Below are 56,915 nucleotides of genomic sequence, written 5' to 3' on the forward strand. Positions count from 1 at the left end.
GAGCAGATCATCGCGGCGCTCGAGGAGGCGGGGCCGACCGCCGCCCCCGCCTCCTCGAGCGCCGCGATGATCTGCTCGTCGGTCACACCAGGGGTCGCGTGCATGGTCCGGATGACGTTGACGATCTGCTCGCGGCTCAGGCCGTAGCGCGCACCGATGCCCATCAACACGGCCTCGGCGTCGGCCCGGGTCTGTTCGATATTCTCCTCGTTCACCGTCGGCGACTCGGGGGGCTCGGCTGGCGGAGGCTCGTCGCCGCCGCTGACCGGAGGCTCGTTGATCAGCAGGCACGCGGGGTTGAAGTCGAGGTCGACCAGCTCGACGCTCGCGCTCGGCTCGCCCCCGTCGAACACCTCGAGGGTGCAGCTCATGATCCGGTCGAGCTGCGGATCGAGGGGCGCGAAGCGGCCGCCGTGGCCGCGGAGTTCGGGACCAAAGCAGCTGGTCGGGGGCATCGCGCCGCCGCCCCCCGCCCCACACTGATTGCTCGTGGCGAGGTCCGAGCGGTTGGTGCCGAGGTGGGTGAAGGGCGAGCCGGGCTGGCCGGGGCGCAGGCTGAGGCCGAGCTCGTTGGGCATCGCCGCGAGCTCCTCGGCGAACTCGCAGGTCCGCTTGGACTTGCAGGTCCGGTTGTAGAAGTTGAGCTCGATCAGCGCGCAGTCGCCCTCACCGAGGAGCTCGAGGTTGACCATCGCGTCGAGCAGGCCCTCGGGGTAGAGCCCGCTGCGGCGCAGCTTCTCGCGGGCGGTCAGGTCCGGCAGCCAGGCCCCGAGGGTGTCGAGGGTCAGGCCCTGGCCGAGCGCCGAGGACCGGTTGGGCCCCTTGTAGAGCTGGCAGCGGACCGTGCTGCAGGTGTTGGTGTCCTCGGTGTAGAAGGTGTCGAAGTCGGTCCCGTTGGCCGGAAACTCGGGCACGACCACGGTGTTGTCCTCGATCCGAAGCTGGAGCAGGCGCCACCCCTGAGGCTGGGCGAAGTGCTTGACGGCGTCGAACAGCAGCAGCTCGATCGGCAGCGCCTGATCCCAGACGACCTTGGCGAGCACGGGCTGACCGCGGTCGAGCAGGTCTTGCATGGTCGCGGTCACAGCCTCGACGTAGCCGGCCTCGAGCCCGACGAGCTCGGCCTCGGACAGGCAGCGCATGCCCTCGACCACACCAGTCAGGGCCGGGAGCGCGGCCCAGATCCGCTCGTCCTCGTCGTGCTCGCGCAGCGCGTCGTGAAAGCGGCTCAGGTACGATCCCTCGACCCGGACGCTGCCGTCGTCGGCGGTGTAGCGATCGTGGAGCACGGCGTTGTTGCAGCTGCGGCGCTCGGCGACCGGGCTCGCGGCCAACGCCGGGCTGTAGATGGCCGTGCGGGCGGCGACCACGTGGCCCAGGACCTCCTGCCAGCGCTGCTGCTCGGCGGTCGTCAGCAGGGTGTCCTCGGCCGGGATCGCGTTGAGCAGCGCGACCGCCTCGGCGTCGATCGTGCTCGCCATGGTCGTGAGCTGCGCCTCGACCCAGCTGTGATCGAGGGCCCCGGGGCTCCCGGCCGGCCACGGCTCGAGCCCGGGCAGCGGTTGGATCGGCAGCGGCGGCTCGGTCGGGCTCGGGGTCGGCGCGGGCGCGACCGGGGGGAAGCGCTCCGGCAAAGCCGCGGCCAGCGTCGGCGAGACCGGGACGGCCTCGCGGATCAAGTAGGCGCGCTGCTGGGCCAGCCACTGCTGCCGACGGCGCTCGTGGTCGGTCGCCATCATGCTCATGCGCAGCGCCGTCGCGCGCATCCGGTCAACCCGATCCTGCGACGGGAACAGCTCGACCAGGCCGTCGGCGCCGACCGTGATCAGGTCTTCGCGTCCGTCACCGGTGACGTCGGCCGTCCAGCAGCGCTCACCCGGATCACAAGGCGAGTCGAGGAGCACCACGAGGTCGCCGAAGGCCCCGAACTGAGCCGGCCACCAGTGGATCTGCCGGGCCATCGGCGGTTCCCCACACTGCTGCTGATAGTCGCCGCAGCAATCACCGTATTGGGTGCATGACTCATCGCACCAGCACGACCCCGCCGAACCGCCGCACACGCCCTCGCAGGTGTCACCGCTGACACAGATCGCTTGATAGTCGGCGCAACAGTCACCGTATTGGGTGCATGACTCATCGCACCAGCACGACCCCGCAGAGCCCCCGCACGAGCCCGAGCACGAGCTGCTGTCGGGCTCGATCGTCTCGGGGAAAGTCGCGATCACGTCGGCCGCCCAGTCGCCGTCGAAGTCACCTAGTTGGCACTCGGCCCCGTCGGGACAGACGAGCCGGGCCGCGGCGTCGTCGGACCAGATCTGGGCGCTGCCAAACTCGGTCCCGGTCGAGAGCCCGACCCGCGTGACGGGGTAGCCGACCTCGCGGCCAAACTCGACCAGATCTGCGGCTCCGTCCCCGTCGACATCGCCGAGCCGGCAGATCGAGTCTGCGTTGACACACCACCCGCTGGCCCAGGTGCTGACCTCGGCGCCGGAGCCCTGACCGCCGAGGTAGACCCGGACCAGACCGGCGTCGTCGGCCTGGCCCTCGAACGCGACCAGATCGGCGATCCCGTCGCCGCTGACGTCGCCCGCGGTGCAGCTGTGCTCGGGGCCGCAAAACCCTACCGTCCACTGTTTGGGGGCCTCAAAGCCCTCGGGCAGGCCGTTGGCGACCCAGACTTCGGCCTCGACCCCCGCGGCGAAACGAACCAGCTCCGGGCGGCCATCGCCCGACAGGTCGACCGCCATGCATGCGTCGCCGTCGTAGCAAAAGTCCTCCGCGACCGGCTCCATCGGGCCAAAATTCCAGCCGTTGGAGTAGCCAACGGTGACGGTTCCGGGCGCGTCGAAGAGTCCGAAATGGTCGAAGCGAACCAGGTCCTCGCGGCCATCGGCGTTGACGTCGATCGTCGTACACCCGGTGCCATCGGGGCACTGCGCGGCGCGGTATGTGGGGTCGCTGGCGAAAGACCGCGCTCCGATGTCGTCGCCGGTCGGCCGTGGGCTCGAACGCAGCGTATCAGCGTCGGGCTCCGCCGCCGGATCCGAGGACTGAGGCACGCACCCGACGATCAAGATCGCGAGCGGTAGCCCAACCCATGGACTTGGAGCAGTTCGAATGGCATGGCGAGTCGTTTTCGTCATTGCGAGGAGGGCCGATGCACGACGACCGCGAGCGTTCCCGTGCGTTATCGTGAGCTCACTCTCGGACCTAGGGCTGCGTGTCGCGCGTGTGACCTGTGACCGGTGACCGGTGACCGGGTTATCCCCTCAACCATGGACTCGATCATTGCGAAAGCGATGAGGGCTGGGCGCCTGCGCCCCGATCCTCTCGACCGCGAGCAGGTCGCCGCCGAGGTTGGCGCGGTCCTGTTCGGGGTCGACTCGCCGGTCTCGGTCGGTCGCTTCGAGGTCGAGTCGCGGATCGGCTCGGGCGGGATGGGCGTCGTCTACCGAGGCTACGATCCCGAGCTCGATCGGCGCGTCGCGATCAAGCTCGTGGATCTGCGCCGGGTCGGAGCCAACACCGACGAGGCCCGGACGCGCTCGAGTAGCGAGGCGCGGGCGCTCGCGCGCTTGAAGCACCCCAACGTGGTCGCGGTTCACGACGTCGGAGTGCTCGACAGCGATCGCCTGCATCCGCGGCTCTACCTGGTCATGGAGCACGTCGACGGGCCGACGCTGCGCGAGTGGATGACCGTGACCCGGCCCCTGGCCGAGCGGATGAAGATCTTGGTCGAGAGCGGTCGCGGGCTCGCGGCCTGCCACGCCGCCGAGCTGGTCCACGGTGACTTCAAGCCCGAGAACATCCTCATCGGCGCCGACGGGCGGGCGCGAGTCGCTGATTTTGGTCTGGCCCTGCCGGTCTTCGCGCTCGATCACCCCGCGGCTCGCCCCCAAGAGCGCGGCGAGACCCGCCCCCTCGCGCCCGAAGGGCTCGCCGACACCGCCGAGTCCGACCAGTACTCGACCCAGCCCGACTTCACGCTCAGCGGGGTGTTTGGGACTCCGGCCTACATCGCGCCCGAGCAGTTTCGTGGTCAAAAGGTCGACGCGCGCGCCGATCAATTCAGCTTTTGTGTCGTCGCCTGCGAGCTGATCTACGGTCAGCGCCCCTTCGCGGGCGTCAGCCTCGCGACCCTCGCCGCGGCCGCGCAGGCTGGCGAGCTGGTCGAGCTCGACCTCGATCGCGCGCCGCGATCGATCTGGGCGGTGATCCGAAAGGGTCTCGCGCCCGCCCCCGACGATCGCTTTGCGAGCATGGATGAGCTGCTCGCGGCCCTCGACGCAGCGCTGGCCGAGCCGGTCCGCCGGCGGCGAGTCGCGATCGCGGCCGGGCTCAGTCTCATGTTGCTCGCCGCGGGTGGCTTCGTCGCCCGCGCCTGGCAGCTCGGCTCCGCGGGGCCCGAGCTCGCCCCCCAACCCAGCTGCGTGGCCGCCGAAGACCGGATCGTCACGGTCTGGCAACCCGAGCGGATCGACACGATCACCGCCCGGCTCGCCGACGCCGAGCGCCTCGGCGGGGCCTCGGCCGCGCTCGTCACCGCGCAGATCAACACCTACGTCGACAGCTGGGCCAGCGCGTGGACCCAAGCTTGCGACCCCGGTCAGACCGCCGCGTCCCGCGAGCGGATGCACGCGTGTCTCGACGGGCGGCTGCTCGAGCTCGGCGCGGTCCTCGATGTCCTCGATGACCCGCCCGCGCAGCTGAGCGCGCCGCTCGCAACCCTCAGCACGCTGACCCCGGTTGCGACCTGCCTCGACGCCGACGACCTCGACGCCGAGCGTCCGGTCCCGCCCGCGCCCGAGCTCCGGCGCGCGGTCGAGCAGGTTCGCAATCAGCTGCTGTCGGCCTCGTACATCGCCGCCAACGGGGCCGATCACGACCGGGCCCTGGCCCTGGCCCGCGAAGGGCTGAAGCAGGCGACCGAGCTCGGCTTCAGGCCGCTCGAGGCCGAGGCCGAGCTTCAGCTCGGCCGCGCCTTGTGGCACGCCGACGAGTTCGACGCCGCCGCGGACATGATCGAGCGTGCCCACCGCAGCGCCCAGGCGGCTCGCCACGCGACCGCGCTCGCCGACGCGGCCCTGACCCGGGTTCAGATCGCCTACCAGGTCGCCGACTTCCCCGCGGCTCGGACGTGGCTGCTCGACGCCACCGCGGCGATCGAGGCGACCGGCGGCGACGGCGATCGGAGCGTCCAGCTGCACGTGGCCGAGTGCATGTTGGAGATGATGGCGGGCGCCTACCTCCGGGCGGTCGAGCCCTGCGAGGTCGCCCAGGGCTTGATCGACGGCGGCGTCCCGGTCGACGCGAAGACCCAGCTCTCGGTCGTCGCCAACCTCGCGACCGCGGAGCTCAGCGCGGGCTTGCTCGACCGCGCCGACACGCACTTCGCCGAGAGCGTCGCCGTGCTCCACGCGCGCTTCGGGCCAAACCACATCAAGCTCGCGACCTTGACCCTCAACTGGGGACACGTCGCCTTCGAGCAGGGCGACTACGAGCTCGCCCGGTCGCGCTACCAGACCGCGCTCGACCAGCTCGAGCGGCTCGGCAACGCCGACAGCTCGACCGCCCACGCGGTCCTCGTCGGGCTTGGCGACGCCGAGCTCGAGCTCGGAGATCTCGACCAAGCCGAGGCAGCCTACGCCGAGGCCGCGTCGATCGGCGCGCGAACTGGCGACTACTGGGGCGCTCACTCGGGCCAAAATGGCCTCGGCCGGGTCGCGCTCGCGCGCGGGGATCACCGCGCGGCTCTGGCGATCTGGTCGGCCCAGCTCGACCAGGCCACCGAGCAACTCGACGCGCACCACCCGTGGCGGATCGACCTCGAGGTCAACGTCGCCCAGGCTCAGATCCTGGTCGGCCGCGAGCAGCTTGGCTTCGCCGCGCTCGATGCAGCGATCGCCAAGCTCGAGGCCCGCTTTGGTCCCGAGCACCGCGAGCTCATCGACGATCTACAGGTTCGGGCGTGGGTGGCTCGGCACACGGGTCGCTGGCGGACCTGCGTCGCCGACCTTGGCCGCGCGGCCGCGATCGAAGCCCGTGAGCATGGCCCGAGCTCGGCGAGGCTCGCCAGCATCCACGCCGAGCTCGACGCGTGCGAGCGTCGGGTGCCCGCTCAGGGCCGATCTCGCTGACTCGGGGCGGGCGTCCACGCCCACCGCCGTCGTCTTCCTGACCGAGAACCGAGAACCTTTGACCGGGCGGCGGGTCAGCGGACCACGAACACGGCATCGAGGGCCGCCTGCATCCGATCCAGGAGCGCAGCCGCGCCCGGCTCCATCCGACTCGGCAGGGGCGTGAGCGACCGCGTCTCGATGACCGCGTCGAACGCCTCGGGCAGCACGTCGACCAGGCGACCGATGCCCGGATCATCCGGGACCGCGCCCGTGATCCCCAAGAGCAGCCCTTCGCCCCGGGCAGCGGCCGCGCGCAGCAACAGCTGATCGTTCGACGTCAGCTTCGGCTGGGGCAGCCATGACAGATCGACCCCGGCCATGGCGTCCAGCGCTGGCCGCCACACGAGCACCGGGTGCTGGGCCACCGCGCTGAGATCAGCCGGGACGCCGTGCTTGGCGAGGAACTCAGGCGACGCCACGAGCCCGATGTCATGGCGCATCATGAGCCGCCCATAGCCCTGCCCGCTCAGCGGCGGTCGGCCAAAGTACACCATCAGATCGAAGGGATCGTTGAGATGTGCGAGGGGCGACTCCACCTCGCGAATCTCGAGCGACAGTTCGGGCAGCGCGGCCCAGATAACCTGAAGAATGACGTGCCTCGAGACGGCCGGGAGGCCGACGGGGTGCACGATCCTCAGCCGCATGTAGGTCGCGGTAGGCGCGCCCGTGAGCCGGTCACGCAGTTGCTGGATCGAGTCGAGCAGCGCGGGCCCCTCTCGCGCCAGCGTCTGTCCGGCGTGGGTGAGCCGCACGCCCCGCGACTCGTAGACCAGCAGCGCCACACCCACCGCGGACTCGAGCTCGTCGAGGCGGCGGCGCAGCGTGCTCCGCGACCGCCCGGATGCCCGCGCGACCGCGCTGATCGATCCGCCCTTGGCGACCTCGATCAGGATACCCAACGCTTCAACGTCCATCCGCTCCCCTTCAGCGCGAGCGGACATGTTCGACGCGCGGACACCCGATGTCCACCGTTGGGCACCCAGCGTTGATCGATGACCGCTAGCATCGCGGCACAGCACAGGCATCGGCGCAAACGCGCGGATCGGGTCAACACAAAGGGAGAACATCATGAGTGAGAGCACCTACATCGGCCACGTCAGTACCCCGCTCGAGCGAGCGTCGATCGCGCTCGGTACCTTGTTGCTCTCCGCCTGCCCTGCGACCGCCCCCGTCCCGTCCACTGCGCTTCCCCCGCCGATCCGGCCCGTCGCCGAGACCGTCGACCAGCGCGGCGGGCTCGCGATCGCGGACGATCCCTTTGGAGATCACGCTCAGCGAGTCGTCTACCTCGATCAGAACTGGAGCCCGTTCGAGACGCTGTGGTTCTACTTCGCCGATCAGGGGTCGACCCTGCTGCCCTACGCCACGCTCGTGCACCTCGAGCAGCCCGACAGCATGGCCAAGTTCATCGCGCCCGCGAACATGGCGCGCTATCGATTCCTCACCCAAAAGCGCACGCCGAACAACCCCGACGCGCTCCCGGTGGGCTTCGCCCGACACTCGGTCAAGGGCGGCGAGGATATGGTGGGGCTGACATGCGCGGGCTGTCACACCGGCCAGTTCGTCTATGACGGCAACGCCATTCGCGTCGACGGCGCGCCCGCGCTCATCGATCTCTACGGCTTCCTCGCGGGCATCGAAGCCGCGATGACGGCCACCTTGGCCGATGAGGCGAAGCTGGAACGCTTCGCCGCCGCGACCGAGGCCAAGGACACCGCCACCGCCCGCGCCAGCCTTCAGCGCGACCTCACCTGGCTGCGCGACTACATCTCGACGAGCACCTCATCGACCGCGCCTGGCTTGGGGCGCGTCGACGCCATCGGCCTGATCTTCAACCAGGTCATCCGCATGACGAGCGGGTCTCAAAACTCCCTCGATCCCAACGCCCCGACCAGCTACCCCCTGCTCTGGGACGCCCCCCGACATGACTACGTGCAGTGGACCGGCTTCTCGTCCAACGCCGAGGCCGGATCGTTGGGCCGCAACACCGGCGAGGTGATCGGCGTGTTCGGCGACGTGGACGTGGTCAAATACGACACCGAAGAGGCCGCCCAGGCGGGCTACGCCTCATCGGTGCAGGGCCACGAGCTGGTCGCGATGGAAGAGTCGCTGCGCAGCCTCACCTCGCCGCAATGGCCGGACACCATCTTGCCGGCCGTCGACTCTGCCCTCGCCAAGCAAGGCGCCGCCATCTACACCGAGACCTGCGCGGGGTGTCACGCGCCCATCGTGCGCGACGATCCGCGGCGCAGCGTCGTCGCCCAGGTGTATGGGGTCGACAAGGTCGGCACCGATCCCCTCGCGGCGACCAACCTGGTCACCGCCCGTGCACCGACCGGGAAGCTCGAGGGGGCGTGGCGGGCCGACGGCCAGGCGGGTCACTATGGCGCCACCGAGTCGGTCAACACGCTGGTGAGCGACCTGGTGAGCGGCGCCCTGCGGCAGAACAAGGCGGCGGCCCTCAAGGCGGTGACCAACGCGAAACTGCACGGGCAGGACTCCTCGCAGAAGCAGGGCGACTACCCCGCGGCGACGGACGAGAACCCGAGGGCCGATATGCTGGCCTACAAGGCGCGCCCGCTCAACGGCATCTGGGCCGCGTCCCCCTACCTGCACAACGGCTCGGTGCCCACCTTGTATGACCTGCTGCTGCCGCCCGCCGAGCGCCCGACCACCTTCACCGTCGGTCGCTGGACCTACGATCCCAAGAAGGTGGGCTACGTGACCGAGGGCGGGCCCTTCACCTTCGACACCCGCACACCGGGCAACCGCAACATCGGCCATGAGTACGGCACGACGCTGTCGGACGCCGATCGCTGGGCGCTCGTCGAGTACCTCAAGACTCTCTAGCCCCGACCGCCGACCCCAGCAGCGGCGCGCCGCCCCCCCCCGCCGCGCGGGCGCCTGCGCGCGTCGGATGCCTGCTCAGGGCTCGGACCACGACCCGTGACCGCGACGCTCGAGCTCGACTCGGAGCTGTTTGCGGGCCCGGTGGAGCCGGGTGCGGGCGGTCGTGCGATCGATCCCGAGGACCTCGCCGAGCTCGCCCGCGTCGAAGTCCTCCCAGTAGTGGAGCTCGAGGATCAGCTGCTGGTCGACGGCGAGCGAGCGCAGCGCTTCGATCAGCGCGACCTGGCGCTGACCTCGGGCGGCCGCGACGCTCGGTGAGGTCCCGAGGTCGACAGCCGAGCGCAGCTCGAAGTCGATCGGGCTCCCGACCTTGCGGCGAAAAAAGGAGTAGAGCTCGTTGCGGGCAATCGCGAACATGTAGGTCCTGAAGCTCGACTGCTTGCGAAATACGTCGCGGCTCCGAACGCAGGCCAAGAAGGTCCGCTGGACCAGATCCCCGACTTCGTCGCCACCGAGCTTGCTCTCGAAGAACTGGTAGACGCTGTCGAGGTGGCGTTGAAACAGTTGGTTGCCCGCGTCCTGGTCGTCGGCGCGCCAACGATCGAGGAGCTCGAAGTCACTCGGCAGCGAGGGACCGGCGCCCTTCATGAAGACCCCACCAGCGACCCGGCCACGCAGTGCCCGGGGCGTCCAAAGGTGCCCACGCCGAGCGAGGTCCGCGCCCCGTCGAGCGACTCGCTCTGATCCCCGGCCCCCTTCATCGCCCACGCGCATACCTTGACGCCCAGGCGAAATCCAGCGCAGGACAAACCCACACGAGGCACCCAGCGCGAGGCACAGCGCGAAGGGCCCGACCCAACGAGCCCCCCTCCGGGAGGGCGACCGCGGCTGCGCAGCTCAACGGGGCGATCGTCTTTGGAGAACATGAACCGCGACAGCAGCACGCGCTCGCTCGTCGCCAGGGCCTCATCCGTCGTCGGGTGGCTTCGCGCCCTCGGCGAAATTTCCGGCGCGAGGCGACACGATGCATTGCACCACGGGCTGCTAGATCATGGCTGGATGAGCTTCAGCAGTTCCTGCCGAGCCTCGCTAAATCTGCCCCGCCTGATCGAGCCTGCGTCCACCAACACCTGCGCAAGCAACTCGGACTCATCGTCCGCCGCGCTGAACACGATCCGCTCTCGCACCTGCCCGGAACACAACTCGGCGGTCGCCTCCATCCCAACGTCGACGCCACGATCCCAGTGTGCGACGGCCCAGGGTCAACTTCCTCGCCCTCGGTGTCGAGGGGGCGCGGTCTCGCACCCAACTTCGTCGGCACCACGAGTTCGGGGCACGAGGGTGCCGTCGCGGCTCGGTGGGAGTCGCTCATGGGGCGAAATCGAGCTCGAGCTGACCCGGCGGGGTGGGCCTCGGTCGTGGCGGTGGCCGAACGCCGAGCCCGATGTCGGCGAGCACTCGCGCGACGGTGTCGCTGTCGTTGGCGATCTCGACGAGCCGCATCGGCCCGGCGCAGCGCTGGCAGACCAGAGCCTCGACCGCGAACACGCGCCTCAGGAGCCACGCCCACGAGTGCCGAGCGCGCAAGCGCTCGAGCTCGGGTCCTCGTCGTGACCCCGCGCGCGCCCCCAATCACGCGAGCCAGCGCCAGCGTAGGCGTCTGGAGCCCTGGCGGCCGGTGGAGTACCCTCATCGACGATGGGCGGGCGAAACACGACCTGGCTGGCGCTCTTCATCTGCGCGTGCTCAGGCACGCCGAGCGCCGAAGAGGGATCCAGTACCACGGAGCAAAGCGGCACGGACGCGAGCTCGACCACGGGCACCGAGACCGACGACACCGAGACCGACGACACCGAGACCGGTGAGCCGCCGCAGCTGTGTCCGGTCGACCCGCGGATCAACTCCTGTGTGGTCGAGGTCGAGTACAACGGTTTGACGGACGAGCCCTTCACGCTGGCGTGCACGGTCGACAGCGTCAACAACCCGAGCTCCTTCGACCTCGACTGTCCGGATGCCCCAGATGAGCCGCCGAATCTGTTCGGGTTCGACCTGTTCATCAACGTGGAAGGCTTCCCCGCCAGCCTCCCGCTCGAGGTCGGCCAGAGCGTCGAGTTCGAGCACTGGGTTGGCGACGCGTACGCGTCCGCCTGGGCCGTCCGCGACGAGACCCAGCGGCTGCTCGTGCTCGGCTACTCGGGCAACGCGCTCCCCGAAGAGGGTGGCGATCCCGCGCTGGCGCCGAGCCCCGAGTTCTTGGGTGCCCTGCGCGTGGCGTCCGTCGACGACCTGTGCGACACGTTGTGCGAGACGCCCGGCATCGGGGTCCCGCCCGAATGTTCTTGCAAGCGCCAGCTCGCGATCGAGGCGAGCGTGGCCCCCGAGCTCGAGCCGATCCAGATCCTCGATCGCTCGGCGGGGGTCGTCCCGGGCGAGCTCGGCGGTCACATGAGCGTTTGCGAGGCCGTGGCGCGCGAGGACTGCTCGAGCGAGAGCCCCTCGAACCCCCTCAACAAGCCCTACGGGTACTCGTTTGTGTTCATCACGGATCTCGCCGGGTGAGGTCGCGGCTTCACGCTCCACGAGATCAACGAGCGACCGATTCGATGGGGCGCCGGGATGCGTGCCAAGTACGCGCCGTCGTTGTGAAAATTCGCATCCCGCCGGCAGGGCTCCTCGTCCTTGATCAAGCGCTGCGAGCTGAGCGGCGGCGAGTGAGGAGCAACCCCGCCAGGATCAGCGAGAGGAGGCCAGCGGGCGTGCTCGGTGCTCCCGCACAACTCAGCGAGGTGACTGTCCGTGCCGAGGCATACATGCTCGTCGGTCTGAGGCGCGAGCCTCGCTAAAGCTAGAAGTTCGTCGTCAGCTGCAGGTAGACGAACTGGCGCAGGGCCTCCCCCGACAGCGCCCGACCGCCGGACAACTTGGCGACGATCAACCAGCCGAAATTAACCTGCAGCCAGCGGTAGCGAATCGTGCCCTCGATGTCGATCTCGTCGGCCGCCCACGGGTCGCGGTTGTCGAGATCGACCCCGACCAGCTCCCCGCCTGCGGTGAGCCAGCGGCCGTTGGGCTGCGCGAGCACGAACAGGTGGTTGGTCACTTGCAAGTCGAGCTGGACGTCCTCGACTGGCCGACTCTGGACGCGGATCCCGACCGCGGGGTCGACGATGTTGAGCCCACGAAAGCGATCGGCGTGGCCAAACCACCGGTGCCGAGCTCGCCACGGCGCGTAGAAGTCTCGGCTCGTGCCCTCGGTGCACGGCTCGAGCCCTTCGAAGGAGGTCGTCGTGCACGGGCTGCCGCTGGCGTAGTCGAGGCTCAGGCCGCCGCCGAGCTTGACCCCGCCCCTGCCCCCCGACCCGATCTCGCCCGGGGTCAGGTAGTCGAGGCTCGCGTAGGCGGCCGCCGCCCGGTGACGCTGGGGCGCGCCCGGGTTGGTCGGGTTGGGGACCGCCAGGCCCTCGATCGTACCGAGCTGGAAGTAGGCCTCGAGGTCGTAACTGAAGCCCGCCCCGAAGTCGCCGCGGGCGAGCAGGCCCGGGGTGTAGAGATTGCGCGTCTGGTCGGGGGTCTGCTCGTGCGCGCCGTAGACCAGCGCCTCGACCACGAGCGCGTCGTGGATCCGGTAGTGGCCGTCGGCGACCCAGGCCAGGGCGACGTCGCCCGCGACGTGATCGAGCAGCGGGAGGTCAGCGCTCAAGAGCGGGCGCGCGGCCGAGCCGGCGAACAGACCGACGCCGCCGCGCTCGAGATCGAATTTGAGGCGCAGCGCGTCGAACGAGCGCATGCCAGCGCCCCAGGGCCCGGGCCCAAACAGGTGCTCGGTCCCGAGCAGCACCTCCTGCCGCCCGGCGCGGAAGGTCAGCGAGCCCCCGGGCAGGCGGCCGACGTGCTCGACGTAGAGCTGGTGAAAGCCGCTGCGGGCCGGGCCGATCGGATCTCCGAGCACCCGGGCGTCCTGAAACTCGGCGAGGAAGTCGAGGTGATCGGTGCGAGCCTCGAGCCGCGCGCGCAGCCGGTTTGGTACCCGGGTGGTCGACGCGCCCTCCCCGTCGACGCTGCGCGTGCGCGTGAACTCGGCGCGGGTCATCGTCATGACGCCGGCCTCGAACTCGATCGGCGAGGCCGCCGGCTCCTCGAAGGCCGAAGCCGGGGCGGCGTCGAAGATCACGTACTCGCCGGATTCAGGCTCGGATCGGGGGTTGGGCGCGAGCTCGGGCTCGGGCTCGGGCTGCGCGACGAAGAGGACCCAGGAGAGCGCGAAGAAGGACACGAGAGACATCGAGTTACGAGGTGTGCGGAGCGAGGCGGGCTGATCGAGATACTGTGTCGGGCGGTCAAAATCGAGGCTCGGGGGGGCGATTGTCCGCTCGCGCGGACCCCCGAGCCTCAGATCTTCGGCAGCGAGACCGCGCCCATGTCGAACTCCTCGCCCTCGCGCAGCTTCGCGGCGAAGCTCGGCGGTGAGCTCCACCGCCACTTGCCGTCGACCTCGACCGCGACGCTGTAGTCGCCGAGCGGCACCCCTTCAAAGCGGAACCCGCCGACGGCGTCGGTCGTGGCCGAGAACTTGACCTTGGCCGCCGAGCAGGGCGAGCCCTCGGCGTAGAGCCGGACCGTCGGGCACAGCTCGATCGGGGCCTTGGCCGCCCCGCTGCCGCCGATCGAGACCTTGCCCACGAGGGTCGCGGTGCGCACGGCCGGGACCTTGGGCAGCTCGGGACCCGCGCCGACCACGACCATGTGGCTGACGCGGCCGACGAGCTCGGGGAAGCTGCCCGCCGGGTACTCGCGGACCCCCCGCCCCACGTTGACCACGCTCAGGCCCTCGCGCGAGGCGACCCAGAACCGATGCTTGGCGTCGAGGGCCATGGCCTCGGCGGTCCCGCAGTCGTAGCTGCTGCCGGGCATGCGCCACAGCTCGCTCGGCGCGCGTGGATCGACGCGGACGAGATCACACGCGCCCGTCATCAGGCCCGCGTGGCCGGACGCGGCGACGTCGAGGCCCGCGGTGTAGCTGACCAGGCCCTCGCTCTCGATCGCGATCGCGTCGAGCCCGGTCTTGGCGAGCCGGGTCAGCTTGGTGCCGTTGGTCGTGTAGACCGGGCCGCGCGGCGAGGTGATCGGGTTGAGCAGCAGGGGCACGCTGCCGAGCTTCGACACGTCGGTCGGCAGCCACTGCTCGCCCTCGCGGTAGAGCGCGGCCTTCGAGCCGATCGCCCACACCGTACCGTCGCCCGCGACCTCGACCGCGGAGTTGTAGTCGAGGCGAAGCTCGGCGAGCGGCGTCATCTGCCACTCACCGTCGACTCGGGCGCCGACGCCCTTGCTGCCGACCACCCACAGGGTCCCGTCGGGGGCGAGCGCGGCGTGATCGACCGGGGCGACGTCGTCGAAGGAGAAGCGCTCGACCTCGACGAGGGCCTCGCCTTCGATCTTGCGCAGCGAGCGGGCGTCGAGGACGTAGACCCCGTCGTCGGGGCCGATGAACATGTCGGAGATGTGGCGCTCGGGCTTGTCGAGGACCAGCTTCGCGCCGCTTTGATCGAGGCGCACGATGCCCTGGGTGTTGATCACGGCGTAGACCGGGCCGGGCTCGGCGGTCGCGAGCGTCGGCGTCGGGCCGGGCTCGGCGGAGCTGGGCTTGGGCGCTTGGACGCCGTCCGCGGCCGCGTCGCCCGCCTCGTCCGCGGACTTCGGCGCGGCCTCAGCCTCGACCGTGGTCGGCCCCGCGTCGCTCGGGTCCGCGTCGACAGCGACCTGCCCCTCGCCAGCCGCGGCCGGCGAGTGCCTGTCACAGGCCGCCAGCGCGGCGAACGACGCGGCGCAGACGAGGGCCAACTTGGCGTGGGTGCTCACGTCGGCCAAGATACCAGCTCGTCAATCCTCGCCCCCAACCCCGTAGGCCCGGTCCCGGTCGGCGAGCAGCGCCGCGATCGCCCGCTCGAGCGCGGCCCGATCCTCCTCGCCCCCGTGGGCCTGAAAGTTCTGCCGTGCGATGTCCGACGAGAGCTCGGGGTCCGAAGCCACGCTGTTCGCAAACAGCTTCGCCAGCGCCGGGTCGCGCTGCTCGAGCTCTGCCAGCATCCGCTCGCGGGCGGCGACCTGGGCCTGGCGACGAACCCGGTCGAGCAGCTCGGCGTCGACGCACTGGATCACCGGGTCGGGGCTCCGACGAATGATCGAGACCAGCGAGTCGGCCGTCAGCGCGCGCTCGGGCGGGAGCTCGAGGCGCGGATGAAACGAGACCATGTAGAACTCCCGCGGCGGCGGCACGGCGCGCCACGCTTCGCGCAGCGCCGCCAACAAGCCCTCGAAGGCCCGCGGCTGCCACCAGCGGTGACCCGGCGGGATCGGGAAGGTCAGCAGCACGATCTCGGCCTCGCGGTCGGCGTCGACGAGGGCAGCGAGGGTCTGCGCGACTTCGAGCGGGCTCGGCTCGCGCTCGGCGGTGGCCACGAACACGGGCCGATGCACACGCCCCTGCTCGCGCGAGCGTCGAGCGAAGGGACACAGGCCCAGGCCCTCGATGATCTCGCGCTGGTAGCGATCGTGGATCGCCTGGATCACCGCGTCGTCGGGCGGCCAGCCGGGTGGTTCGGACACGGGCCGAATGATAGAGCAGCGGGCAGTCCGGACCAGGGACTATGCTCTGCAGGTGACAGCGGCCAACGACGGCGGGCGGGCGAGCGTCGAGCGCGGGCTCGCGCTGATCATCGTGCTGCTGGTCACCTACCGCCTCGCCTACCACGCCAGCTACCTCGGCGAGGTCCCCTTCACCCACGCGACCTTCGCCGACGGCGCGATGTACGAGCAGGCGGCCCGGGACATCCTCGACCACCCGCCGCTCGGGACCCAGGCCTTCTACCTTCAGGGCGCCTACGCCTACCTGCTCGCCCTCGGCATGGCGATCCGACCGTGGCCCTCGTTCGGCCTGATCGTCCAGCTGATCGTGGCCTTCGCCGCGCTCGCGCTCTTTCATCGCAGCGCCCTGAAGCTGTGGGGCCGCCGGGCGGGCTTGGTGTCGAGCATCGCGCTGCTCGCCTACCCCGGCCTCGCGTTCTACGAGAACAAGCACCTCAGCGCCGAGCTCGGCGTCGCGTGCAACATCCTGGTCATCGCCGCCTTCGTCGCGGTCCTCGCTCGCGCGGCCCCCGACCCGTCGCGGCCGGGCCTGCCCGACCGACGCCTGCTGCTCGCGAGCTTGGGGCTCGGGGCCGCGTCCGGGCTCGCGACCCTCGCCCGGCCCAACATGATCCTCGCGCTCCCCTTCACGCTGCTCGCGCTCGCCTTGGTCGTGCGCAGGCGCGCGGGCGAGCGCCCCCGCCGGGCCGTCGCGCTGGTCCTGGCCACGACCTTGCTCGGGACCACGCTCGCGCTCGCGCCGATGGCCGCGCGCAACCTCGCCGTGACCGGCTCCCCCGACGTCCAGCCCGTCCACGGGGGTGGGACCTCGTTCTTCATCGGCAACAACCCCAAGTCCCGGGGCGTGTGGAACGACGGCGACCTGCTCAGCGCCCGGCTCGGGACCGAGAGCCACGAGCTCGCCCTGGCCCTGGGCATCGACCCGACCCTGCCCGAGCGCGAGCGCGCCCGCGAGATCGGCGAGGCGCTCTACGCTCGCTCGCTCGACTGGATCGCCGACAACCCCGGGGCCTGGCTGAAGCTCGAGCTCCACAAGCTGTGGCTGACAACCGGCGACCAACAGCTGACCCAAGACTACGACTGGCTCGGCGAGCGCGAGCTCCTGCCCTGGGCCCACCGCGTCGGCGTGAGCTTCTCGATCTTGCTGGCGCTCGGCCTGCTCGGGGCCGGGGCGGTGCTCGGCAGGCGGTGGCTGCCGCCCGCGGCCGAGGACGACCAGCCCCCCCCAACGTGGACCGCGACCTCCAACCGGGCGGCGCTGGGGTGGTTCGTACTCGGGCAGCTGCTCGCCCCGCTGGCCGCCAACTTGCTCTACTTCACCTCGGCCCAGCACAGGCTGCCGCTGGTCGTCCCGCTCGCGCTGCTCTCGGGCCCGGGGCTGCTCGCGCTGATCGCCTGGGCACGCGCCAAGCTGGGCCGAGAGCCCGTGGCCCCCGAGCCGACCCACCCCCCGCTCCCGACCTGGCTCGTGGTCCTGGCCGGAGTCGCGCTCATCCAGGGCCCGTGGCCGCGCAGTCATCGTGAGCACCCCCACCCGGTCCACTACTACAACCTCGCCATGGTCCAGGACTCGATCGGCGAGCCCCTCGACGCGCTCGCCAGCTTGAACCGCGCGATTGAGCTGCGACCACGCCAGCCGATCTTCCACATGCGTCGGGCTCACCTGCGCCTGCGGCTCGAGGATTTCGACGGCGTCGACCAAGATCTGGCCCTGGTGTTCGATATCGCCGGGGCTGAGGGCGCGCCTGACTGGGTCGTCGAGCAGGCCGAGCTCGATCGGCACAGCCTCGCGATTGAACGCGCCTTGCGATCCCGCTGATCCTGCGACGACGAGCGCCGCGAGTTGGAAGGCTGCCCTCACGCAATTCTCCTCACCAACGTCGGCGGCGCGATCAGCTTTGGGGGCTATGAGCAAAACCTTTGTGCACGCCGCGGGGGCGACCGAATTAGCCGACTGCGCATCCGACGCCCGTTGTTGACCCCAGCGATTTCTGCGAGCCTCTTCCGGCTCAAAAGAAGACGATGACTACCAATCCTTCAGCCATCAGAACTTCGCCGCATTGGATGCGACGCACCCTCCTGACCGCCTCGGTGGTCCTGCTGTTCGGCTGCGATCTGTCGGCGAGCGGCAGCGCGAGCACGAGCGGAACCACCGCGCCGCCCGAGGGCCCCGCGGCCCCAGAGTACGAGCGCGCCTTCGACCAGTTCGCCGACGTCCCCAACCAGATGACCGCTCAGGTCGTGTGGGCGGCCGAGCCGATCGACGACGCCGTCAGGCTCGCCGATGAGGTCGCGGCCCTGCGCGCCAAGCTCGACATCGACCCGGCCGACTTCTCCGCCCTGTGCACCGTCGCGTTCAGCGACGGCGCGATCGAGGTCGGCGCGGTCACCGAGGTGGAAGAGGTCAAGACCGAGCTCGAGGCGACCCTGGCCCAGATCAAAGAAGTCGGCGTCGGCCTCCAGCGCGTCCCCAGCCGGGTCAAGACGGCCAACAAGGCGGTCGGCAAGCTCGCGATGTCCTCGCCCAAGCTGCTGCTCGAGTCGACCAAGGAGCTGTCCCGTGAGTTCGCGGTCGCCGTCGGTGACAGCGGCGTGCAGATCCAGGCCGACATCGACACCGCGAAGGCCCTGCCGGAGACGGTCAAGGCCGAGGCGGTCAAGGCCCAAAGCGTGCTCGCCACGCTGCCCGACAAGGCGACCCAAGCGACCTCGAACCTGATGGCCGCGATCAAGGGCGAGTCCTACGAGGCGATGGAGACGACCGCCAGCGGCGAGGCAGCGGTTGAAGCCGACGCCGAGCTCGCTGCCGACGGCACCGCGGTCGCGGCCGCCGCTCCGAGCGAGAGCGGGGGTGGTGAGCCGGCGAGCGGCGGCGGCGAGACCACGCCAGCGGCCCCGACCGCGGTCGCCCTGCCCCCCAAGGGCGCGGCGACCCCCTCCTTCCCACCCCAGGCCGTCGCGGCCCGCGTCGCCAAGCTCCAGCAGCTGGGCAACGCAGCCGCCGCTCGCGGTGACTGGCTGTCGGCCGCCGACGCCTTCGAAGAGGCCTACGTGCTCGCGCCCGACGACCTGACCCTCGCCTTCAAGACCGGCGACGCGGCGGCCAAGGCCAAGGACTGCACCCGCGCGCAGCTGTACCTCGAGCGCTTCACCCAGTTCGGCGACCAGACCATGTTCGCGCCGGAGATCGCCGCGTCAACCAAGACCCTCGGCGAGCTCAAGACCTTCGAGTGCCCCGCGCGGACGCCCGAAGACGAGGCCGCCCGCGCGGCGACCCTGGTCCTCGAGGCCGAGATCCTCGGCAAGGAAGACGACTGGGGCGGCGCCGCGGCCAACTACGCGATGGCCTATCAGCTCGATCCCGAGGACGCGAAGCTCGCCTTCGAGGTCGCGGTCGCGAGCTGGAACTCGCGCGAGTGCGGCGACGCGAGCACCTACTTCAGCCACTTCGCGTCCGTCGCCGATCCTCGCGCCCACCGCTCGCAGCTGCGCGAGACCAAGCGCTACCAAGAGGAAGCCGAGATGGGGATGTGCCCGACCTGGGGCCCCGGCGAGAAAGAGACCCACGCCCGCGATCTCTACACCCAGGCTCAAAGCCGCGAGCTCGAGCTCGACTTCCAGGCCGCGATCAGCAAGTACGAGCGGGCCTACTACCTGCTGCCCACCAACCACGCGCTGGCCTTCCGGATCGGCGACTCGGCGTGGAAGGCCCAGCTGTGCGAGCAGGCCGCGGCGAACTTCCGCACCTTCGTCACCAACGCCGACCCCGCCGACCCCCGCCACTCGACCGACATCCAGACGGCCAAGGGGATCCTGGCCAAGGTCGACTCGCTCGGCTGCCCCAACGCGCTCTACGGCGAGGCGACGGCGGCCACGGCCACGGCCGCCGACGAGGGCGACGGCGCGGTCGAGGCCGGCGGCGGAGCGGGCGGCGCTGGCGACGAGCAGCCGCCACCCTCGGGCGAGGGCGCGGGCGCTAGCGCCGGCGGCGGAACCTCCACCGTGGCCTGCTCCGTGACCGACGACAGCGCTCCTGCGGGCGCGCTGACCTTTGGCCTCCTGATGCTCGCCGGCCTCGGCCGAGCTCGGCGCCGCGAGGCCTGACACCCGAAGGTGTCGCCGCGTGGGGTACCCTCGCGGCGGCATGTCGGACCACTCCAAACAACCTGGCGGGGTCACGCGCCGCGGCCTGTTTCGCACCCTCGGGGCGGCGACCCTGGTCGCGGGCTGCGTCAAGCAAGACCCCGGGTCAGAGAACCCCGAGCGCTCCGAGGCCCCGGAGCTCGACGACGCGCTCGGCCTGACCCCCGCGCCGCTCGAGTTCGTGCTCGACGGTCAACCGGTCCAGGCCGAGGTCGAGGCGCGCACGACCTTGCTCGAGCTCCTGCGCCTCGACCTCGATCGCACGGGCACCAAGGTCGTGTGTGATCGCGGCGCCTGCGGGGCCTGCATGGTCCTGGTCGACGGCGTCCCGCGCAACAGCTGCATGATGCTCGCCCACGACGTCGGCGGGTCCGAGGTCACGACCGTGGCCGGGCTCGCCGAAGGTGAGCAGCTGTCCGCGCTCCAGCTCGCGTTCATCGAGCACGACGCGCTCCAGTGTGGCTTTTGCACCTCGGGCATGTTGATCAGCTCGACGGCCCTGCTGCGCGAGGGCGGCCCCCTCACCCGCGGCCAGGTCGAGGACGCGATCGCGGGCAACCTGTGCCGCTGCGGCACCTACCCCCACGTGGTCGACGCCGTCCTGGCCGTCGCCAACGGTGAGGGCGGCCGACGCCAGACCGAGCTGCTGCAGGTCAAAAAGGGAGGCGCGTGATGGCCAAGACCAAGCTCTCGCTCGGCTACGGCCCCAAGCTCGAGACGGTCCCCGTCGAGCTCCCGCCCGGCGAGCCCCGACCCTGGGACGCGAACGATCAGCTCGAGGTCGTCGGCGAGCCGGTCCCGCGCATCGACGGCCAGCTCAAGGTCAGCGGCGCGGCCCGCTACACCCACGACGTCGCGCTCGAGGACATGCTCCACGCGGCGGTCCTGCGCTCGCCCTACCCCTGCGCGACGATCAAACGCGTCGAGGTCAAAGCTGCGCTCGACCAGCCTGGGGTCGAGGCCGCGATCGCCGTCGCGGCCGTCGGCGACAAGCTGATCTTCGCCGGCCAAGACGTCGCCGCGGTCGCGGCCGCGCGGCCCGAGCAAGCCCGCGCCGCGCTCGCGTCGATCGTCGTCGAGTACGCGCCCGCGCCCTTCGTGGTCGGGACCCGAGCGGCCATGCGTGACGGCGCGCCGCTCGTCCACGAGACCGCCGTCGAGGAGCGTCGGACCGGCGCCGACGAGCCCGGCGCCGAGAAGGCCACGGGCGAGCTCAGCGGCAACATCCGACCGGGGCGCAGCCAGAAGCGAGGCGACGCCAAGCGGGCGCTCAACAAGGCCGCGCTCACCTTCGAGGCGACCTACGAGACCCAGTGTCACACCCACAGCTCGCTCGAGACCCACGGCGTCATGGTCAGGTGGGACAGCGAGGACGCGGCCACGGTCTGGGCCTCGACCCAGTCGATCTTCAGCGTGCGTGACGAGTTCGCCGCGATCTTCGGGCTCCCGCCGGCCAAGGTCCGCGTCATCACCCACTTCCTCGGCGGCGGCTTCGGCTCGAAATTCGGGGCCAACGCCTCGGGCACCGCGATCGCCAAGATCGCGGGTGAGCTCGCCCGCGCGACCAACAAGCCCGTCAAGCTGATGCTCACGCGCCACGAAGAGCACCTGTGCACGGGCAACCGGCCCGACTCGATCCAGACCGTCAAGCTCGGCGCGACGGCCACGCCCGGAGCCCAGGCCAAGATCACCGCGATCCACGTCCAGGCCCACGGCTCGGCCGGCGTCGGGACCGGGGCCGGCGTCGGTCGCAACGCCTCGGCCGTCTACACCAAGGTCCCCGACGTCCTCGTCGAGAGCGCCGACGTGTTCACCCACGCCGGGCCCGCGGTCGCGTTCCGGGCCCCCGGCCACCCCCAGGGCGCCTTCGCCATGGAGTCGGCCCTCGACGAGCTCGCCCGCCAGCTCGAGCTCGACCCGATCGACCTGCGCCTGGCCCACGACGGCCACCCCGTGCGCCGCTGGCAGCTCGAGCTCGGGCGCGAGCGCTTCAACTGGGACGCACGCCGCCAGGCCGCCGCCGACATGCGCGCCCGCGGCACTCGCGTGCGCCGGGGGGTGGGCTGCGCGGTCTCGATCTGGGGCGACTTCAGCGGGACCGAGGCCCGGGTCAGCGTCGAGATCGATCGCAAGGGCGGCGTCGTCGTCAAGAACGGCGTCCAGGACATCGGCGGCGGGATCGGGACGATCATGGCCCAGGTCGCGGCCGAGGTCCTCGCGCGCCCCGTCGATCAGATCCGGGTCGAGATCGGCGACAGCGAGCTCGGGCCCGGGGTCGGCAGCGGCGGCAGCAAGACCACGGCCTCGATCACCCCGGCGGTCCGCAACGCCGCCGAGGCGGCCAAGGCCGAGCTCGCCCAGATCGCCGCCGAGGCGCTCGAGGCCAGCTCGCCGAGCAAGCTGCGCTGGACCAACGAGGGCGTGAGCCTCGGTCGCCGGTCCCTGACCTGGGCCGAGCTGTGCGAGCGCATCGAGGGCGAGGCGATCGTCGCCGTCGGCACCCGGGCGCGGACCTACGGCCACTACCCCAAGTCCTTCCCCGGCTTCCCGACCCCCGAGATCGCCGGGGCCCAGTTCGCCGAGGTCGAGATCGACACCTGGACCGGCGAGGTCCGCTGCACCGAGCTCCTCGCGGTCCACGACTGCGGCCGCGTGATGAACGAGATGACGGTCCGCTCGCAGATAAACGGCGGGATCGCCCTCGGGGTCGGCTACGCGCTGATGGAGGAGCGGGTCATGGATCCCAGCCTCGGCGTGGTCCTCAACCCCAACCTCGACCAGTACAAGCCCTGCGGGGCCAAGGACCTGCCCGAGATCTCGATCGTCCTGACCGAGGTGCTCAGCGGCAACAACAACACCGGGGCCTACGGGATCGGCGAGCCCGCGACGATCCCGACCGCGGCCGCGATCGCCAACGCGGTCGGCGACGCGCTCGGCGTCCACGTCCGCAGCCTGCCGATCACCCCGGCCAAGATCCTCGACGCGCTCGAACGCGGGCGACAGACGAGCACCGAAGGAGACACCTGATGCAGCCCTTCGCCCTGATCCGAACCAAGCGACTCGAGCGCGCCCGCGCGATCGTCCGTGACAAGCCCGAGGCCCGCGCGCTGCGAGCCGGCGGCATCGACCTGCTCGACCGCATGAAAGAGGGCCTCGACGAGCCCGAGCTGCTCGTCGAGCTCCGCGACGCCATGGCCCCTCAGGTCGAGCTCGGCGCCGGCCAGCCGCTGCTCCCGGCCGAGAACCCCGAGCGCTTCCCCTCGGCCCCGCGCTTCGCTCAGATCGGCGCGCTCACTCCCCTCGCCCAGCTCGCGGCCGCCGAGCTGCCCGGCGCCGAGGCCCTGACCGAGGCCGCGAGCCAGGCCGCGACCCCGGGCATCCGCAACACCGCGACGGTCGGCGGCAACCTGCTCCAGCGCCCGCGCTGCTGGTACTTCCGCCAGCGCGAGCTCGTGTGCCTCAAGAAGGGCGGCGACACCTGCCTCGCGCTGATGGGCGACAACCGCTACCACGCGATCCTCGGCGCGGGCCCGAGCTTCATCGTCCACCCGTCGAGCCTGGCCACGCCGCTTTTGGCCCTCGACGCCGTCGTCTCGGTGTTCGCGGGGACCCCCTCCGATCCACCCGAGGGCGGCGCCACGACCGAGCCCAACAGCCTCCGGCTCCTGTCCGAGCTCTTCGTCAGCCCCGCCGACGACCCGACCCGCGAGCACGCGCTCGAGCCCGGCGACGTGCTCACCTCCGTGTGGGTTCCGGTCCTCGACGGCATGCGCAGCGCCTACCAGGCCGTGCGCGAGAAGCAGTCCCACGACTGGCCGCTGGCCGAAGCCGCGGTCCGCATGCGCATCGCCGCCGACGGCAGCATGCGCGACCTTCGGATCGCCCTCGGCCACGTCGCGCCGATCCCCTGGAACGCGAGCGCAGCCGCGGCGCTGCTCGAGGGCAAGGCCCCCAACGCCGATCTCTTCGCGCAGGCGGCCGACGCCGCGCTCGCCGACGCCGCGCCCCTCGACGGCAACGCCTACAAGGTCCCGATGACCAAGGGCCTCCTGCGCGAGGTCCTCCACCGCGCCTCGGGCCTCGCCCTCCCCGAGTGAGCCTCCACCGTCCGATCAGAGCAAAGCGAGCCCGCCATGCCCGAGTTCATCCGTGTCGACAAGTCCCGCCCGGTCTGCAAGCACCTGCGGACCAAGGCCCTGCACGCCTACGGCTCCGACACCCACGACGCCTTTCACACCAGCCGCTCGAGCAGCTACCAGTGCCTCAGGACCTGCTTCGTGACCGGGCCCGACCGTGGGCTGTGCGCGCCCGAAGTGTGCCAGCCGGGGCGCCGCTGCTTCGAGCCCAAGTAGCCGGCCAAGCAGCCGCCCGCTACTTGCGGAAGCGGACGTGGAAGTGGTTCACGTGCCCGCTCGAGTGGCGAATGATCCCGTGCCCGCGCTTTTTGCCGCGCGGATACTGAAACAGCTCGTCGAGGGTGTCGCGCGAGACGCCCTTCTTCTTGGCGTGCTCGTAGAGCAGCTTTTGGATCGAGTAATCCATGAAGATGTACTTGACCTCGTTCGTGTCCAAGAACGCGTCGATGAGGTCCCAGGTCCGGTTGACGTCGAGGTTGCTGGCGTTGGCCTTGACGAACCGGACCTCGTCGGCCTTGTCGCCCTTGAGCACGTAGCCGATGTCGACGTCGCGTCCGTGCTGGTGGCTGCGGTGGGGCGGAAATTTTCCGCCGCCCTTCTTGGAGATGTCGCCGATGTGGATCTTGGGCGAGCTGCGCCAGACCCTGCGATAGGCCGAGATCGCGGTCTGGATCAGGCGGATGCTGTCGCCGGTTCCGTAGGCCAGGTTCGGGTGCTTGACCACGTAGTACTTGCCCGAGGGCATCTGGACGCCGCTCGAGAGCACGCCCGTGTCGTCGTCGTAGCCGCCGAAGCCGGGCAGGACCGAGCCGTCTTTGTAGACGACCAGGGTCTGGCCGACCTTGAGGTCGTTGGCGTTCTTGAGCTTGCCGCGCTGGTAGCCGAGCAGCTCGTGGGTCGTGAGCCCGTACTTGCTGGCGATGCCGCCGAGGGTGTCGCCGGACTTGACCGTGTACTCGATCTTGCTGCGATCGCGGGGCGCGATCTCCGGACACACGCGCAGGCGCTGGCCGACGCTGAGCAAGTTGGCGTTGGACTTGAGCTTGCTGTTGAGCCGGATCATGTCGCGGCGCCGAACCCCGTAGCGCCCGGCGATCTCGCCGAGGTTCTCGCCGGGCACGACCACGTGGGTGTGCAGCGGCGTCCGGTAGCCGCAGGTCTTGCTGTTCTTGGCCTTCTTGGTCTCGAGGCAGATCAGCAGCTCCTGGCCGACCCGCAGCGAGTTCGGGTTCTTCTTGAGCTTGGCGTTGCGCGCGACCACGGTGTCGACGCTGACGCCGTACTTGGCCGCGATGCCGCTGAGAGTGTCGCCGCTGCGGACCTCATGCTCGGTGATGATCTTGCCGCCGCCGCAGCTCTTGCCGCTGCTGCTCGAACTCTTCTTCTTCTTCGAGTTCGAGCTCTTTCCGGGCAGACAGACCTTGAGCTTCTGGCCCGAGCGGATCTTGTTGGGGTCGAGCCTGGGGTTGGCGCGCTCGATCGAGCGCTGGCTGACGCCGTGCTTGACGGCGATGCCGCTGAGGGTCTGGCCCGGGGCGACCTCGTGCTCGATCATCTCGCCGCCGTCGGGGCAACCCCCGGCGCTCACGAAGCTCGGGGCGACGAGAGGCGCAGCCAAGCCGACGAGGAAGCCGGCGATCAGTCCCAATCGGACACGCACGAGAGCTTGCTTCTCATGAGCAACCGGCGATCGCAAGAGCGCCCTCCCGGGCCGTGGGCTGGCTTTCCGGGCCAATTGAATAGTCGCGGGTCGCCGTGCGTCGAGCGCAAAATTCGGCGTTTTGGCCGGGTTTCGCGTCCCTGCTCGAGACCGTTGCTCCAGGCCTCTGTCGCCAGCCGCGCCCGAACTCGGGTGCCAGCGCGGAGTCAGCTCACCCGCGCAGCCAAGCCGACCACCAAACTCGTCACCGCGCCGCGGTCTCCGGCGCCCTCGCTACGGTTGATCTGCCCCGGGCTTCGGGCGATCGTCGCGGACCATGGCCAAACGAGACAAGGGCAAGGACAAGGGCAAGGGCAGCGGCGGCCGGACGACCGTGCTCGCGGCCTTGCTGGCCATCATCACCCTCGTCGCCATGTGGCTCTCGGACTGCATCCCTGGCTTCGGTATCGGCTCCTCGGGCAGCGCCGACGGCGAGCCCGAAGCGAGCGAGAAGGCCGAGCCGGCCGAGCCCGAACCCGAGCCCAAACCCGAGCCCGAGCCCGAGCCCGAGCCCAAGCCCGAGAAGCTCGAGAAGCCCGGGCCGCTCGAGATCGTGGTCGACGCCCGCGGCTGCATCATCGGCGACGCGGCCCCGCAAGACTGCGCGGCGCTGTGCGAGCAAGACGAGCTGTTCGAGGGCGTCAACGAGGTCAAGATCGACACGACCGAGGGCCCCCACGACAAGGTCGTCGCGCTGCTCGACTGCGTCAAAAACCGCGGCCTCGAGGTCGCGGTCACCCGCGAGTAGGCGCCGGATGATCGCCCACTCGCTCTTCGATCCCCTCGGCGTGCTCGTCCTCGCGGCGGTCGTCGCGATGATCGTCGGGGCCGCGCTGTGGTTTCGGCAGGGCCAGCAGGCCTTCGATCAGCTCGCGGGCGCGCTCAAGGTCCTGCGCCGGGTCGCGGGGGAGCTCAGCGAGCAGCACCCGATCCGCAAGCGGCTCGAGGCCGCGCCGGTCGTCGATCTGAGCTTCGAGGAGATCACCCGGCTGATGAGCGGCGACGCCAGCGAGCCGGCCGCCCGCGCGCTCGTCCGCCTCGGCGAGCGCATCGCCTGGATCGAGCGCTTCGCCCAATTCGCCGTCCACCTCGGCATCCTCGGCACCGTGTTCGCGCTCGTCAGCTCCGACCCCACCGATCTCGAAGGCTTCCGCGAGCGCCTCCCGACCGCGCTCGGCACGACCTTCTGGGGCCTGATCGGCGCGCTCGCGCTGTCGGGCATCGCGGGCGCCTGCGAGAGCCTCGTCGAGCGCGCCCGCCTCCACGTCCGCGTGGCCCTGCTCGAGGGCCTCGAGGACGCGCCCGAGGGCCTCGAGACCGAGACCTCCGAGCCGCGGGTCCCCGACTGATGGCCCGGCGCAACCTCGACATGCTGCCCTTGCTCGACGTGTTCATGGTCGTGCTCTTCGTGTTCGCGACGATCCAGGAGGGCGAACTCGACAGCTCGGTCCAGGAGCTCGACGAGCTCTCGGCCAGGCTGGTCGAGGCCGAGGCCGTCGCCGCGGCCGAGTCGGCCCGGGCGGCGGCGCTCGCGGCCGAGCTCGAGATCGCCGCCCAGCGCGGGCAGCAGGCCTCGGAGCTCGAGACCAAGGTCGCCGCCTACCAGCGCGCGTGCGGGCCCCGGGCGCCCGGCGATCCCCTGTGTCCCGCCGCCAACCCCGACGCCCGCGCCCACGCCGAGCTCGCCGAGGTCCAGCAGCGCCTGCTCGACAACGTCGCCGTGTTCGAGGTCGAGATCGCCGGCGAGCCCAACCTCGACACGGGCAAGACCCACAACCATTGCTGCTTTCGCGCCGATCCGCCCCAGGGCGAGTGGCGCAGCTGCGGCGACGTCCCGAGCCCGGAGCAAGCCCGCGAGGACTGGTTCGACAGCGGCGCAGACGGCCTCCGCCCCGCCCTGCGCGAGACCCAAGACGGCTACGCGATCGTGATGGTCCGCCAGGACGCCGCCGCCCGCAACCTGATCACCAACGATCTGACCCAGCTCCTGCGCGAGCGCCTGCCCGGCTACCAGGTCTACAACAACGGCATCTCGAGCGAGCCGCTTCAGTGCCCGGCGGCGCCCTGAGCCCGCCGCCTTTGGGCCCGAGCGTGACGCCGCGGCCCTCGACCTCGACCGTGATCGTGGGCGGATAGAGAGGATCGCCGTAGCGCTCGCGCAGCTCGGTCCGAGCCTCGAGCGGTCGCCTCGCCACGCGCAGCGTGGTCAGCAGCGTCGAGCGGGGCCCCGGCGGCAGCCCGCTCACTGAGCCGCGGCGGTCTCGCGCTCGGCCTGGGAGTGCCAGCGCTTCATCTTGCGCTTGATCATCTCCTTTTTGACCATGCCGACGAGGTCGATCATCAGCCGACCCGTGAGGTGGTCGTGCTCGTGCTGGAGCGCGCGGCCGAACAGCTCCTCGCCCTCGACCTCGAAGGTCTCGCCGGCCACGTTCTGCGCGCGAACCTTGGCCCAGCGCGGGCGCTTGACGTCGACGAACACGTCGGGGAAGGACAGGCAGCCCTCTTCGGCGATGACCAGGCCCTTGCCGGTCTCGACGACCTCGGGGTTGATGAACACCAGGGGATCGGCGGCGTCGTCGCCCGTTGCGACCTTGCCGTCGATGATGAAGATCCGCTCGAGGCGGCCGACCTGGATGGCGGCGATGCCTGCGGCGTTGAGCGAGAACATCGTGTCGATCAGATCACGCACGAGCTCACGGATCTCGTCGGTGATCTCCTCGACCGCGAAGGTGTCCTCGCGGAGGCGGGGATCGGGGTACTTGACGACTTCGAGCGCGGCCATTGGCTTGACTCGCCGGAGCTCCGGCGCCGACAGAGGGTAGCCCGAAGCCGCGCGAGTGACCAGACGGTGCCCCGCGCGCCCACCGAGCCGCAGATCCGCGCTCGCGCCCCCTCGACACTGGCCCGAGCGCGGGGGAGGTGTTACGAGGCCACTGTCCATGAGCGACGCCACGCCCGAGACCATTCGCCAAGCGCTGAGCACCGTCGAAGACCCCGCGATCGGGCGGAGCATCGTCGCCGGCCGCCAAGTCGGAGAGATCCGCGTCGGCGACTCGATCCGCGTCGAGGTCGCGCTGATCTCCCCCGGCTACCCGCTCAAGGGCACGCTCGAGACCCGGATCCGCGAGGCCCTCGAGCCCTTCGCCAAGCCGATCCAGATCGAGTGGAAGCTCGCCGTCCCGCGCAAGCCGCCGCGCCAAGACCTCGATCGCCTCCCGACGGTCAAGAACGTGATCGCCGTCGGCGCCGGCAAGGGCGGCGTCGGCAAGAGCACGGCCGCGGTCAACATCGCGATGGCGCTGTCGCGGCTCGGCGCCTCGGTCGGGCTGCTCGACGCCGACATCTACGGCCCGAGCGTGCCCAAGATGATGGGCCCGCCCTCGCGGCCCTGCGACAAGAGCGTCAGCGGCGAGCGCATCATCCCGGCCCTCCACCGCGGCCTGCCGGTCATGAGCGTGGACTTCTTCGTCGAGACCGGGCGCGCGGTCATCTGGCGGGGGCCGATGATCCACAAGCTCCTTCAACAGTTCCTCGAGGACGTCGACTGGGGTGAGCTCGACTATCTGATCATCGATCTGCCCCCGGGAACCGGCGACGCGCAGCTCTCGCTCGGGCAGCTGCTGCCGATCACCGGCGGCGTGATCGTCACGACGCCGCAAGAGGTCGCGCTGCTCGACGTCCGCAAGGCCGTCGACATGTTCGCCAAGCTCGAGGTCCCGCTGCTCGGGCTGATCGAGAACATGAGCCACTATCGCTGCCCGTCCTGCGGCCACGTCGATCACATCTTCTCGAGCGGCGGCGGCAAGCGCCTCGCGCAGGAGCTGAGCATCGAGCTCCTCGGCCAGCTCCCGATCGACAACAGCGTCAGCGCAGGCGGAGAGACCGGCAACCCGGTCGTCAACGCCGTCCCCGACGGCGAGCACGCCAAGATCTTCCTCGACACCGCAGCCAACATCGCGCTCGCGGCCGCCAAGCTCCACGCGACCGGCCCCAAGCGAAGCTCGCTCCTAAGGACGGTTTGAGACCCCCGCGGCCGTCTGCGGTCTTTGCTAATTCAAGGATGAGACGGGGAACGAGCCGGACTCGCCGAGCACGTCGATCAGCGACTGGGCACGCTCGGTGAGCAGCTCCACGCGACAGTCGGCGTCTCGGGCCGCGAGGCAGCGCTGCTGCAGACGCAGGTGGGGCATCGAGCCGCCGGGCTGACGGCCGCGACGTGCGGCGCGCATGACCTCGACGCTGGGCACCAAGGAGGCGATCGCGTAGATGATCATCCGCGCGTCGTCGAGCTCGAGGATCGTGCGGATCATCTGGCGGTCGTCCTCGTCGAAGGTCTCGGCCATGCGCTCGACCTGGGCCTTGAGGACCTCGAGCGCGTGGCCGTCGACGGGGTCGTGCTCCGGCAGAGCCTCGACCTTCACGAGGCGAAAGCTGCGCTCGTGCTGGGGCTGCTCCTCGACCACCCGGACCCGGCCCAGACCCTCGAGCCGGATGAAGCGCCGACCGTCGGGCCGGCGCTGGTGGGCGATCAGCTGGCCGATCCCAAACACGGCCTCGATCGCGGGCCGCTCGTCGCCGGGATCGTGGAGCGGCAGCGCCAGATCTGCGGGATCGAGGAGGCTCGGATCGGGGCGCAGCAACGGCACGCCCACGTGCATGCCCCCTTCGAGGGCATGGTTGACCAGGTCGAGGTAGCGCGGCTCGAACACGTTGAGCGGCAGCACCATCCCGGGCAGGAACACGACGTTGGGCAGCGGGAAGATCGGCAACGCGGCGAGGATCTCGGGCGCTGGCAGTCGATCCATGTCCAACATCGGCTCGACGAGCCTAGACGCATCAGCTGGTGTTGGCGAGTGGAATCGACGGCAAGTCCCCGTTCCCGGCGTCCAGTTCGCCCTCTGCCCCCACGTCGGTCACGCGCCCGCGACCATGCGCGGCGCACACTAAAGCGGCGCGGTCAGCTGGGTCTGGAGGTCGATGCGCGTCTTGAGCTCGCCGCGGTACGAGGCCGTGACGACGCGCGTGCCGTGCTTGTCGTCGGGCACGTTGAGGCAGTTGTGCTGACCGGTGATTACGCACGCGGCTCCGCGCGCGCCGAGGTGCTCCATCAGCGCGTCCGCGATGTCGTTGCAGACCCGCTCTTGCAAGGTGAGTCGACGCGTGAAGCAGTGGACGAGGTCGTTGAGCCGACCGAAGCCGACGAGCGCGGCCCCAGGCAGATAGGCGACGGTCGCCGCCCCGACCCAGGGCATCAGGTGGTGCGGGCACATCCCGTGACAGGGGATGTCCCGCACGACCACGAACTCGGTGTCGCCCTCGTCGTCGATCAGATCGCTGAGGATCTCCGCGGGGTCGGCGTCGTAGCCGGACAGGACTTGGGTGGCCCATAGTCGGGCCACTCGATCGGGGGTGCCGACGAGATCGCTGTGCTCGGGGTCGAGACCACAAGCCCGCAGCAACTCTCGAACGGCGTCGGCGAGCGGGTCGGCCACCGGCCCAGTCTACGCGACAGTCCGGAGACGAGCCCAGGCACGAACAGACTGCGTGCGGCCGCACACGAGCCTGCTCGTGTCCCCCGACCGCCCGGCCTGGGCGCCGGGACGGTTTCCAGCCCCGGGGTTGACGGCTCGCGAGCACACGCCTATACCTCCGGACCCTCATGTCCACCGCCGACGCGCCGACCCCCACTCCCACGATCGACACCTCCGAGCAGCACTTGCCGGTGCTCGGACGTCCGCTGGAGGTACGCGTTGACGAGCGCGGCGTCGAGCGGGCGATTCGCAAGCTCCGCCGGCTGATGGCCAGCGAGGGCGTGCTGCGCGAGATCAAGCGCCGCCGCCACCACGAGAAGCCCAGCGTCAAGTCCAAGCGCAAGCTGCGTGAGGCCGAGCGTCGCCGCAAGCGTCGCCAGCGTAAGGGCCCGCCCCGCGGCGAGCGCTGAGCTCCTTTCAACCTGCGAGAGAGCCGTGAGTCCCCTGGACTCGCGGCTCTTCGAGTTTAATGAGCCGGTCGGATACGCTGGCCGCCATGCACGCCCATCGGCTCGTGGTTCAGCGCCTCCCCGAGGGCTCGGTCCCGCCCGTAGGCGACGGGATCCGGCGGGTCGATCCACCCGCGCTCGGCAGCGTGCGCCTGGTCTTCGGCGTCGGCTCCGGCCCCGACGCCGACCCCAGCAGCGACGACTTTCACCCCGTGTACACGATCGCGATGCCCGTGTTCAGCCACGGCGGCCTCGACCCCGACGGGATCTACGAGTTCGACGCGGGCGCGCAGCTCGAGCTGCTCCGGGCGCGCGCGACCCGGCGGCGGTGGGCGGTCCGCCTCGAGCTCGAGCTCGAGATCGCGAGCGAGGCCGTCAACGCGGCGGAGCTGTGGGTCGAGACCCCGTGGACCACGGGCGACCCGCGACCGCTGCTGCTCGGGCCCGAGCGCGGCACCCCCCTCAGCGGCGGCGGCCGATCGCTGACGATCGCGAGCACCCCGGTCACCACCGTCGACGCGGCGCGGACCCTCGGCGGGACCTTCACGGTCGTGCTCCGCGACGCCGATCCCCACGGCGGCGGCCCGGCCACCGTCGAGAGCCCCCCCCTCGAGATCTGCCTCGACCTGCGCTGCTACGAGTTCGAGCCCGAGGCCGACGATAGCGAGTGACCGTGGCCGCCAAGCGCAAACGCAAGCGTCGGCTCAGCAAGCGCAAACGCGCCAAGCGCAGGCGCATCGCTGCGGTCCTCGCCACGCTGATCGCCGGGCTGGTGTGGGCGTGGATCGGCTCCAACATGCGCGCGCTGACGGGCCTCGCCGGCGCCGGGCCTCCGCGCCGCGGCGACGCCGTGCGGGTCGTGAGCTGGAACCTGGCCAACTTCCGCGGCCACGCCAGCGGCCACGACCTCACGCGCATGCGCGAGGTCATCGAAGCCCTCGACCCCGACGTGATCGCGGTCCAGGAGATCAAAGATCCCGAGGCCCTCGCCGCCCTCCTCCCGGGCTGGGAGCTGCGCCTCTCGGCCAAGGGCGGCCGCGGCCACCAGCTGCTCGGCGTCGCCTGGCGACCCGAGCGGGTCGAGCTGCTCGACAGCGCCGAGCACCCCGAGCTCAGCATCGGCGGCCGCGTGCGCCCGGCCCTCTCGGCCTACCTGCGCGCGCGCGACGGGGGACCTGACTTTTGGCTCGTCATCGTCCACCTCAAGGCGATGCCCGACAGCGTCGAGGTCCGCCGCAAGCAGTGGCCGAAGCTCGTCGACATCGCCGCAGACACCCAGACCCGCGACGGAGATCTGATCGTCGTCGGCGACTTCAACACCACCGGGCCGCCCGGCGGCGGGCGCCGGGGCCCGGCGATCGAGCAGCTCGAGCTCAGCGAGGCCCTGGCCCCAGCTGGGCTCCGACGCCTGACCAACGCGACCGGGTGCACCGCCTACTACGACGGCCGCCGCCGCGACGCGTGGAAGGAGCCCTCGGAGATCGACCTGGTCTGGGTCCGCGAGCTCGACGAGTCCCTCGACGTCGACGCCCAGGTTCACAGCGGGACCCACTGCGCGTCCGAGCGCTGCGGCGACTTCCGCTCGACCGAGGCCTACCCTCTGCATGACTACGAGTCCGTCAGCGATCACTGCCCGGTCGTGGTCGATCTACGCCGGACCGACGACGACTGAACGAGAGCCAACTGATCACACCAATGAAGTCGTCGCTATCGGGCCCGTCCAAGGCCGCGGCTCGCCCCACAATGAGGCGACCCCGAGCCCTTCCGAGCTGGCGATGGAGCTGGCGATGAAACTGGCGATGAACCCCGCCCCCGAGCAAACTCGCCGTATTGCATCCCCCACGGCCTCATGGGACGATGCCCCGTGGCGCCCTCCAGGGCGGGTCGTCGGCCGCGTGGGCTCGCCCACCCCTCAACAAGGGCCCTCTTATCATGCAACTGAATTCCAATCGTATCTTCGCCCTCGCCGGCTTTGGTCTGCTCGCGGGTGCCAGCTTGTCGGCGCTGCAAGGGTGTGATCCGGTCGACAGCGCGGGGCTCCCAGGCTGCGACATCTCCTGCCCGACCAAGGGCATCGCCGAAGGCAACGCGTCGATCTCGGGCATCGCTCAGGTCGACGCCTTCTTCGGCGCGGTGCTCGACCTCAGCGCGGCGGCCAACAGCGTCAGCGCCTCGCTCCGCGCCGAGCTCGACGCGATCGCGCGATCGGTCGGGCTCGAGCCCGGCGCGAGCAGCTCGGAGATCGTCGCGGGCATCAACGCCAAGTTGGAGCTCGCGATCGACGTCGACGCTGGCCTCACGATCAACGTCGCGCCGCCCAAGTGCGAGGCCTCCGTCGAGGTCGCGGTCGCAGCCGCGGCCGCGTGCGACGCCGAGCTCGAGCCGGGCACGGCGAACGTCGAGTGCAGGGGCGCCTGCGAGGCCGGAGGTGGCGTGGAGGCCTCCTGCGCCGGGACCGCGACCCTGATCTGCACGGGCCAGGCGCCAGGCTTCGACTGCACCATGGGCACCTGCGAGGGCAGGTGCGAGCTCGAGCTCGGGGCCGGGGCCAGCTGCGACGGGACCTGTCGCGGGACCTGCACGGGCAACTGCTCGGTCGTCGATGCCCAGGGCAACTGCGCCGGCAAGTGTGACGCCTCGTGCGAGGGCACCTGCGAGCTCGCGGCCGCGGCCGAGGGCAACTGCAAGGGCGCGTGCACGGGCTCGTGCACCTACACCCCACCCTCGGGCAACTGCGAGGCCGACGCGTCGGCCAAGTGCGAGGCCATGGCCGGCGCGACCGTGCAGTGCGATGGCCGCTGCGAGGGCGAGATCACCCAGCCTTCGGTCAGCGCCGAATGTCAGGCAACCGTCGACGCCAAGGCCAACGCCAGCGTCGAGTGCAAGCCACCTTCCATCGGACTCACCTGGCAGTGGTCGGAGGCCTACCAAAACGACCCCATGCTCCAGGCCGAATTCAAGTCGTGGATCAAGGGGTTCAAGACCCACACCGCGGTCATGCTCGCGGCCCAGACCAAGGCCGCCATCCTCATCGAGTCGCTCGAGGACCTCGGCAACGACGGCGTGACCGCGCTCGAGAGCGCGGGCAACATCGTCAGCTCGGCCGACGTCGTCGGCACCTTCAAGCTGACCAACTGCGCCCTCCCCCAACTCGACGCCGCAGCCGAGCTCGCGGGGTCCGCCTCGGCCAGCCTCTCGGCCGAGGTCAACGCGAGCGTCGAGGTCTTCACCGCCGTCGGGATCAACTGAGCGGAGCGCGAAGCACGACAGGCGATCCCGACGCAGGGTCGCCTGCGGCGGCCTCTTTGACCCATGCAGATCCTGCATCCGATCTCCGCACGAGAGCGCACGCACGCATGTTTGACTGCAGCAAAGAAAGCTTCCGCCGCCGCTTTGGCTTGCGGAGCCCCGGGGCTCGTGGGACCATCGCGGCCGCCTCGCCCAGACCCCCTCCACAACCGTGATGGCCTTCGGGCGACAGGAGATTCCCAAAGATGAAGTTTTTCAAAACATTGGCAGCGACCGCCCTCCTCACCCTCCCGCTCGCGGGTTGCGACGGTGACGACCCCTTTACCGGCGCTGCCGAAGACCTCTGCGGTCCGTGCGGGAGCCTCGAGACCGGCTCGCTCACGATCGCCGGCAACGCTCGACTCGACGGCTTCTTCACCGCCGTCTCCACCCTCGGCAACGCCAACGCCCAGATCAAGGGTGACTTCGACGCCAACATCCTCGCCCTCGCCGACGCCTACGGCATGACCGCGACCACGGTCAACGCCGACTTCGTCAACGAGCTCGTTGCGACCATCAAGGCCGACATCGACGCCAACCTCGAAGGCGGCCTCAACATCGCCATCAAGCCGGCCGAGTGCAAGGCCAGCGTCGACGTCGCGATCGAGGCCCAGGCCTCCTGCGAGGTCCAGGCCGAGTGCGACGTCATGGTCGACCCCGGCATGGCCTCCGTCGCCTGCGAAGGCAGCTGCTCCGGCAGCTGCTCCGGCAGCTGCTCCGGCGAGCTCAGCTGCGCCATCACCACCCCGACCGTCAACTGCGAAGGCATGTGCGAGGGCAGCTGCGAGATCGAGGGCGCCGCGAGCTGCGAGGGCACCTGCCACGGTGAGTGCGACGCCGGCTGCTCCGCCACCGACGCAGACGGCCAGTGCCACGGTCGCTGCGAGGGCATGTGCACGGGCACCTGCGAGATCGAGGCCGAGGCCTCGTGCACGGGCACCTGCCACGGCACCTGCAAGGTCGACCAGGGCAGCGCCCAGTGCACCGCCGAGGCCGAGTGCGCCGGCTCCTGCGACGCCGAGTGCTCCGGCTCCTGCGAGGGCAACTTCACCCCGCCCAGCGCCTCGGCCGACTGCGAAGCCTCCGCCGAGTGCGAGGCCCAGGCCTCCGCGCAGGCCTCGGCCAGCGTCGAGTGCACCCCGCCCAGCATCGACATCGACATCTCGTTCAAGGCCGGCGTCGATGCAGCCGGCCAGGCCGCCTTCATCGCCCGCCTCGACGAGCTCAAGGTCCGCGGCGCCGCCATCCTTCAGGGCATGGCCCGCCTCCAGGCCCTCGTGACCGGTGAGGTCAACGGCGAGGTCGTCTTCGACCCCTCCCCCGTCGTCGCCATCACCGGCGAGATCGAGGGCCTGATCAGCGCCGGCGTCGAGGGTGACTTCGACATCCCGGTCGGTCGCCTGCCCTGCGTGATCCCGGCCTTCCAGGAGGCCGCCGACACCCTCACCTCGGTCGGCACCGAAGCCGGTGGCACGATCAGCATGCAGCTCAGCTTCGCTTCCATCTTCACTGGTGGCTGAGCTCTCCCCGTCCTCGGGAGCCACCTCGGCTCCCAGCAAGTGGCCGCCAGCGTTGTTGGCGGCCGCTGGTATATTGCTCTCGGTCGTTCTCGAGCTGGTCCACCTTCGGGCCTACCTCGATCCGACGACCGCGAGCTTTTGTGCGGTCGGCGGCAGCTTCGACTGTGACACGGTCGCGCTGTCACGCTTCAGCGTGGTCCTCGGCGTGCCCTTGCCGATCTGGGGCGCGGCGGGGTTCGTGGCCATGCTGATCGCGGCCTTGCGTCGCTCTCGCCTGCTCTTGCCCCTCGCAGCCGTGTCCGCGCTCGCCTCGGTCGCGCTCCTGCTCGAGGAGCTCCTCCACATCGGCTCGGTCTGTGTCATGTGCGAGGGGGTTCACCTCATCGCCATCATGCTCCTGCTCGTGGCCTGGCGTCAGCGCCACGTCACCCGCCCGACCACGGCCAAGACAGCGGCCCTCGAGCTCGCGCTGCCTGCCCTCATCGTCATTGTGGCGGGCCTGGTCGTGCCCCCCTATTGGTCGCTCGTGTCGTGGAAGAGCGGGGTCCGCTACGCCCACGGGGTCGACGAAGAAGGCCGCGAGTGGATCGGCGCCGAAGACCCCAAGGTCACCGTCGTCGAGTACGTGGATTACGGCTGCCCCCACTGCGCCGTCGCGGCGAGCAAGATGCGGATGTTGGTCGCAGAGCACCCCAACGAGATCCGCCTGGTCCGCCACCACCAGCCGCGCATGCGCTGCAAGCTGGGTTCACAGTGTCAGTACGCCCGCGCGGCGATCTGCGCCGCGAAGCAGGATCTTTTCTGGCAGATGGATGACTGGCTGTTTCGCCACGCTGCCGGCCACGAGAAGACGGATCTCGAGCAAGCCGCGGTCGATGTCGGCTTTGACCATGCCGCGCTCGTCGAGTGCATGGACAAGCCCGAGACCTACGCCGAAGCCGACACCTACGCGAGCGCGGCCCGCAAGGCCAAGATCCGCTCGGTCCCCGGCTACATCGTCGACGGCGAGCAGCTGCCCATCACCGAGGTCCACGCCACGATCCTCGAATCGCTGTAGCACCACGAATTACCTACTGCTCCATTGAGCATTGTGACTATCGACGACGGCCTCGACCCATTGCACGGTTCGAGGTCGCGTGGGATTCTCGCGGTCGCCGCATGTTTGACAGCGGGAGATCCCCCACGATGAAGCTCTTCAACACACTCGCAGTAACCGCCCTCCTCATTGTCCCACTCACGGGCTGCACCGATGCCGACCCCTTCACTGGCGCAGCCGAAGACCTCTGCGGCCCGTGCGGGAGCCTCGAGACCGGCTCGCTCACGATCGCCGGCAACGCTCGACTCGACGGCTTCTTCAACGCCGTCTCCACCCTCGGCAACGCCAACGCCCAGATCAGGGGTGACTTCGACGCCAACATCCTCGCCCTCGCCGACGCCTACGGCATGACCGCGACCACGGTCAACGCCGACTTCGTCAACGAGCTCGTCGCCGAGATCCAGCTCGACATCGAGGACAACCTCGAAGGCGGCCTCAACATCGCCATCAAGCCGGCCGAGTGCAAGGCCAGCGTCGACGTCGCGATCGAGGCCCAGGCCTCCTGCGAGGTCCAGGCCGAGTGCGACGTCATGGTCGACCCCGGCATGGCCTCCGTCGCCTGCGAAGGCAGCTGCTCCGGCAGCTGCTCCGGCAGCTGCTCCGGCGAGCTCAGCTGCGCCATCACCACCCCGACCGTCAACTGCGAAGGCATGTGCGAGGGCAGCTGCAAGATCGAGGGCGCCGCGAGCTGCGAGGGCACCTGCCACGGTGAGTGCGACGGCGGCTGCTCCTCCACCGACGCAAACGGCCAGTGCCACGGTCGCTGCGAGGGCATGTGCACGGGCACCTGCGAGATCGAGGCCGAGGCCTCGTGCACGGGCACCTGCCACGGCACCTGCAAGGTCGACCAGGGCAGCGCCCAGTGCACCGCCGAGGCCGAGTGCGCCGGCAGCTGCGACGCCGAGTGCTCCGGCTCCTGCGAGGGCAACTTCACCCCGCCCAGCGCCTCGGCCGACTGCGAAGCCTCCGCCGAGTGCGAGGCCCAGGCCTCCGCGCAGGCCTCGGCCAGCGTCGAGTGCACCCCGCCCAGCATCGACATCGACATCGCGTTCAAGGCCGGCATCTCGGCCGACGACCAGGCCGCCTTCATCGCCCGCCTCGACGCGCTCAAGGTCCGCGGCGCCGCCATCCTACAGGGCATGGCCCGCCTCCAGGCCCTCGTGACCGGTGAGGTCAACGGCGAGGTCGTCTTCGACCCCTCCCCCGTCGTCGCCATCACCGGCGAGATCGAGGGCCTGATCAGCGCCGGCGTCGAGGGCGACTTCGACATCCCAGTCGGCCGCCTCCCCTGCGTGATCCCGGCCTTCCAGGAGGCCGCCGACACCCTCACCTCGGTCAGCACCGAAGCCGGCGCCACAATCAACATGCAGCTCAGCTTCGCGACTATCTTCACTGGTGGCTAAGAGCGCTCGAGCCCCCTCCTAGCAGCCCGGGGTGCAATGCATCGTGTCGCCTCGCGCCGGAATGTTCGCCGAGGGCCCGAAGCCAAAACGCCGCTGTACCGGGCGTACTGCAAGTTTTGGCGACAAAGCCCTCGGCGAAAAGGCCAAGCGAGGCGGCGCGAGGCATTGCACCCCGGCCTGCTAGAGGAACTCGACGAGCCAGCGGGCCACGAGCGGTCCGTGCTCGAGGTTTGGCGCGTGGCCGGCTCGCTCGACGACCCGCAGCCGGGCTCGCCCGCGCATCGCGGCCTCGAAGCGGCGACCGATCTCGAGCGGAAACACCGAGTCGTGCTCGCCCCAGATCAGCAGCGTCTCGTGCGTGACCTCGCCGGGACGCTGATCGAGCGCGCCGAGCTGCTCGATCATCCCCTCGAGCAGCTGGGTCTTCTCCTCGCGGAAGCGCCCATACATCGCGTCGAGCACCTGGGTGTGGATCCAGCGCGGCGTCTTGGGTGGCTTGTAGTAGCCGAGCTCGAGCAGGGTCTGCACGTCCTCGGGCTTGCTCGGCACGAGCAGATCCCCGACGTGGCTGACGGCGAAGCGCTGGAGCATCGCGGCGAGATCCTCGGCGGTGTAGGAGCGCCCGGGGCTGTCGAGGATCGCGAGCTTGGCGACGCGCTCGGGGTGCATCGCCGCGAGCTCGTGGGCGACGATGCCGCCGTAGGAGATGCCCACGAAGCTGGCGTTGTCGATCCCGAGGTGATCGAGCAGCTCGACGACGACCTCGAGCTGGTAGTCGATGCCGAAGTCGCGGCGCTTGGACCACGAGTCGCCGAACCACAGCAGATCCGGAACGATCACGCGATGGTTGGCGAGCAGCGGCCCGATCTGCTCGTGCCACTGCCACACGGCCGAGGCGCCGAAGCCATGCAGGAGCACGACCGCGGGGCCCTCGCCGCCGTCGAAGTAGTGCACGTTCGCGTCGCCGAGGCGCACGCTCTCGGATCGCACGCCGCGTCGCTCGAGCTTGCGGACCAGCTGGCGCTCACCGATACGAACGACGTTGCAGGCGGCGACCAACTCCAGCATCACGGTCGCGCTGAGGACCAGCAGACCACGCGGGCGCACAGGCCTACGACGCAACAGGTCGGGCTGAAGCATTCGGCGGAGGCTGTTGGCGCGCGTGCTCAACATGCCCATAAAAACTAGATCGAGCTCGATCTCCAAAGATGTGCGGTGGATCGCTGCGCAATTGCTCTCGCACAATCTCCAAAACTGCGCAGACCCATGCGCGAGCACGGGTCTGGTGTAGCGAATCCGCAACAGGCCGAGGGCCTGGACTCGGGATCAGGTGCGAGCAGGCAGCTGCGGCGCGCGGAGGTAACGAATCATCGGGGCGATGAAGGGCACCATCACGAGCATCGTGGCGCCGGCGAACACACCGACCTTGCCGTAGAGCGCAGGCAGCGTCTCGGGCCCGAGGATGAGGTAGCCAATCGTGGGCGGCCCGAACACACCGAGGCCATCGAGGAGGCAGACGACGCCGGTGGCGCCGAGCATCAGCGGGCCCCAGGTCTTGCCGCGAACGAGGCCGACGAAGCCGACGACACCCACAGCGAGCAGGCCCAGCTGCAGCCACTCACCGCGCGGCGCGAGGGCGTAGAGGATCAGCAGCGGCAAGGTGCTGCCGGCCGACTTCACGGCCCGCCGCATCAGCGCCATCGAGTCCTCCTGGAAGTTCCACCGCTCGCTGGTCTTCTCCGAGTACTCGTACTTCGCGGCCATGCCCTCGCCGGTCAGGCACAGGACCACGAGCAGGTGGGTCACGCCGAAGAACACGAAGATCGGCTCGGGGCCGATCTTGAACAACACCAGCAGCATCAAGCTGCCAAAATTGCCGACGCCCATGGCGAACCACCGCGCCCAGAACCACTCGGCGGCCAGGCCAAAGAAGGCCAGCCCGTAGCACAGCGCGAGCCCCAAATTGACCGGGAGGAGCTCGTCGGGCCCGAGCCACGCCGTCATCGCAAATTGGATGACGAAGAAGGACAAGATCAGCAGGGCGAGGGCGCGTCGAATTCCGATCATGAGCTTGGGACCAGCCTACGCCCCCCTCGGCCCCGCTGCAACGCGGCCGCCGCCGCTGGCGTCGGAGCCAACATCCCGCAATGATGGCGGTCATGAGGAGCTCGGCGGCAGTCCTGGCGGTGGTCGCCACCTTCGGGTGCGTGGCTGGCGAGATCCAGCGCGAGCCCCTGCACGACACCATCTCGCTGCTGTCGCCGCGCTGCGCCGGGGCCGGCTCATGCGTGCTCGGCCACGTGACCGAAGCCGGGACCGCGGCGCCGATCGCCGAGGCCGCGGTGTTCCTCGAGCGCGAGCTCGAGCCCGACGAGAGCGAGCCCGTCCGCATCCTCGCCCTCACCGATGAGCAGGGCGTGTTCGTCGTCGGCGAGCCGCCCCCGGGCAGCTATCGGATCGCCATCTACAAGGACGCGAGCTCCGTCGAGGTCATGGGCGTCGAGCTCGGCCGCGAAGGCACGACCATGCTCCCCGTCCGCCTCGCCCTCTGACGGCCCTGACGAGCCTGAAGGGGCGTCAAGAAAACCAGGTCAGCGCGGCGAGGACCGCGAGCACGCCCGCGCCGACGATCATCAGCACCATCGTACGGTCGAGCTTGTCCTCGTCGCGGATCATCGGCTTGCGCGAGCCGACGTGGCCGGCCTCTGACTCCTCGACAGACAGCGGGCGGTGGGACCTGGTGATGCGCTCGCGTTGCCGCTCGCGCTCGCGGACGGCCCGACGGCGGCGCGAGAGCTCGGCTGATTTGGGGTTGTCGGGCAGCTGGATCCGTCGCGTGTCACCGTCGAGCTCCTCGCCGGCCTCGAGCCGCACGACCGGGAGCGCGAGGCTCGAGACGTCACCGTGGACGACCTCGCGCAGCTTCGGGCCCTCGCCAGCGTGGCGCCGGACGATCCGCCCCTGGTTGCTGACGAAGCCCTCGACCGCGCGCTGGATCGCCGCGACGGCCTCATTTGTTGGGAGCCCGACGTCGACGCGGACCATCGCGTGGTTCGGCCCGCGCCGGGCGCTGAACAGCCCCTCGACCTTGCGCAGGGCCGGGCCGTCGAGCCGCGCGCTCGTGCACACGACGATCAGCCCGAGGTCACCACAGCGCTCGATCGCGTCGCCGACCCGGCGCGGACGCTCGTCGACGCCCGCGACCAGCCCCGCCTCGTGTCCGAGCGCGTGCAGGCCATCGAGGACGTCCTCGAGGGTGTCCTCATCGGCGGTCGCGCAGACCAGCGTGACAACGACCTTCCGTCCGTCCATGGGGTGCTCGTGAGCGCCGCCCTTGCGCTCGAAAATGTGTTCGACCGCGAAGCGCTGACTCAATTCGTATAGTGCTTGAGCTTCGCGAACCAGAGGAAAACACACGGTTCCACGTCGGGCAAAACGCCCCACTTCGTTGGATCGGGCGCTGTCATCGCAGGCCACATGCGGTAGATCGCGTCCATGTCCGATACAAACGCCGACAGCATCTCGATCGTCGCGGTCATCGGTGCCGGGACCATGGGCCACGGCATCGCTCAAATTTGCGCGATGGCGGGCTGCACGACCCGGCTCACGGACGTCGGTCAGGATCAGATCGACGCCGGGCTCACCCGCATCGCAGCCAACCTCGACAAGGGGGTCGCGCGCGCCAAGGTCAGCGAAGATCAGCGCCGCGAGACCCTCGCCCGGCTCTCGGGCACGACCTCGCTCGAGGACGCGGTCCGCGAGGCCGACCTCGTGATCGAGGCTGCGCCCGAAAAACTCGAGATCAAGCGCGACATCTTCTCTCGCGTCGCCGCCGTCGTCGGCGAGCAGGCCGTGCTCGGGACCAACACCAGCTCACTGTCGATCACCGACATCGCCGAGCCGATCCCAAACCCCAGCCGCGTGATCGGGCTGCACTTTTTCAACCCGGTCCACATCATGAAGCTGCTCGAGATCGTGATCGGCGGCGAGACCAGCGCCGAGGTCACCGCAAAAATGCGCGCGTTCGCGGACCGCATCGGCAAGCAGCCGATCGTCGTCAAGGACGCCCCCGGCTTCGCGACCAGCCGCCTCGGCCTGGTCATCGGCCTCGAGGCGATCCGCATGGTCGAGCAGGGCGTGGCCTCGGCCGAGGACATCGACAAGGCCATGACCCTCGGCTACGGCTTCCCGATGGGCCCGCTCGAGCTCACCGATCTGGTCGGCCTCGACGTGCGCCTGAGCATCGCCGAGTACCTCGCCGACAAGCTCGACGGCGGCGAGCACTTCCGGCCCCCGCAGCTGCTCCGCGACATGGTCGCCGAGGGCAAGCTCGGCAAGAAGTCCGGGCGCGGGTTTTACGACTGGGACTGAGCGAGGGGCCGCCAAGCCCGCTGCGCTCAGCCCGAACACTCGCCTGTCGGGCCGCGTCGGCCGTGTCGGCCGTGTCCGCCGCCCTGCCCTCGCCCGCCGCGCGCGAGGCAGCGCTCGAAGGCCGGGAGGTGCCGTTCTCGGGAGGCTTCTCGCAGCCTCGACATGAGCTCTCGGATGCGCGGCTCGTCGACCTTCTCGATCAGACGGGCATACAGCGCGTCGTTCTCGCGCTCGGCCTCGACCCCCTCTCGACACGCGGCCTCCAGGGTCGCCGGGGCCTCGACGTGGTCGGCCCAACGATCGGCGGGTGGCTCGAGGCCGTGGCGGCTGTAGACCCTCAGCAGGGCCTCGATGTGCCGTCCCTCGGCCTCGATGATGTTCACGAAGGGGCGGACCTCGCCGAAGCGGTCGAGGACAGCCCGGTAGGTGGCGCGGGCCTTGTATTCGTCGTCGAGGGCCGCGTCGAGCGCCTCGCGCGTCGCTTCGTTCATGGACGCAAGGTAGCGCCGCGCACGACGGCCGATAGCTGAGCGGGCCGGCAGACTTTGCGGATCGGCAGCAGCCTTCACCACAGCCGGATCAGCTTCGAGTCCCGGTAGTAGTGGTTCAAGATCGGCCCGTAGCTCTTGCCCGCGGCCGCCATGCCCATCGCGCCGTGCTGGCACAGCCCGACGCCGTGGCCGTGACCGCCGCCGTGGATCACGAAGCGGCCGAATTCATCGCGGCGCTTGGCGACCACGAACATCGAGGACTTGAGCCCGCCGAGCGCCCTGCGGATCCGCAGCTCACCGTGGATCTCGACGGTCTCGCGCGCGCCGTGGAGGCTGACATGCGTCGCGCGTCCGCTGCGACCGCGCGCGTGGATCTCGATCCCCTCGAGCTTTCCGAAGCTGCGCGGGACCTCGGGGTTGCCCGCGACCGCCGCGGGGTCGAGGGACACGGACCAGCGGTAGGCCGAGGCCATCGTCGACGAGCGCGGCTTGCTGTAGCTGTCGGGGCTCGTCGCCAGCCACTCGTCGATGTTGGCGGCGCTGATGCCCTTGGCGAATTTATCGCCGAGCTTGGGGTCGGCGGTCCCGCGCAGCTGCGGGTCGGCGGGGCTGACCCAGACCTGCTCGTTGTGCTCGGTGTGGCCGCCGCAATTGGCCGAGTAGACCGTGTCGACGAGCTGGGTCTCGTTCGGGCGCATGAGCACGCGGCCGATCGTCCGCTCGACGGCGGCGTTGGTCCGGGGGTGCTCGCTGCCGGCCCCGGCGTAGACCTGGCAGTGCTGGTGGGCGCACAGCACGAAGGGATCGTCGAGGTGGCGGCTGCCGACCTTGGCGACGAGCTGGCCGCGCGCGGCCACGGCCTGGGCCTTGAGCGCCTCGCTCGGCGCCGAAGCATAAATCTCGGCCGGGACCAGGCCCGCGAGCAGCTCGGCCTCGCCGACGAGGTTGACGACCGCGAGCTTGCCCTTGCGATCGATCGCCACGTAGATCTGCCCGCGGTAGGCCCGATCTTGGTAGCTCCCGCCAGCCTCGCTCACGACGTCGTGGACGGTCATCTTCCCGGCGGTCTTGGGCGCGAACCACAGCACGCCCTCGGCCTCGACGGTGACGCCCGAGTCGAGATCTTCGGCCAGGATCCGACCGGTCGAGCGACGCTCGACCTCGGGGTGGAGGCGCGGGAGGATGCCGTGGCGCTCGGCGAGCTCGCGCGCGTGGGCCTCGGCCTCGCGCTCCGACGAGAACAGATCGGTAGTCAGCAAGACCCGCCGGGTGTCGAGGACCTTGCCCGCGACCCCGAACAGGGCGCCGACCTCGGCCTCGGCGACATCGTAGCCCCTGCCCTTCCAGACCTTGGCCTGACGGTCGATCTCACGCAGCTCGGTCGCCGGGACCGCGTCGAGGACGATGCGAAACGACTGCTTGGACGGGACCGCGTCGGCGACCCGCATGCGCCAGCGCCCGCCGCCGAAGATCGCCGTGCCGCCGTCGCCCGAGGGCAGCGCAGACAGCCCCCCGCGAGCCGAGAGCTGGACCTCGCGCTGGCCCTGCATCACGCCCACGGTGATCCGCGGCCGGCCGAGGTCGTCGAAGTTGAACTGGTTGCTGTAGAGCAGGTCGATGCGGTCGCCGAGGCTCATGTCCGAGCCCCGAACGATCCGCGGCGCCAGGCTCGAGGCCCCGGCAACGACGAGCCCGCCGCACAGCGACTGCAAGAAGCGTCGGCGCGTAGTCCCGGCCATGGTCCGGGTGTGGCATCCGCGACCCCGCGAGCCAAAAAACTGACGAAGCGCGGGGCTCACTGGCAGCAGAAGGTCGTGGCGCCGAGCTCCTCGACCTCGCCATCGACCCCGCCACCCGACGGAATGCAGCCGACCTGATCGTCGGGCGAAGCTGGCGCAAAATCCGCATATCCGACGTTGCTGACGCTGGCACTGCACCCGCCGACCTCGACCGAGCCCAGCAAGAAGCCCTGGATGCCACAGCCTTGCCCCATCAAGCGCACGTCACCGCTGCACGTGGCGTTGGGCGGCTTGTCGCAGGCACACGCGCCGCAGCTGCGGCCATCGTCGAGGCCCGTGTAGTAGACGTAGCGATCACTGTAGCTGCCGCCCGGGCACTGCACGTCGCCCTCTGCAGCGATGCACACGCGACCGTCGAAGGGCGCGTCCGCAGGCGGCATGCACACACCGTTGGCTCCGCACTGCTGCGCGCCCCCGTCGGTCGAGCAGGCCAGGATCTGCACGCCGTGGGCGGCGGGCACGAGCTCCTGCGCGTACGAGGCGTCACACGACAGCTCGAGCAGATCGGGCTCGTTGACCGCGTAGTAGGCCTCGCCCTGAGCGCCGCCGAGGTCCGCGCAGTCGTCGGGTCCGACCATCCACGTATCCGCCGTCGTGAAGCACGCCTGCTGCTTGCTCTGACGCAGGGTCACGGCGCCGCAGGTGGCCGAGTTGACGCCCCCGCACTCACACGCGCAGGTCTGCGGCGACTGGCCCATCTCGAGCTCGGTGAACAGCTCCGCGACCTTGACCGGGACGCCGCCCTGACACGCTGGCGGGGTCACGTCGACGGGGCCGCTGAAGATCACCAGCGGTCCGTCCCAGCCCGCGATCGCATCGTCGACGCAGATGTCGCCGGGTTCGCACATGTCGCTGTCGTCGTTGGCCGTGTCGCCGTCGCCGTCGCCGTCGCCGGGATCACCGTCCCCGTCTCCGCTGTCGCCGTCGCCGGAGTCGCCGTCTCCGCTCGTCGTCCCGCTGCCGTCAGCGCCACCGACGTCGTCTTTGACGTCTTCGAAGCACGCCGTCGAGAAGATCAGCGCGCTCATGCCAAGCCCAAGCCCAAGCCCAAGTCCAAGTCGCATGGGAGGCATGCTAGCCGCGAACACCGCCAACATAAACCTCTCGAGCAGCGACCAGTTTGAATTCAGCCGGCGCCCGTCCGGCGGGGCTGGATGCGGCCACGCACCGCGATCGCCGGAGCTCGCCGGGTAATGTACGCGAGGTTGATCATGTTGATGACGAAGTGAGCCGCGACCGCGGGACCGAGGTTGCCCGTCCACAGGGTCAGCCCGGCCAGGCACAGGCCCAGCAACCCGGCCGACACGGTCCACGGCCACAGCTCGCGGCGCGGCGGGACGTGGAGCAGCGCGAACACGAGGCTGCTCAGCCACGGGCCCCAGGCGTCGAGCATCGCCCCGCGAAAGAAAATCTCCTCGCCGATCGAGCTCGCCGCGGCCAACAGCAGCAGCTCGGTCCACGACGGGCGCCCGAGGATCCCGCGGAACTCACGGTGGAGCATCGGCAGCCACAACCAACGGCGCTCGAACACACGAAACGCGGCGACGACCGCGAGTCCCAGCCCGATCCCGACCAGCGGCGTCCACAGCAGCTCGGCGTGGGTGACCCCGGGCTCGCGCCAGCAGTCGTTGTTCTCCTCGCTGACCGCGTGCCACAAGAAGCCCGCGAGCGCGAGGACCAGGTAGAAGCTGGTGACGACCTGGGCGCGGGCCGGCGAGGGCCTCGGCGAGCTGTGCTGAACGAGCGCCACGCCGCCAGAGAGTAGCGAGGCGCTCGGCGAGCGACCAGCGCGTTGACGTCGACCCCGTTTTTCAGCCCGGGGTGGGCGAGCGCGCAGCACAGCCCAACCTGGCGCCGGAACCGCTACCTCGCCCTCGACGACCTCGACGTCCCCGGGCTCGGCCTGGGCGCGCTGTGACAGCACGCTGATCGCTCGTTCGTTCGCTCGATCGTTCGATCGTTCGTTCGTTCGCTCGCTCGCTCGCTCGATCGTTCGATCGCTCCGGTTCGCGAGGTCCTGGAGAATTTTCTCGACCGAGTGGGGCCACCTTCGACCGGCGCGGCCGCGGGCGAAGCGTGTATGCTCGACCCGCCGATGCTGCTGACCCTCGTTCGACATGGCGACGCGGAGTCCTCGACCAACGACCTCCGGGACATCGGTCGCTGCCTGTCCATCGAAGGCCGCGCCGAGGCCTCGGCGACGGGCCAGGCGCTGGCGTCCCGCGCGGTCGCCCCGAGCCACGCGTGGTCGAGCCCGCTGGTCCGGGCCGTGCAGACCGCCGAGCTGATCGTGGCCGCGCTGGACTTTGGCGGCGTCATCGAGGCTCGCGACGATCTGTTCCCCGACAGCCGCCCGCCCTCGCTGTTCAACGCCCTCGCCGAGCTGCCCGCCGACGCCGACCTGCTCGTGGTCGGGCACATGCCCTACATGGCCGCGGCCGCGAGCGCCCTGCTCGATAGCCACGTGGGTGGGTTCGCCACGGGTGCAGCCTTTCGCTTCGAGATCCGCGGGCTGTCGCCAACCCGGGCCGCGCTGAAGTGGCGCTGGCAGGGCCGCTTCGTCGATTAGTCGTCCTCGACCAGATCGAGCGCGACCCCGAGCTTGGTGCGAAAATTGTCGTCGACCCCGGCCGCGACCCAGACCCAGCCGGGCTCGCCCGCCTGCGGGTTGAACCAGGTCGCCATGTACTCCTGAACCTGCTCGGGCTCGAGCGCGAGCATGGCCTCGGCGTCGCGGGCGAGCGCGACGAAGATCTCGCGATCTTGGCCGGCCAGGTCGATCGACTCGCTCCACAGCGAGGTCCAGTCCTCACCCGACAAGCTGGCCTCGACCATCCGCGCCCCCAGCCACACGTTGGCGGCCTGATCGATCCGATCGCGCGGCTGCGGGGTCGCAATGAACAGCTGCATGCGCTCGATGATCCGCTCGAGGCTGCGGACCGGGTCGGTCGGCGAGACCCGGACCTTGATCGCCAACAGGCTCACGGGGCCGGCGACCAGCAGGCGCACGTCGAGCTCCTCTTGCAGCAGGCGCTGGCTGATTCGCGCGAGGGTCCGCTCCTCGATCGTCGCGGTCGGGATCAAACGCCCGAGCATGACCACGGCCCGGTTGCCGCGCTCGGGCTTGCCCGCGTAGACCCGCAGGCTCGCCCCCTGCTGCTCGGTCAGCAAGAAGGTGTCGCGGCGCCGCTTCGGGGGCTCCGTGCGCAGCCGAGCGGTGACGGCGGCCTTGCCCGAGCCGAAGCCGATCGGCGCCTTCCAGCGGGCCCCGAGCCGGGCGACGGCCTCGGTCATCGACTCGTCCTCGGGGTCGCGGCCCGAGTGGACCAGGACCACGGCGTCGCGGGGATCGGTGAGCAGCGACCAGCCCTTCTCGAGCCCCTTCTTGCCGAGCGCGACGAGGTCTTGCTTCGAGGCGTACTCGTGGACCAGCGGGTGGTCGAGCAGCTCGCTCGCGAGCCCGGCCGCGGCGAGGGCCGAGGGCCCACCCTCGCGGTGGCGCGCGAGGACCTTGCCCTGGGCGACCGCGAGCAGCTTGGCGTTGCCAGCATCGGCCAGGGTCGCCGCGAGCGCGGCGAGCAGCGCGTCGGCGTCGGCGTCGCGACCGTGGACCGCGATCTCGACCCGACCCGGGCGGCTGCGCAGATCGAGGGTCGCGTCGGGGATCCGGCGCACGCGCGCGCGCAGGCGCAGCTCGATCGCCTCGAGCACCGCCGCGGTCGTGGCCGCGCTGAGCTTGTCGGCGTCGACCGAGGTCGGCAGCAGCACGCGGACGTGAAACGCCGGGTTGTCGGCCTCGCGCAGCCAGTGGAGCACCGCGCCGTTGTCGAGCTGGGCGACCTTCGGCGGCTCCCACGGCGGCGCGAGCACGCTGTTGGGATCGATCGGCTCGCGGTCGCTGGCGTCCTCGAACACGACCGGAGCCAGGGTCTCCTTGCTGCACCGACAGCCGCCCGCGAGCCCGCCGACCAGGGCCACGGTCGCGATCAGGGCCGCCCGTGCGCGCGCCCCCGCGCTCACTTTTCGCCTCCGCTCGGCGCTGGCGCGTCCGCGGGCTGGGGCGCGCTCGCGGGCTGCGACTCCGGGTTGGCCGGGGTCGTCGGCTCGGTCGTCGGCTCGGTCGCGGCCGGAGGATGCAAAGGAGGCGGGGCGTCCTGTTCGGGGTCGAGCAAGAGCACGGCGCGGCGGGTGTCGAGCAGCCCGGGGATCGCCGCCGCCAAGCTCGCGGCGGCCCTGCCCGAGCTCGCGTCGGGTGGCGCTCCACTCGAGTCGTCGCCCGGCTGCGCCCCGGCGTCTTCGGGCCCCTCGGCTGTCGCGTCGCCAGGCTCCGCGCCCGGCGGGTCGCCCAGCGCATCGTTGAGCTCGTCGCCCGACTCCTCGCCCACCCCCTCGGAGAGCCCGTCGGTGAGCTCGTCGGCTGGCAGCAAGGGCAGACCGAGGAGCTCGTCGCGCGCGCGCAGGGCCAGGCCCGCGGTCGCGGGCGTGCGGCGCTCGGACGCGCTCGCAAGATAGCTGGCGAGCTCCAGCGGCGTGCGCAGATCAAAGCCGATGTCGGTCTCGATCCGCGCGCGCTGGGCCTCGACGAGCGCGGCGAGATCGGGCTCGACATCCGGCGTGAGCCCGACCGCCGCGACCCGAGCGAGGCGCCCGGCGATCAGCGGCTCGGGGCCGAGGGCGGGATCGAAGCCGATCGCGCGCAGGACCAGCATCGGGCGGCGGGGGTCGTCGGCGTAGGTGCAGCGAACCCGCGCCCTGGGTGGCTCCGGCTCGACCCGCTGCTGGCGGTTGAGGGTCCCGCACAGGACCTGCGCCCAGGCGCGCGCGGCCGGGTTGCCGGGCACGGCCCAGACCATGCTGTCGCCCTTTTGCCGCGGGAGCTTTGCGACCCGGGGCGCCGCGGCGGGCGCCTTGGGGGTTGTCGCGGCCGCGATCAGCTTGCGCGGCCGCGCCGAGAGATCGGCGAACAGCGGCTCGACCCGCTCGAGCAGCGCCTGCGGCTCGTCGGGCCCGACGACGACCAGGGTCGCGACGCGGTAGTCGTAGAGCCGGGCGAGCTGAGCCCCGACGGCCTGATCGAGCATGTCGGCCAGCCCCTGCCCGACCACGCGCCCGTCGTGCTTCATGCCCTCGTCCTGCCACGCGATCGCGGCCGCCTCGCGCGGGACCAGGGTCTTCACCCGGTCGTCGTTGCGCGCGTAGCTGAGCGACTTGAGCCACAGCTCGCGGCCGACGTTGGGCGCGCGCAGGCGCAGGGCCTCGACCCGCAGCTGCGCGTCGAGCTGGGAGATCGGGACCAGCGACTCGAACCTCACCTGGGCCGCCCCGACGGCCATCGCCGCGAGCCCGCCGACGTCGTGGGCGGTCGCGATCGCCTCGCCGGGCGCGAGCTCGCGGTTGCCCTGCTGGAGCTGGTAGGCGAGGGCGTGGACGAGGCCCGGGAGCTTGTCGGGGTCGTCGCGGGTGCCGACCTCGACGGCGAGCACGACCGCGGCGACGGGCAAGCTCGCGTCCTTGGCGGTGATGACCCGCACCCCGCAAGGCAAGACCACGTCGACGACCTGGGCCGGGCCCTCGGCCTCGTCCTCGTCCTCGTCGTCACCCGCGTCGTCGGCTGACCCCTCATCTGGGTCGGCGTCGATCGTGTCGCTCGCCTCGCCCGTCGCCTCGCCCGCGTCGGGGTGCGCGTCGAGTTGGGCGTCGACCGGGGCCACCTCGCCGAGCTCGGCCCCCCCCGAGTCCGCGCCGGTCGCCGGGCCCAGGCCCACGCCCAAAAAGGGGCTCAGCACGTAGGCGAGGATGCGCAGGCTCATACCGGTCGCGGGGGCGGTCGTGGGGTGGCGGGGTTCAGCGGTCGGCGGCCGGAGCTGCCCGAGCGGTGAAGATTGACCGACCGCGGTACTCGGCGTCGGGGCCGAGGAGCTCCTCGAGGCGCAGGAGCTGATTGTACTTCTCGGTCCGGTCCGAGCGTGACGCGCTCCCGGTCTTGATCTGCCCGGCCTCGGTCGCGACGGCGAGGTCCGCGATGAAGGTGTCGCCGGTCTCGCCGCTGCGGTGCGAGACCACGCAGGCGTAGCTGTTGCGATGGGCCAGGCGCATGGCCTCGAGGGTCTCGCTGAGCGTGCCGATCTGGTTGACCTTGACGAGCAGCGCGTTGGCGACGCCCTCGTCGATGCCGCGCTGGAGCCGGGTCGGGTTGGTCACGAACAGGTCGTCGCCGACGAGCTGCGTGCTCGCGCCGAGGCGCTTGGTCAGCTGCGCCCAGCCGGCCCAGTCGTTCTCGTCCATGCCGTCCTCGATCGAGACCAGCGGGTACTTGTCGACGAGCTCGGCGTAGAGCTCGACCAGCTCGCCCGAGGACAGCTCGCGGCCGCCCTCACCCGCGAGCACGTATTTTTGCTTGTCGGCGTCGTAGAACTCGCTGGCCGCGACGTCGAGCGCGAGGCCGATCTGGACGCCGGGCTCGTAGCCGGCCGCACGGATCGCGCCCATCAGGGTCTCGAGCGCCTCGGCGTTGCTGGCCAGGTTCGGCGCGAACCCGCCCTCGTCGCCGACGGCCGTGACCTTTCCGGAGGCCTCGAGCTGGCGCTTGAGCGTATGGAAGATCTCGACCCCGGCCCGGAGCGCGTCGCTGAAGCGATCGAAGCCGAAGGGCACGAGCATGGTCTCCTGGAAGTCGAGGTTGTTGTCGGCGTGGGCGCCCCCGTTGATCACGTTCATCAGCGGGACCGGCAGCGTCCGACAGTGGGCCCCGCCGAGGTAGCGAAACAGCGGCAGGCCGACGTCCTCGGCGGCCGCGCGGGCGCAGGCCAGGGACACGCCGAGGATCGCGTTGGCGCCGAGCCGGGCCTTGTTGGGCGTGCCGTCGAGCTCGCGCAACACTCGATCGATCTGGCCCTGGTCGGCGACCTCGAGCCCCTCGATCACCGACGCGAGCGCGTCGTTGACGTTGGCCACGGCCTGGGTCACGCCCTTGCCGCGGTAGCGCTCGGCGTCGCCGTCACGCAGCTCGTGGGCTTCGTGCTCACCGGTGCTGGCTCCCGAGGGAACCGCGGCGCGACCGGAGTTGCCGAACTCGGTCGAGACCTCGACCTCGATCGTGGGGTTGCCTCGGCTGTCGAGGATCTCGCGAGCGTGAACGGAGACGATGGTGCTCATGGGCGGCTCTGCGCAGGGTAGCGCAGCGGGCCGACGCTGGCACATCGCCGGCCCAGCCCTCGGAGTTTGGCCCCTGTTTGACGTCCAATGGGCACCCGGCTACGGTCCGCGCCCGTGCGCAGCATCCACATCGGCATGCTCGGCCTCGGCAACGTCGGTCAGGGTGTGCTGCGCATCCTCGCAGAGAACGGCGCCGCGATTCAGGATCGGATCGCCGCCGAGCCGGTCATCGGGCGGGTGCTCGTCCGCGATCTCGCCAAGGCCCGCGAGCTCGAGGTCGATCCCGCGCTCTTGACCCTCGATCCCGACGACATCCTCGAGGATCCCGACGTCCGCGTCGTCGTCGAGCTGATCGGCGGGATCGAGCCGGCCCGGACCTATGTCCTGCGCGCGCTCGAGGCCGGCAAGCACGTGGTCACGGCCAACAAGGCCCTGCTCGCCGAGCGCGGCGAAGAGCTGTTCGCGGCCGCCGCGGCCCGGGGCCTCAGCATCTACTTCGAGGGCTCGGTCGCCGGGGGCATCCCGGTCCTCCGAGCGCTGCGCGAGGGCCTGGCCAGCGACCGCATCGATCGGGTCATCGGGATCGTCAACGGGACCTCCAACTACATCCTCGACGCGATGTCGCGGACCGGCGCCAGCTACGAGCAGGCGCTCGCCGCGGCGCAGGCGGCGGGCTTCGCCGAGGCCGATCCGACCCTCGACGTCGAAGGGGGTGACGCAGCCCACAAGCTCGCCCTGCTGACGCTGGTCTGCGTCGGCGTGCGCGTGGATCCCGACCAGATCCACACCGACGGCATCACCCGCGTGCGCCCCTTCGACATCCGCATGGCGGCCGAGCTCGGCTACGTGATCAAGTCGCTCGCCATCGGCGAGTTCGGGGACGGGCGCCCGCGCCTGAGGGTCCACCCCACCTTCGTGCCCCGAGATCACATCCTCGCCGGCGTCCACGGGTCCTACAACGCGGTCGAGGTCAGCTCGCGCGCGCTCGGGCAGTCGATGTACTACGGCAAGGGCGCGGGCATGATGCCGACCGGCGTGGCCGTCGTGTCCGACATCATCGAGGTCTGCCGCGACATCGTCGGCTTCTCCGAGGGCGGGCCGCCGCCCGGGGCCTTTCGGGAGGTCCGGGCGCTCGAGCCGGCGCCCCTCGACGAGCTCGAGTGCGAGAACTACCTGTGCGTCCACGTGCCCAACGTGCCCGGCGTGCTCGGCAAGGTCGCGAGCTGCCTCGGGCGCCACGGCGTCAGCATCAAGCGCATGAACCAAGACACCCCCGGCGCCGGCGAGCCGATCGACATGGTCATCCTGACCGAGCGCACGGCCGAGGCCAAGGTCCGCGCCGCGCTCGCCGAGCTCGACACCTTCGATCTCTCGCTCATGCCCAGCCACCGGTTCCGAATCCTCGAGTCCGAAGCGCCCGCCCAAGCTGTTGACGGAGGGCCGCGCTGATGGCCCGTCGCCTCGTCGCCGAGCCCGAGGTCCCGCTGCGCCGCGCGGCCCAGATCCGGGTGATCTACGCCGACACCGATCGGATGGGGATCGTCTATCACGGCACCTACCTGCGCTACCTCGAGCACGCCCGCGTCGAGTTCATCCGCGGCCTCGGCTTCGCCTACTCCGACCTCGAGCGCATGGGCGTCGGGCTGCCGGTCATCGACCTCGCCGTCACCTACCTGCGCCCGGCCGAGTACGACGACATCATCACGGTCGAGGTCGGCCTCGCCAAGCTGAGCTTCGCGCGCCTTCACTTCGTCTACCGCGTCAGCGTGCAGCCCGGCGACCGCCGCGACTTCGACGGCCCCGAGCCCCTCGTGGTTTTGCGCGCGCAGACATTTCACGGCTGCCTCGACATGCAGGAGCACCGCGCGACCCGCCTGCCCGAGTCGGTCCATGACATACTCGAGCGCTACTACCTCGACGCGCGGGGCGACTCGACCGAGGGGCAGGAGGCCACGTGAACGAAGCAGAGCCGAACCAAAGCGGAGCGCAAAAGATGGACCGCAAGCTGCTCCTCGAGTACGTCCGCGTGACCGAGGCCGCGGCCATCGCCTGCTCGCGCCTGATCGGCGCGGGCCAAAAAGAGGCCGCCGACTCCCTCGCCGTCGAGGCCATGCGCCGGGCCTTCGACAAGGTCCCCGCGCGCGGGACGATCGTGATCGGCGAGGGCGAGCGCGACGAGGCGCCGATGCTCTACATCGGCGAGAAGGTCGGACCCCGCGACCCCTCGTTCCCCGAGGTCGACATCGCCGTCGACCCGCTCGAGGGCACCAACTTGTGCGCCAGCGGCAAGCCCGGCGCGCTCGCGGTCCTGGCCGTGGCCCCGCGCGGCAACCTGCTCAACGCGCCCGACACCTACATGGAGAAGCTCGCGGCCGGGCCCGCGGGCGTCGGCGTGGTCAGCCTCGACAAGAGCGCGGCCGAGAACGTCTGCGACCTCGCCGAGGCCAAGGGCAAGCGCCCCGACGAGATGGTCGTGGTCGTGCTCGAGCGCCCGCGCCACGACGCCCTGATCGCGCAGATGCGGGCGGTCGGAGCGAGCGTCCGGCTGATCACCGACGGCGACGTCAACCCCAGCGTGGCCACCGGTCTCCCGGGCAGCGGCATCGACATGTTCATCGGCAAGGGCGGCGCGCCCGAGGGCGTGCTCTCGGCCGCGGCCCTGCGCTGCCTCGGCGGCGTGTTCGAGGGTCGGCTGGCCTTTCGCAACGACGGCGAGCGCCAGCGAGCCATCGCGATGGGCATGCGCGAACCCGATCGCCTCCTGCGCCACGAGGATCTGGTCCGGGGCCCGTGCTTCTTCGTCGCCTCGGGCGTGACCGACGGCCCGATGTTGGCCGGGATCCGCCGGGTCGCCGGCCGGACCCTCGTCAGCAGCCTGGCCCTGCGCAGCGACACCGGGACGATCCGACGGTTCGAGACCTCGACCCTGCTCGACCACCTCCCGGTGGATGACTAAAACTGGCTACCGGACCCACGACAGTGGTCGTTGTCCGGGATGCGCGGTTCGCATATTTTGCTGGGTAGCGATGATCCAGTGGATTGGCCATGAGGGCTGTGAAGTCGCCCTCGACACCCGATACGACCCGGCGCTCATCTCGACCTGGTACGGGCAGGCCTCGTGCGAGCTCATCGATCGCTACTTCAGGTGGTCCGACACGAACGCCGCGGCGGCCCTGGCTGCCGAGCAGCAGCTCGTCCACATCGTCGATCTCCGGTTCACGACGCTCCCGGCGCCAGCCGCATGCAAGCGGCTGATCGAGCACGCCCGTGACGATCTGGGCGCCGAGGTCACGCTGAGCAGCGTCGTGGTCCTCGGTGATCCGGCGCTGCGCTGGGTCGTGTCCGCGGCCCACCGCATGAGCAACGGCCGCGGCCTCGAGGTCGTCAACTCGATCGACGCGGCGATCGAGCTCGCCCTGCGTCGCATGTGGGACGCCCGGATCCCGCCGCCTTGCGGGCTCGCGCCCGGTCGCTACGAGGCGCCGACCCTCGAGCTCACGGGCTAGCAGCCCGGGGTGCAATGCCTCGCGCCGCCTCGCTTGGCCTCTTCGCCGAGGGCTTTGTCGCCAAAACTTGCAGTACGCCCGGTACAGCGGCGTTTTGGCTTCGCGCCCTCGGCGAAAATTCCGGCGCGAGGCGACACGATGCATTGCACCCCGGGCTGCTAGCGATGAAGGACTCGCCCAACTCGTCTGCCCGGAAGTAGGTGCTAATGACATCCCGCACCCCCTGAGCCGTTGGGGCTCCCCCGTTGTTGATCACATCGCTGTTGACCAGCTGGAGGTCGTTATTGCTTTGGGCATAGATCGCGCCTTCGGTGTTGTTCTCGAACAGGCAGTTCGTAAACGAGTTGAGGTTGTCCGCGCGAGAAGCCCGCAGCTCCGCGCCATACCCATTGTTGACGAACTGACAATTATAAAAGGTTGTCTTGTCGACGTACCCGCTGTTGGGGCCGGAGGGGTCGTCTTCTGGGTCGGCGTATTGCTCAAACCCGGTGCCGCTGTTGACGAAGTCGACGTGGTAGAACAGGCCGTTGTCGAGCCCGAAGATCCGATCCACGAAGAACCCGGCGTTGGAGAAGTCTCGGAACACCAGGTGCGAATAGAGGAAGACTCTGCGCGAGTCGTGGCGGACCCTCGGCCGAGGCCTCCCCTGCCCCA

49 protein-coding genes and 1 pseudogene are annotated in these 56,915 nt (G+C 70.4%); 27 read left to right on the forward strand and 23 right to left on the reverse strand.

Translation table 11 applies throughout. The annotated features are described in order from the left end of the window. Positions 1-3,059, reverse strand: a pseudogene (locus ENSA5_RS10135) (hypothetical protein); the annotation flags it as partial. A gap of 240 nt (positions 3,060-3,299) precedes the next feature. Here ENSA5_RS10135 and ENSA5_RS10140 point away from each other — a divergent pair. Next, positions 3,300-6,137 (forward strand): serine/threonine-protein kinase, encoded by a 2,838-nt coding sequence (locus tag ENSA5_RS10140; protein WP_181197594.1) that lies wholly within the window; start codon positions 3,300-3,302, stop codon positions 6,135-6,137. A 74-nt stretch (positions 6,138-6,211) separates the two neighbouring features. Here ENSA5_RS10140 and ENSA5_RS10145 read toward each other — a convergent pair whose 3' ends face one another. After that, on the reverse strand, positions 6,212-7,093 hold the full coding sequence (locus ENSA5_RS10145) for a LysR family transcriptional regulator (protein ID WP_181197595.1): 882 nt from the start codon (positions 7,091-7,093) through the stop codon (positions 6,212-6,214). 154 nt (positions 7,094-7,247) lie between these two features. Between ENSA5_RS10145 and ENSA5_RS10150 the strand changes: the two genes are divergently transcribed. After that, positions 7,248-9,029, forward strand: coding sequence for a di-heme-cytochrome C peroxidase (locus ENSA5_RS10150; protein ID WP_106391436.1), 1,782 nt, complete (start codon positions 7,248-7,250; stop codon positions 9,027-9,029). Between the two features lie 75 nt (positions 9,030-9,104). On the opposite strand, the gene ENSA5_RS10155 is transcribed toward ENSA5_RS10150, so the two are convergent. The 3 genes from ENSA5_RS10155 to ENSA5_RS10160 form a co-directional block, all read right to left on the reverse strand. After that, positions 9,105-9,677, reverse strand: a complete 573-nt coding sequence (locus ENSA5_RS10155; RefSeq protein WP_181197596.1) for an RNA polymerase sigma factor — start codon at positions 9,675-9,677, stop codon at positions 9,105-9,107. 401 nt (positions 9,678-10,078) lie between these two features. Further along, a complete protein-coding gene (locus ENSA5_RS37390) occupies positions 10,079-10,249 on the reverse strand; it encodes a hypothetical protein (protein WP_181197597.1) in 171 nt (56 codons plus the stop codon). A 148-nt stretch (positions 10,250-10,397) separates the two neighbouring features. Next, positions 10,398-10,616, reverse strand: coding sequence for a hypothetical protein (locus tag ENSA5_RS10160; protein WP_106391438.1), 219 nt, complete (start codon positions 10,614-10,616; stop codon positions 10,398-10,400). A 111-nt stretch (positions 10,617-10,727) separates the two neighbouring features. Between ENSA5_RS10160 and ENSA5_RS10165 the strand changes: the two genes are divergently transcribed. Continuing rightward, positions 10,728-11,588, forward strand: a complete 861-nt coding sequence (locus ENSA5_RS10165) for a hypothetical protein (protein WP_106391439.1) — start codon at positions 10,728-10,730, stop codon at positions 11,586-11,588. Between the two features lie 286 nt (positions 11,589-11,874). Here the strand turns inward: ENSA5_RS10165 and ENSA5_RS10170 are convergent, their stop codons facing one another. The 3 genes from ENSA5_RS10170 to ENSA5_RS10180 form a co-directional block, all read right to left on the reverse strand. Next, positions 11,875-13,311, reverse strand: coding sequence for an alginate export family protein (locus tag ENSA5_RS10170; RefSeq protein ID WP_106391440.1), 1,437 nt, complete (start codon positions 13,309-13,311; stop codon positions 11,875-11,877). Between the two features lie 107 nt (positions 13,312-13,418). After that, positions 13,419-14,888, reverse strand: coding sequence for a carboxypeptidase-like regulatory domain-containing protein (locus ENSA5_RS10175; protein WP_146155535.1), 1,470 nt, complete (start codon positions 14,886-14,888; stop codon positions 13,419-13,421). A 21-nt stretch (positions 14,889-14,909) separates the two neighbouring features. After that, positions 14,910-15,635, reverse strand: a complete 726-nt coding sequence (locus ENSA5_RS10180; RefSeq protein WP_181197598.1) for a DUF1415 family protein — start codon at positions 15,633-15,635, stop codon at positions 14,910-14,912. Positions 15,636-15,687: 52 nt separating this feature from the next. On the opposite strand from ENSA5_RS10180, the gene ENSA5_RS10185 reads away from it, so the two are divergent. The 6 genes from ENSA5_RS10185 to ENSA5_RS10210 all read left to right on the forward strand — a co-directional run bounded on the left by ENSA5_RS10185 (position 15,688) and on the right by ENSA5_RS10210 (position 24,169). Then, complete coding sequence (locus ENSA5_RS10185; protein WP_106391443.1) at positions 15,688-17,493, forward strand: tetratricopeptide repeat protein; 1,806 nt, start codon at positions 15,688-15,690, stop codon at positions 17,491-17,493. A 245-nt stretch (positions 17,494-17,738) separates the two neighbouring features. After that, the gene (locus ENSA5_RS10190; protein ID WP_106391444.1) at positions 17,739-19,778 is read left to right on the forward strand and encodes a hypothetical protein; all 2,040 of its coding nucleotides are present in this window, start codon (positions 17,739-17,741) and stop codon (positions 19,776-19,778) included. Between the two features lie 40 nt (positions 19,779-19,818). Then, a complete protein-coding gene (locus ENSA5_RS10195; protein WP_106391445.1) occupies positions 19,819-20,490 on the forward strand; it encodes a (2Fe-2S)-binding protein in 672 nt (223 codons plus the stop codon). Next, entirely contained in the window at positions 20,490-22,844 is a 2,355-nt protein-coding gene (locus tag ENSA5_RS10200) for a xanthine dehydrogenase family protein molybdopterin-binding subunit (RefSeq protein ID WP_106391446.1), read from the forward strand. The genes ENSA5_RS10195 and ENSA5_RS10200 overlap by 1 nt, the downstream gene beginning before the upstream one ends. Further along, positions 22,844-23,914 carry an FAD binding domain-containing protein gene (locus ENSA5_RS10205; protein ID WP_106391447.1) on the forward strand — a complete coding sequence of 357 codons (1,071 nt, stop codon included), beginning with the start codon at positions 22,844-22,846 and terminating at the stop codon, positions 23,912-23,914. The genes ENSA5_RS10200 and ENSA5_RS10205 overlap by 1 nt, the downstream gene beginning before the upstream one ends. A gap of 36 nt (positions 23,915-23,950) precedes the next feature. After that, positions 23,951-24,169, forward strand: coding sequence for a hypothetical protein (locus ENSA5_RS10210; RefSeq protein ID WP_106391448.1), 219 nt, complete (start codon positions 23,951-23,953; stop codon positions 24,167-24,169). Between the two features lie 19 nt (positions 24,170-24,188). Here ENSA5_RS10210 and ENSA5_RS10215 read toward each other — a convergent pair whose 3' ends face one another. Further along, the gene (locus ENSA5_RS10215; protein WP_146155536.1) at positions 24,189-25,613 is read right to left on the reverse strand and encodes a penicillin-insensitive murein endopeptidase; all 1,425 of its coding nucleotides are present in this window, start codon (positions 25,611-25,613) and stop codon (positions 24,189-24,191) included. A 316-nt stretch (positions 25,614-25,929) separates the two neighbouring features. On the opposite strand from ENSA5_RS10215, the gene ENSA5_RS37395 reads away from it, so the two are divergent. The 3 genes from ENSA5_RS37395 to ENSA5_RS10230 are packed head-to-tail and all read left to right on the forward strand — an operon-like array spanning position 25,930 to position 27,720. Beyond that, on the forward strand, positions 25,930-26,400 hold the full coding sequence (locus tag ENSA5_RS37395; RefSeq protein WP_181197599.1) for a hypothetical protein: 471 nt from the start codon (positions 25,930-25,932) through the stop codon (positions 26,398-26,400). Between the two features lie 7 nt (positions 26,401-26,407). Then, complete coding sequence (locus ENSA5_RS10225) at positions 26,408-27,001, forward strand: hypothetical protein (protein ID WP_106391451.1); 594 nt, start codon at positions 26,408-26,410, stop codon at positions 26,999-27,001. After that, the gene (locus tag ENSA5_RS10230; protein WP_106391452.1) at positions 27,001-27,720 is read left to right on the forward strand and encodes a hypothetical protein; all 720 of its coding nucleotides are present in this window, start codon (positions 27,001-27,003) and stop codon (positions 27,718-27,720) included. The genes ENSA5_RS10225 and ENSA5_RS10230 overlap by 1 nt, the downstream gene beginning before the upstream one ends. Before the next feature lie 174 nt (positions 27,721-27,894). On the opposite strand, the gene def is transcribed toward ENSA5_RS10230, so the two are convergent. Then, entirely contained in the window at positions 27,895-28,434 is a 540-nt protein-coding gene (gene def / locus ENSA5_RS10235) for a peptide deformylase (protein WP_106391453.1), read from the reverse strand. A 157-nt stretch (positions 28,435-28,591) separates the two neighbouring features. Here def and ENSA5_RS10240 point away from each other — a divergent pair, with 157 nt between their 5' ends. Then, on the forward strand, positions 28,592-29,674 hold the full coding sequence (locus ENSA5_RS10240) for an Mrp/NBP35 family ATP-binding protein (RefSeq protein WP_106391454.1): 1,083 nt from the start codon (positions 28,592-28,594) through the stop codon (positions 29,672-29,674). Between the two features lie 27 nt (positions 29,675-29,701). On the opposite strand, the gene ENSA5_RS10245 is transcribed toward ENSA5_RS10240, so the two are convergent. Together ENSA5_RS10245 and folE are read right to left on the reverse strand one after the other, a co-directional pair. Further along, the gene (locus tag ENSA5_RS10245) at positions 29,702-30,457 is read right to left on the reverse strand and encodes an LON peptidase substrate-binding domain-containing protein (protein WP_181197600.1); all 756 of its coding nucleotides are present in this window, start codon (positions 30,455-30,457) and stop codon (positions 29,702-29,704) included. Between the two features lie 138 nt (positions 30,458-30,595). After that, a complete protein-coding gene (folE, locus tag ENSA5_RS10250; RefSeq protein ID WP_106391456.1) occupies positions 30,596-31,144 on the reverse strand; it encodes a GTP cyclohydrolase I in 549 nt (182 codons plus the stop codon). A 167-nt stretch (positions 31,145-31,311) separates the two neighbouring features. Here folE and rpsU point away from each other — a divergent pair, with 167 nt between their 5' ends. The 7 genes from rpsU (at position 31,312) to ENSA5_RS10285 (ending at position 38,939) form a co-directional block, all read left to right on the forward strand. After that, positions 31,312-31,593: a 30S ribosomal protein S21 gene (gene rpsU, locus ENSA5_RS10255; protein WP_106391457.1), complete on the forward strand. Its 282-nt coding sequence runs from the start codon at positions 31,312-31,314 to the stop codon at positions 31,591-31,593. Positions 31,594-31,679: 86 nt separating this feature from the next. After that, entirely contained in the window at positions 31,680-32,303 is a 624-nt protein-coding gene (locus ENSA5_RS10260) for a hypothetical protein (RefSeq protein ID WP_106391458.1), read from the forward strand. 2 nt (positions 32,304-32,305) lie between these two features. After that, positions 32,306-33,304, forward strand: a complete 999-nt coding sequence (locus tag ENSA5_RS10265) for an endonuclease/exonuclease/phosphatase family protein (RefSeq protein ID WP_106391459.1) — start codon at positions 32,306-32,308, stop codon at positions 33,302-33,304. 260 nt (positions 33,305-33,564) lie between these two features. After that, positions 33,565-34,881: a hypothetical protein gene (locus ENSA5_RS10270; protein WP_106391460.1), complete on the forward strand. Its 1,317-nt coding sequence runs from the start codon at positions 33,565-33,567 to the stop codon at positions 34,879-34,881. A 245-nt stretch (positions 34,882-35,126) separates the two neighbouring features. Beyond that, a complete protein-coding gene (locus ENSA5_RS10275) occupies positions 35,127-36,440 on the forward strand; it encodes a hypothetical protein (protein WP_106391461.1) in 1,314 nt (437 codons plus the stop codon). Further along, a complete protein-coding gene (locus tag ENSA5_RS10280; RefSeq protein ID WP_258182813.1) occupies positions 36,433-37,497 on the forward strand; it encodes a vitamin K epoxide reductase family protein in 1,065 nt (354 codons plus the stop codon). Before ENSA5_RS10275 ends, ENSA5_RS10280 begins: the two co-directional genes overlap by 8 nt. 128 nt (positions 37,498-37,625) lie before the next feature. After that, positions 37,626-38,939, forward strand: a complete 1,314-nt coding sequence (locus ENSA5_RS10285; RefSeq protein ID WP_106391463.1) for a hypothetical protein — start codon at positions 37,626-37,628, stop codon at positions 38,937-38,939. A gap of 180 nt (positions 38,940-39,119) precedes the next feature. Here ENSA5_RS10285 and ENSA5_RS10290 read toward each other — a convergent pair whose 3' ends face one another. Both ENSA5_RS10290 and ENSA5_RS10295 read right to left on the reverse strand, forming a co-directional pair. Next, a complete protein-coding gene (locus ENSA5_RS10290) occupies positions 39,120-40,079 on the reverse strand; it encodes an alpha/beta fold hydrolase (protein ID WP_181197602.1) in 960 nt (319 codons plus the stop codon). 186 nt (positions 40,080-40,265) lie between these two features. Next, on the reverse strand, positions 40,266-41,006 hold the full coding sequence (locus tag ENSA5_RS10295; protein ID WP_106391465.1) for a hypothetical protein: 741 nt from the start codon (positions 41,004-41,006) through the stop codon (positions 40,266-40,268). A 92-nt stretch (positions 41,007-41,098) separates the two neighbouring features. Here ENSA5_RS10295 and ENSA5_RS10300 point away from each other — a divergent pair, with 92 nt between their 5' ends. Next, the gene (locus ENSA5_RS10300) at positions 41,099-41,491 is read left to right on the forward strand and encodes a carboxypeptidase-like regulatory domain-containing protein (protein WP_146155540.1); all 393 of its coding nucleotides are present in this window, start codon (positions 41,099-41,101) and stop codon (positions 41,489-41,491) included. A gap of 25 nt (positions 41,492-41,516) precedes the next feature. Here ENSA5_RS10300 and ENSA5_RS10305 read toward each other — a convergent pair whose 3' ends face one another. Next, complete coding sequence (locus ENSA5_RS10305; RefSeq protein ID WP_146155541.1) at positions 41,517-42,251, reverse strand: hypothetical protein; 735 nt, start codon at positions 42,249-42,251, stop codon at positions 41,517-41,519. Positions 42,252-42,434: 183 nt separating this feature from the next. Here ENSA5_RS10305 and ENSA5_RS10310 point away from each other — a divergent pair, with 183 nt between their 5' ends. Beyond that, positions 42,435-43,310 (forward strand): 3-hydroxyacyl-CoA dehydrogenase family protein, encoded by an 876-nt coding sequence (locus ENSA5_RS10310; RefSeq protein ID WP_106391468.1) that lies wholly within the window; start codon positions 42,435-42,437, stop codon positions 43,308-43,310. A 26-nt stretch (positions 43,311-43,336) separates the two neighbouring features. Here ENSA5_RS10310 and ENSA5_RS10315 read toward each other — a convergent pair whose 3' ends face one another. The 4 genes from ENSA5_RS10315 to ENSA5_RS37400 all read right to left on the reverse strand — a co-directional run bounded on the left by ENSA5_RS10315 (position 43,337) and on the right by ENSA5_RS37400 (position 47,350). After that, positions 43,337-43,801, reverse strand: coding sequence for a ferritin-like domain-containing protein (locus tag ENSA5_RS10315; protein WP_106391469.1), 465 nt, complete (start codon positions 43,799-43,801; stop codon positions 43,337-43,339). 74 nt (positions 43,802-43,875) lie between these two features. Continuing rightward, positions 43,876-45,540, reverse strand: a complete 1,665-nt coding sequence (locus ENSA5_RS10320) for a SpoIID/LytB domain-containing protein (protein WP_106391470.1) — start codon at positions 45,538-45,540, stop codon at positions 43,876-43,878. Positions 45,541-45,596: 56 nt separating this feature from the next. Continuing rightward, a complete protein-coding gene (locus ENSA5_RS10325) occupies positions 45,597-46,664 on the reverse strand; it encodes a hypothetical protein (RefSeq protein WP_181197603.1) in 1,068 nt (355 codons plus the stop codon). Between the two features lie 62 nt (positions 46,665-46,726). Next, entirely contained in the window at positions 46,727-47,350 is a 624-nt protein-coding gene (locus ENSA5_RS37400) for a CPBP family intramembrane glutamic endopeptidase (protein ID WP_181197604.1), read from the reverse strand. Between the two features lie 345 nt (positions 47,351-47,695). On the opposite strand from ENSA5_RS37400, the gene ENSA5_RS10340 reads away from it, so the two are divergent. Continuing rightward, a complete protein-coding gene (locus ENSA5_RS10340; RefSeq protein ID WP_181197605.1) occupies positions 47,696-48,169 on the forward strand; it encodes a SixA phosphatase family protein in 474 nt (157 codons plus the stop codon). Here the strand turns inward: ENSA5_RS10340 and ENSA5_RS10345 are convergent. Genes ENSA5_RS10345 through eno form a run of 3 tightly spaced genes read right to left on the reverse strand, consistent with a single transcriptional unit; the run spans position 48,166 to position 52,755 of the window. Then, positions 48,166-49,620, reverse strand: coding sequence for a hypothetical protein (locus ENSA5_RS10345; protein WP_106391474.1), 1,455 nt, complete (start codon positions 49,618-49,620; stop codon positions 48,166-48,168). The two genes, ENSA5_RS10340 and ENSA5_RS10345, sit on opposite strands and share 4 nt — an antisense overlap. Next, on the reverse strand, positions 49,617-51,410 hold the full coding sequence (locus ENSA5_RS10350) for a peptidase M16 family protein (protein ID WP_106391475.1): 1,794 nt from the start codon (positions 51,408-51,410) through the stop codon (positions 49,617-49,619). Before ENSA5_RS10350 ends, ENSA5_RS10345 begins: the two co-directional genes overlap by 4 nt. 34 nt (positions 51,411-51,444) lie before the next feature. After that, positions 51,445-52,755 (reverse strand): phosphopyruvate hydratase, encoded by a 1,311-nt coding sequence (gene eno / locus ENSA5_RS10355; protein WP_106391476.1) that lies wholly within the window; start codon positions 52,753-52,755, stop codon positions 51,445-51,447. A 114-nt stretch (positions 52,756-52,869) separates the two neighbouring features. On the opposite strand from eno, the gene ENSA5_RS10360 reads away from it, so the two are divergent. The 4 genes from ENSA5_RS10360 (at position 52,870) to ENSA5_RS10375 (ending at position 56,261) form a co-directional block, all read left to right on the forward strand. Next, complete coding sequence (locus tag ENSA5_RS10360) at positions 52,870-54,204, forward strand: homoserine dehydrogenase (protein WP_106391477.1); 1,335 nt, start codon at positions 52,870-52,872, stop codon at positions 54,202-54,204. Further along, positions 54,204-54,713: an acyl-CoA thioesterase gene (locus ENSA5_RS10365; protein ID WP_106391478.1), complete on the forward strand. Its 510-nt coding sequence runs from the start codon at positions 54,204-54,206 to the stop codon at positions 54,711-54,713. The genes ENSA5_RS10360 and ENSA5_RS10365 overlap by 1 nt, the downstream gene beginning before the upstream one ends. A gap of 35 nt (positions 54,714-54,748) precedes the next feature. Next, on the forward strand, positions 54,749-55,711 hold the full coding sequence (glpX, locus tag ENSA5_RS10370; protein WP_106391499.1) for a class II fructose-bisphosphatase: 963 nt from the start codon (positions 54,749-54,751) through the stop codon (positions 55,709-55,711). 70 nt (positions 55,712-55,781) lie between these two features. Further along, the gene (locus ENSA5_RS10375; RefSeq protein WP_106391479.1) at positions 55,782-56,261 is read left to right on the forward strand and encodes a hypothetical protein; all 480 of its coding nucleotides are present in this window, start codon (positions 55,782-55,784) and stop codon (positions 56,259-56,261) included. Here ENSA5_RS10375 and ENSA5_RS10380 read toward each other — a convergent pair. After that, positions 56,251-56,847 (reverse strand): right-handed parallel beta-helix repeat-containing protein, encoded by a 597-nt coding sequence (locus ENSA5_RS10380; protein ID WP_146155542.1) that lies wholly within the window; start codon positions 56,845-56,847, stop codon positions 56,251-56,253. The two genes, ENSA5_RS10375 and ENSA5_RS10380, sit on opposite strands and share 11 nt — an antisense overlap. Positions 56,848-56,915 lie beyond the last annotated feature (68 nt).

Source organism: Enhygromyxa salina, from assembly GCF_002994615.1.
In the GTDB taxonomy this organism is placed as follows: domain Bacteria; phylum Myxococcota_A; class Polyangia; order Nannocystales; family Nannocystaceae; genus Plesiocystis; species Plesiocystis salina_A.

Excerpts from the sequence above, each read along its gene's own strand:
- ENSA5_RS10140 (WP_181197594.1), top strand. The coding sequence starts at position 3,300 with ATGAGGGCTGGGCGCCTGCGCCCCGATCCTCTCGACCGCGAGCAGGTC.
- ENSA5_RS10145 (WP_181197595.1), bottom strand. The coding sequence starts at position 7,093 with ATGGACGTTGAAGCGTTGGGTATCCTGATCGAGGTCGCCAAGGGCGGA.
- ENSA5_RS10150 (WP_106391436.1), top strand. The coding sequence starts at position 7,248 with ATGAGTGAGAGCACCTACATCGGCCACGTCAGTACCCCGCTCGAGCGA.
- ENSA5_RS10155 (WP_181197596.1), bottom strand. The coding sequence starts at position 9,677 with ATGAAGGGCGCCGGTCCCTCGCTGCCGAGTGACTTCGAGCTCCTCGAT.
- ENSA5_RS37390 (WP_181197597.1), bottom strand. The coding sequence starts at position 10,249 with ATGGAGGCGACCGCCGAGTTGTGTTCCGGGCAGGTGCGAGAGCGGATC.
- ENSA5_RS10165 (WP_106391439.1), top strand. The coding sequence starts at position 10,728 with ATGGGCGGGCGAAACACGACCTGGCTGGCGCTCTTCATCTGCGCGTGC.
- ENSA5_RS10170 (WP_106391440.1), bottom strand. The coding sequence starts at position 13,311 with ATGTCTCTCGTGTCCTTCTTCGCGCTCTCCTGGGTCCTCTTCGTCGCG.
- ENSA5_RS10190 (WP_106391444.1), top strand. The coding sequence starts at position 17,739 with ATGCGACGCACCCTCCTGACCGCCTCGGTGGTCCTGCTGTTCGGCTGC.
- ENSA5_RS10195 (WP_106391445.1), top strand. The coding sequence starts at position 19,819 with ATGTCGGACCACTCCAAACAACCTGGCGGGGTCACGCGCCGCGGCCTG.
- ENSA5_RS10200 (WP_106391446.1), top strand. The coding sequence starts at position 20,490 with ATGGCCAAGACCAAGCTCTCGCTCGGCTACGGCCCCAAGCTCGAGACG.
- ENSA5_RS10205 (WP_106391447.1), top strand. The coding sequence starts at position 22,844 with ATGCAGCCCTTCGCCCTGATCCGAACCAAGCGACTCGAGCGCGCCCGC.
- ENSA5_RS10210 (WP_106391448.1), top strand. The coding sequence starts at position 23,951 with ATGCCCGAGTTCATCCGTGTCGACAAGTCCCGCCCGGTCTGCAAGCAC.
- ENSA5_RS37395 (WP_181197599.1), top strand. The coding sequence starts at position 25,930 with ATGGCCAAACGAGACAAGGGCAAGGACAAGGGCAAGGGCAGCGGCGGC.
- ENSA5_RS10225 (WP_106391451.1), top strand. The coding sequence starts at position 26,408 with ATGATCGCCCACTCGCTCTTCGATCCCCTCGGCGTGCTCGTCCTCGCG.
- ENSA5_RS10230 (WP_106391452.1), top strand. The coding sequence starts at position 27,001 with ATGGCCCGGCGCAACCTCGACATGCTGCCCTTGCTCGACGTGTTCATG.
- def (WP_106391453.1), bottom strand. The coding sequence starts at position 28,434 with ATGGCCGCGCTCGAAGTCGTCAAGTACCCCGATCCCCGCCTCCGCGAG.
- ENSA5_RS10240 (WP_106391454.1), top strand. The coding sequence starts at position 28,592 with ATGAGCGACGCCACGCCCGAGACCATTCGCCAAGCGCTGAGCACCGTC.
- ENSA5_RS10245 (WP_181197600.1), bottom strand. The coding sequence starts at position 30,457 with ATGGATCGACTGCCAGCGCCCGAGATCCTCGCCGCGTTGCCGATCTTC.
- rpsU (WP_106391457.1), top strand. The coding sequence starts at position 31,312 with ATGTCCACCGCCGACGCGCCGACCCCCACTCCCACGATCGACACCTCC.
- ENSA5_RS10260 (WP_106391458.1), top strand. The coding sequence starts at position 31,680 with ATGCACGCCCATCGGCTCGTGGTTCAGCGCCTCCCCGAGGGCTCGGTC.
- ENSA5_RS10270 (WP_106391460.1), top strand. The coding sequence starts at position 33,565 with ATGCAACTGAATTCCAATCGTATCTTCGCCCTCGCCGGCTTTGGTCTG.
- ENSA5_RS10275 (WP_106391461.1), top strand. The coding sequence starts at position 35,127 with ATGAAGTTTTTCAAAACATTGGCAGCGACCGCCCTCCTCACCCTCCCG.
- ENSA5_RS10285 (WP_106391463.1), top strand. The coding sequence starts at position 37,626 with ATGAAGCTCTTCAACACACTCGCAGTAACCGCCCTCCTCATTGTCCCA.
- ENSA5_RS10290 (WP_181197602.1), bottom strand. The coding sequence starts at position 40,079 with ATGCTTCAGCCCGACCTGTTGCGTCGTAGGCCTGTGCGCCCGCGTGGT.
- ENSA5_RS10295 (WP_106391465.1), bottom strand. The coding sequence starts at position 41,006 with ATGATCGGAATTCGACGCGCCCTCGCCCTGCTGATCTTGTCCTTCTTC.
- ENSA5_RS10300 (WP_146155540.1), top strand. The coding sequence starts at position 41,099 with ATGAGGAGCTCGGCGGCAGTCCTGGCGGTGGTCGCCACCTTCGGGTGC.
- ENSA5_RS10305 (WP_146155541.1), bottom strand. The coding sequence starts at position 42,251 with ATGGACGGACGGAAGGTCGTTGTCACGCTGGTCTGCGCGACCGCCGAT.
- ENSA5_RS10310 (WP_106391468.1), top strand. The coding sequence starts at position 42,435 with ATGTCCGATACAAACGCCGACAGCATCTCGATCGTCGCGGTCATCGGT.
- ENSA5_RS10315 (WP_106391469.1), bottom strand. The coding sequence starts at position 43,801 with ATGAACGAAGCGACGCGCGAGGCGCTCGACGCGGCCCTCGACGACGAA.
- ENSA5_RS10320 (WP_106391470.1), bottom strand. The coding sequence starts at position 45,540 with ATGGCCGGGACTACGCGCCGACGCTTCTTGCAGTCGCTGTGCGGCGGG.
- ENSA5_RS10325 (WP_181197603.1), bottom strand. The coding sequence starts at position 46,664 with ATGCGACTTGGACTTGGGCTTGGGCTTGGGCTTGGCATGAGCGCGCTG.
- ENSA5_RS10340 (WP_181197605.1), top strand. The coding sequence starts at position 47,696 with ATGCTGCTGACCCTCGTTCGACATGGCGACGCGGAGTCCTCGACCAAC.
- ENSA5_RS10350 (WP_106391475.1), bottom strand. The coding sequence starts at position 51,410 with ATGAGCCTGCGCATCCTCGCCTACGTGCTGAGCCCCTTTTTGGGCGTG.
- eno (WP_106391476.1), bottom strand. The coding sequence starts at position 52,755 with ATGAGCACCATCGTCTCCGTTCACGCTCGCGAGATCCTCGACAGCCGA.
- ENSA5_RS10365 (WP_106391478.1), top strand. The coding sequence starts at position 54,204 with ATGGCCCGTCGCCTCGTCGCCGAGCCCGAGGTCCCGCTGCGCCGCGCG.
- glpX (WP_106391499.1), top strand. The coding sequence starts at position 54,749 with ATGGACCGCAAGCTGCTCCTCGAGTACGTCCGCGTGACCGAGGCCGCG.
- ENSA5_RS10375 (WP_106391479.1), top strand. The coding sequence starts at position 55,782 with ATGATCCAGTGGATTGGCCATGAGGGCTGTGAAGTCGCCCTCGACACC.